The sequence below is a fragment of the Streptomyces sp. NPDC044064 genome, assembly GCF_056434245.1.
The window spans coordinates 1-57,671 of sequence record NZ_JBWKFN010000035.1 but is presented as its reverse complement, the minus strand read 5'-3'; the positions used below and the strand labels follow the sequence as shown (position 1 = coordinate 57,671).

Here is a 57,671-nt window from a genome sequence, read left to right as displayed (position 1 = left end):
CACAGCGGCGGCACGCTGAGCCTGCTGCGCGGCGAAGAACCGTACAAACACCACTGGCGTCCCGAACGGGTCGTCAACCAGCGGCTCCTGCTGGCCCGGCGGCGCACCGCCCCGCTGCTGTCGGCCGCGCTGTGCGACGCGGCCGCCCGGCGACGGGGCAAGGAGGTGCTGCACCGGTGGAGGGAACGCGGTCAGGGATAGCGGGCGCCCGGTCCCGTCCGGGCCCGGTCCCGCGGTCCGGTGCGGCCGTACAGGGCGGAGCGGTAGACCGCGGACGACCCTGGGTTGTCCGAGCACTGCCACACGCCGTGCGGGCAGTAGTCGGTCAGCGTGTTGTACAGCGGCCGGTGGTCGTCGATCCAGCCGAGCATGCGCCGCATGTACTCGGCGTTGTCGCCGTTGCGGAAGAGCCCCCACTCCGGATACGAGATGGGCTTGCGGTGGGATTTCGCGAAATCCACCTGCCGCTGCAGACCATAGGGCTCCTTCACCTGTTCGTCGAACGGCATTCCGGCCGGCTGGTCGTAGGAGTCCATTCCGATGATGTCGACCTTGTCGTCCCCGGGATAGCACTCGGTCCACGGAACGGCGTCCCGGCCGCGGCTCGGCGCGAAGTCGAAGCGGAACTTCTGGCCCGGCACCGCCCGCATCGCCTTGACGATTCTCTTCCAGTACGCCTTCCATGCCTCCGGGTCCGGTCCGCAGCGGTGGGTGTAGGTGATGCCGTTCATCTCCCAGCCGAGCACGACGACCGTGTCCGGGACCCGCAGCTTCACCAGCCGCTCGGCCAGCGTGCGGAAGTGCCGGTCGAACTGCCCGTCCGCGCCCTGCCGCAGCAGCGACCGCACCTGGTCGTCGGACAGGTGCTCCTCGTTGCGCTCCTGCATGGGCACGTTGAGGACGAGGGTCCGGTCCGCCTTCTCGCGCCGCCACTGCGCCCACGCGTCCAGGAAGCCGGGCGGGCCTTCGATGTCCTCCCAGCGGCCGCCGGGCAGATAGGTGTGCGCGACCTTCAGCTCGGTGCCGCCCAGCCAGTCGCTCAGCTCCGCCATGCGGGTCACCCCGGCCGGACCGGAGTCGAGGAAGGCACCGAAGGGCGGGGGCGCCGGCGCGGGCGCGGCAGCGGCCCCGAGAGCGGCCGACGCGGTGACGACCGCCGCGAGCACGGTCAGCCGCCGGAACCGGGTGCTCGGCCGCTGTGGAGTCATGCCTTCCCCTGCCTCTCTTTTCGCGCAGATTTCCTGATATTGACACCCAGTCATACCGATACGACTTCCGCCAGCGCGGCTACGGCTTCCAGGTGGCCCGGACCCCCGCGCGGGCGAACGAACCGAAAGGAAAGAGCCCGCGCCCTGCACCTGCACCTGGACCTGGACCTGGACCTGACCTACCGTCCGCTGCCGGACGGGAGGCCCTTGCCCGGCCGCGAGTTCGTGGTGGAGAACTGCGCACCGCTGCACGCGGGCCGCGCCCGGCACCAGGGGAGCGGGAGCCGGCCTGGCACGCGCCGGCCGCCCGGGACCGCACCGACGACCCCACCGACGGCTTCCCCGACGGCTTCCCCGACGACATGAAAGCGAGCAGTTGCTGATGTACGACCTGCTGGTGGTGGGATCGGGCCCGTACGGTCTGTCGATCGCCTCGCACGCCGCGGCGGCCGGGCTGAACGTGCGGGTCTTCGGGCGGCCCATGGCGTCCTGGCGTGACCACATGCCCCGTGGGATGTACCTGAAGTCGGAGCCATGGGCGTCCAACCTCTCCGATCCCGAAGGCCGTTGGCGTCTCGACGTGTTCTGCGCGTTTCGCGGCATGACGGCCCGTCACGCCGAGCCGATCCCGCTGGACGTGTTCGCCGAGTACGGGATGTGGTTCGCGCGCAACGCCGTGCCCGAGCTCGACGAGCGGACCGTGGCCCGCGTGGCTCCGCTCAACGGCGGCTTCGAGGTGGTCACCGAGGACGGCGAGAGGCTGGCCGCGCGGACCGTCGCGCCGGCCGTCGGCGTGCTGCCGTTCACCGAGATCCCGGCGGCGCTGCGCGGCCTCCCGCCGGAGCTGGTCTCCCACAGCAGCCACCACGCCGGCCTCGACCGCTTCCGCGACGGGGACGTCACCGTGATCGGCGGCGGGCAGGCGGCCCTGGAGACGGCCGCGCTGCTGGCCGAACAGGGCACCCGGGTAAGGGTGCTGGCCCGAGCGGACCGGCTGCGCTGGAACGACGTGCCGCCGCCCTGGGAACGCCCCTGGTGGCGTACCGCCCGCGCCCCGCACAGCGGCCTCGGCCCCGGCTGGCGGAACTGGTTCTACGCCGAGCGGCCGGCCCTGTACCGGCGGCTCCCGGAGCGGACCCGGACCCGGATCGCGGACCGCGCGCTCGGCCCGGCCGGGGCCTGGTGGGTGCGGGAGCGGGTGGAGAGCCGGGTGGAGGTCCTGCTCGGCCAGGAAGTGGCGGCGGCGCGTGAAGTGCCGGGCGGGCTGCGCCTGGAGACGGTGGCCCGGCAGGGCGGGACGCGGTCGCTGGAGACCGGGCACGTCATCGCGGCGACCGGGTTCCGGGCCTGCCGCGACCGGCTGCGGCTGCTCTCCCCCGAGCTGCGCGCGCTGCTGGCGACGTCGGCCGACGGCGCCCCGGAGGTGGGGACGGACTTCGAGTCGTCGTACCCCGGCCTGTTCCTGGCCGGTCTGGTCACGGCGTCGGGCTTCGGCCCGGCGATGCGCTTCGTGCACGGCGCGACCTTCACGGCGGGCACGCTGGTGCGCGGGGTACGGCGCCGGCTGCGCGCGGGGCCGGCGGGCTGGCGGATCCCGGCCGCACGGCGTGGCGAGGTGCCGGAGAGCGTGCGGCACTGAAGGATGCGGTACGGCGCCACTGCGGAGGGCGCCTGCGTGTGGCAGGGACGCGGGGTGCCGGGCACTGGGGTCCGGCACCCTGCGCGCTACCGCCCGGAGGCCGTCCGGCTGCGTCGGTACAGAACCGTCCCGGCCGCGATCAGCGCGGCACTGGCGGCCGAAGTCGCCAGCATGGCCCGTGCGTCACCACCGGTGTGCGCCAGGCTGGGCGGCTGCCCCGGGTGGTGGTCGCCACCGCCGTAGGACGGGGGCGTGTGGTCGCCGCCGCCGTAGGGCGGAGGTGTGTGATCGCCACCGCCGTAGGGCGGGGGCGTGTGATTGCCGCCGCCGTAGGGCGGGGGCGTGTGATTGCCGCCGCCGTAGGGCGGGGGCGTGTGATTGCCGCCGCCGTAGGGCGGCGGGGTCGAGTGATCGCTACCGCCGTACGGAGGCGGGGTCGAGTGATCGCTACCGCCGTACGGGGGCGGAGTCGAGTGCTCACCGCCGTACGGAGGCGGAGTCGAGTGCTCACCGCCACCGTACGGAGGCGAAGTCGGAGTCGGAGTCGGAGTCGGGTGACCGCCACCGCCGTAGGGAGGCGGAGTCGAGTGCTCACCGCCGCTGTACGGAGGCGGAGACTTGTGGCCCCCGTTGCCGTGCGGAGACGGAGTCCTGTGGTCCTCGCCGGTGTGGCGCGGTGGAGTCCTGTGGTCCTCGTCGGCATGGCGAGGCGGAGTGGCGTGGCTGTCACCACCCTGCGTGGACGGGGTCGTGCGGCTGCCGCCGTCCTGCGTGGACGGAGTCGAGTGCTCACCGCCGTTACGCGAGGACTGGGCCCCGGTGCTGTCGTCGCTCGTCGAACCGTTGGTGTTGGCACAGGAGTTGCCGAACGCCGGGTTCAGCGCGGCGGCCGCGTCCACGGAGTTGCCGCAGACATTGATCGGGACGTCCACCGGGGCCTGGACAGTGTTGCCGGACAGCACGCCGGGCGAGCCCTGGGCGGCGCCCTGCGCGCCCGAGTCGGCGAGCGCATAACTGCCGCACAAGGACAGCATGCCGGTCGCGGCTGCTGCCACGACCACGCCCTTGCTGAGGGTCTGTCGCAATCTCGTTGTCTTCCTGCTCGAAGAAGTGGGAAGGCCGGCCTCGGGACGAAGAGATCGAAGGATCGACGGTCCGAGGCCGGCCAGGACACAGCCGGTGGGCTGATGTGTTGAGTTACGTGCGTCAGTCGTTGGCGCAGGGGTTGCCGAACGCCGGGTTCAGCAGGCCGATGACGTCGACCGTGTCCCCACAGGCGTTGACCGGCACGTGGACCGGGACCTCGATCACGTTCCCGGAGAGGACACCGGGGTTGTTGGACGCGGCACCGGTGGCACCGGCGTCGGCGAACGCGGGAACCGCCCCGGCCAGGGCCAGGATGGCGCCGGCAACGACGGCAGCGCTCTTCTTCATGGACTTTCCCTTCTCTGCGGTCATGCCCCTATGACGGCCGAAGACCGAGCGAGCACAGCTGGAACGGCTCGCACCATGACCGGCAGGTTGTAAAACGAGGGATAGACAGCAGAAGAAACTGCGGAACGCGAGTCGCCCTGGAATTCACTCGAACGCCCCCAGAGAATTGACACGTTGGCGCATGCATGGAGAAACGCTTCTTCGAAAAAGGCCGCGAAAGACGGCGAAAGCCGCCCGGGCAGCGGCGGGAAATCCCGCACGCAACCCGAGCGGCCTTCGGGCCGGACCGGATCAGCCGTTGTTGATGCCGTTGCCCGCCAGGACGGAGACGTCGTCCACGACGTGCGACAGCGGCTCGTCGTCCTTGGCCTGCGACGAGTTCTCCGCGCACTGCTGGTTCTGCGGCGCGGACAGCACCGGGATGTCCTGCGCCCCGACGTTGACGGCAGCGAGGATGGACTGGGCGTTGACCTTGGCCGGCAGGCCGACGCACAGCTTGTTGAGCGAGCTCTGGACCAGCGTGGCCTGCGGGCTCATGCTGCCGCCCGTGGTGGAGTTGCCGAACGCCTCCTGGGCGTCGTTGCCGCTCAGGGCCGTGGTGCCCGTGTCGTTGCCGATGGCAAGCGCCTGGGGGGCCACCGCCGCCGACATGCCGACCACGGACGCGGCGACCGCGGCCGCGGCCATTGCCTTCTTCAGCATTTCGCTTTCCTTTCCTCACTGCTCGCCAAGACGCACGTTCCTGCCCCGCATCAACCCCGCCCGAACCGATTGGTTGCGGGGCATCACCCGATCGGATCGTTCAGCTGCGTGGATTCGGTGGAATTCCCCCACAGTTCGCCCCTTGCGCATGCGCCACCGCCCCCGTGTAGGCCATCAGAGTGAAGGACAGCAACCCATCGACTGATGGGCAGTTGACCAGGACGCTCCGATGGACGGGGTTTCTCCAGAAGGGAATTGCAAGTGATCAAGAAGGTTCTGGCCTCCGCCGCGGTCGCCGCCTCCGTCGTCGGCTTCTCCGCCACCGCCGCGTCGCCGGCCCTCGCCACCGGCAACGACACGGGCACTACTGCCCTGAGCGGCAACGACGCCGTTCAGTCGTTCGGCAACTCCAGCACGAGCGGGGACCTGAGCCCCCAGCTGGCGCTCATCCAGGGCTCGTTCAACAAGCCCTGCATCGGACTGCCGGCCAAGGTCAACGCCCAGTCCATCCTGGCGCTGGTCAACGTCGGCGTCCAGGACATCCCGGTCCTGTCCGCGCCGCAGAACCAGCAGTGTGTCGAGAACTCCACCCAGGCCAAGGGTGACGAGCCGCTCTCGCACATCCTGGACGACATCTCCGCGCTGTCCGCCAACGGCACCAGCAACCACTGATCCGGAGATCGCTCCGGCCCTGCACGGGCCCTCCCCGACGGGCCGCCGACTTCTCGGCGGTCCGTCGGCCTGTTCCGGCCCACCCGGACGCACCAAAGGCAGGGCGTCTGTCACCTCATCGGACTGCGCTGCTCCAATCGAGGCAAAGCCCGCAACTCCGGCGCGTCCCGGGCCGTTGACGATCACGCAGCTCCTCCCCGGAGTCCGCCTTTCGAAAGGGAACGAACATGAAGAAGCTGTGGGCAACCGCGGCCGTCGCCGCCTCCGTCGCCGGCCTCGCGGGTGCGGCCGCCCCGCAGGCCCTTGCCACCGGCAACGACCACGGCACCACGGCCCTGAGCGGCAACGAAGCTCAGTCCTCGTTCGGCAACTCCGGCACCCTCGGCGACCAGAGCCCCCAGCTGTCGCTGGTCCAGAGCTCGGTGAACAAGCCCTGCGTCGGCCTGCCCGCGAAGGTCAACGTCCAGTCGGTGGCCGCGCTCATCGCGAACGTCGGCGTCCAGGACATCCCGGTCCTGTCGGCGCCGCAGAACCAGCAGTGTGCGGAGAACTCGACCCAGGCCAAGGGTGACGAGCCGGCCTCGCACATCCTGGACGACATCTCGGCGCTGTCGGCGAACGGCAACTCCAACAGCTGAGCAAACTCCCCGAACGGCGGGTCACCGGTTCCTCCGGTGGCCCGCCGTTCGCGTGCGCTACCTCCGGTACAGCTCCTCGATCCGCTCGGCGTAGACCGCCGTCACGGCGTGCCGCTTCACCTTCAGGGACGGGGTCAGCAGCCCGTTGTCCTCGGTGAACTCCCCCTCCACGAGCGCGAAGGCACGGATCGACTCGGCGCGAGAAACGGCCTCGTTGGCGTAGTCGACCGCCTTCTGCACCTCGGCCCGCAGCCGCTCGTCACGGACCAGCCCGGTCAGCGGGGTGTCCGGGGGCAGCCTGCGCACCGCCAGCCAGTGGGCGACCGCCTCGGCGTCGAGGGTGATCAGGGCCGCCGCCCGTACCTCGCGCACGGCGCCCGTCGCGTACCTGATGATCTCGACCGAGCCGCGGGCCGTCAGGTCGGTGCGCCGCCGTGCCCGCTTCGGATCCCTGCGTACGCCCATGAAGGCTCCCGGTGGTGGCTCGAGCGTGCCTGCCGGGACGTCAACTTACTCCGAAGTAAGGAGTGGCCAATGGGACATGCGGGGTCTCAGTCCCCGGTGTCCGTGTCGTGTGCCTCCCGGATCGCGTCGGCGAGGTCCTGGACGTCCTGGTCCTCGGTGACGTCGGCCAGCGTGGCCGCCCGGGCGGCGAGGCGGGTGAGGCCGGGGGCGGCGGGGAGGGCGGGGCCGTGGTCGGTGCCGCCGGCGCGCAGCGCGTCGGCGAAGTAGGCGGCGACCGCGGTGACCTGGAAGCGGGGGCTCGCCTCCCAGACGGAGTCCTTGAGGGCGCCGGTCTCCAGGGCGCCCGTCTCCTCGTGCGGGGCCCGGGTGGTGGGGTCGAGCCAGCGGACGGTGGCGGTGGCGAGGTGGCCGTCGGCACCCGGGGTGGTGCGCACCGCGTACAGGGCGGTCACGGTGTGGCCGGGGCCGACCTCGCCGCCGTCCACGCGGTCGTCGCGGAAGTCGTCGTCGGCGACCTTGCGGTCGTCGTAGCCGACGAGGCGGAACTCGGCGACGGTGTGCGGGTCGAAGGCGACCTGGGCCTTGGCGTCGCGGGCGGTCAGCTCTATGTTCTGCGGGAGTTGCTCGCAGAAGACCTTGCGGGCCTGGTCGGTGTCGGAGACATAGGCGGTGTGGCCGTCGCCCTTGTCGGCGAGGCGTTCCATGAGGGCGTCGCCGTAGTTGCTGCCGACGCCGACGCCGAAGAGGGTGATGCCGTGCTCGCGGCGGGCGGAGTCGATGCGGCGCAGGATCGCGTCGGGGCTGGTCTCGCCCTCGTTGGCGAGGGCGTCGGAGACGAGGACGACCCGGTTGGTGGCGCCTTTGCGCAGGCCCGCGACGGCGGTGGCGTAGCCGGTCTCGACGCCCGCGCCGAGGTTGGTGGAGGACTGGGCCCGGAGGCCGTCGACGGCGTCGTGGACCTCGCCGCGGTGGCCGCCGAGCCGGGTCATCGGCAGGACGGTCTCGGCGTGTTCGCTGAAGGTGACGACGGCCACCGAGTCGTCGTCGCGCAGCCGGTCGGTCATGGTGCCCAGGGACTGCCGGGCGAGGTCGAGGCGCCCGGGTTCGTCCATGGAGCCGGAGACGTCGACGACGAAGGTGAGCGCGGCCGGCGGGCGCTCGCCCGCCGGTTCGGCGGCCCGGGTGGCGAGGCCGACACGGACCAGGGACCAGTCCGGCCTGGCGGTGCGGGCGCCGTCGACGGTGACGGAGAAGCCGTTGCCGTCGGGGCGGCGGTAGTCCTGGCGAAAGCTGTTGACGAACTCCTCGGGGCGGATCGTCGACGGGTCGGGGGTGCGGCCGTCGGCGAGGGTGCGGCGGGCGTAGGTGTAGGAGGCGGTGTCGACGTCGAGGGCGAAGGTGGAGAGGTGGTCGTCGGAGGGGGCCGTCTCGAAGCCCTGGCCGTCGCCCCGGTCGTTCCTGCCGGGGGCGGGGGCGGGCAGGCCGTGTTTGTCGGCGTTGCTGGTGTGGCTCTCGGAGCCGCCCGCCGAGCAGGCCGTCAGCAGCAGGCTGCCCGCCGCCGTGAGGGCGAGCAGCGTGCCGCGTATCCGCCGTGATCGCTGTGTCCGGTTCCGCTCCATCTCGCGTTCCCCCTGCGTCGGTTGACGTCGGCTTGTGCGACCTCTGCCGACTGTGACGGCGCGGGGTGCCGGAACGTGCGCCCCAGGGTGTTGCGGATGCGTCTCGAACCGGCCACGGCGGGGGCCCGTCGAGACCGGCGGGTGATCCGCCGGTGACCTAGGACACCACGTCCTTGCGGGCGAAACCCCGGAAGGCCAGGGCGAACAGCACCAGGGCGTACGTTATGGAAATCGCGGTGCCCTGGATCATGCCGGACCACTCGGGGTGCGGTTGTACGGCGTCGGCCCAGGCGAACTGCCAGTGCGCGGGCAGGAAGTCGCGCCAGTGGCCGAGGGCGGTGACCGCGTCCAGGACGTTGCCGACGATGGTCAGGCCGACCGCGCCACCGACCGCGCCGAGCGGGGCGTCCGTCCTGGTCGACAGCCAGAACGCCAGTCCCGCGGTGACCAGTTGGGACACGAAGATGTACGCCACGACCACCGCCAGCCGCTGCGCCGCCGTACCGGAGTCCAGCGCGCCGCCGGTGGGGATCTGCAGCGGGCCCCAGCCGTAGGCGGCCGTGCCGACCGCGAGGGCCACGACCGGCAGCAGCACCATCGCGGCGAGGCTCAGTCCGAGCCCCACGACGAGCTTGGACCACAGCAGCCGGGCCCGGGGCACGGGTGCGGCCAGCAGATAGCGCAGCGAGGACCAGCCTGCCTCGGAGGCCACCGTGTCACCGCAGAACAGGGCGACCGGGATCACCAGCAGGAAGCCCGCCGAGACGAACAGGTTGACCGCGGCGAAGTTGGCGCCGGACGCGGTGGCCGTGTCCATCAGGGTGACCTGGCCGTTGCGCCCTGCCGGGTCGCCGCCGATCGCGAAGGCGATGAGCAGCACGAACGGCAGGACGGCCAGGATCGCGCCCATGACCAGCGTGCGGCGCCGCTTGAGCTGGCGGACCAGCTCGACGCGCAGGGGCAGGGTGCGGCCCGCGCGGTAGCCGGAGGCCGTCTCGGTGCGCTCGGCGAGCGTGCTCATGCGGAACCTCCGATCAGGGTGAGGAAGGCGTCTTCCAGGCGCCGGTGGGGGCCGACCGAGGCGACGGGCACCTCCAGGCGCACCAGCTCCACGACCAGCCGCTCGGCCGTGCCGCCGGGTTCGAGGCGGACCAGCAGCCCGTCCTCGGTGCGCACGGCGGAGGCGACGCCGGGCAGCGCGGCCACCTTCTCCACGACCGGCTCGTCGACGGGTGTGCCCGTGCCGACCAGCAGGGTGTCGCCGGAGCCCACGATCTCGCCCACCGGGCCCGCCTGGACGAGCCGGCCGCGGTCCATCACCACCAGGTGGGTGCAGGACTGCTCGACCTCGGCGAGGAGATGGCTGGAGACGATCACCGTGCGGCCGGCGGCCGCGTAGCGGATCATCACCTCGCGCATCTCGCGGATCTGCGGCGGGTCGAGTCCGTTGGTGGGCTCGTCCAGGATGAGCAGGTCGGGCAGGCCGAGCATGGCCTGGGCGATGGCGAGGCGCTGGCGCATGCCCTGGGAGTAGGTGCGCACCGCGCGGGCCAGGGCGTCGCCGAGGCCGGCGATCTCCAGGGCCTCGTCCAGGTGCGCGTCCTCGGGCGGGCGGCCGGTGGCCCGCCAGTACAGCTCCAGGTTCTCCCGGCCGGACAGGTGCGGCAGGAAGCCCGCGCCCTCCACGAAGGCGCCGACCCGTGACAGCACCGGCGCGCCGGGCCGGATGGCGTGGCCGAAGACACGGATCTCACCGCCGTCCGGTTTGATCAGGCCCATGAGCATCCGCAGGGTGGTCGTCTTGCCTGCGCCGTTGGGCCCGAGCAGGCCGAGGACCTGGCCCTTGTCCACACGGAAGGACAGCTCGCGCACGGCGGTGGGGGTCCCCCCTGCTCGAGCGAAGCCGAGAGCTTGGGGGAGGTCGGTGGACCTGGCGTAGCGCTTGCTCAGGCCGGTTATCTGCAGCGGGACTTCGGCGAGTGCCGGGTCGGGCGCGGGGGCGGTCGTACGGCGACGGCCGGTGAACAGCAGGGCGAGCGCGCCCGCGGCTCCGGCCAGGGGCAGCCACCACACCCAGGCGGGCAGGGGAGCCGCCGCGGTGGTGACGGCGGGGGCCGTCGGCACGCTCAGGCCTCCCCGGAGGGAGACGGTGTACGTGGCCGGGGCGGCCGGTGAGGCGTAGCCGAGGTCGGTGGAGGCGAGGACCAGGCGCAGCCGGTGGCCCTTCTGGACCTCGTGGTCGATCGCCGGGAGGGTGATCGTGACGTCCTTGCCGGTGCGGGCGCCGGTGACCCGGAGGGGGGCGACGAGCTGGGCGGGCAGCACCTGCCGGGTGCCGTCGGGGCCGACGTCGTAGACCTTGCCGAACAGGACGGCGTCCTCGCGGGTGGAGGTGACGTGGGCCGTCACGGTCGGCGCGCCGGTGATCCTGAGGTCGGTGGTCACGGGTGCCGAGTCGAACTTCGCGTACTGGCCGGGGAAGTCGAGGGAGACGCCGACGCCGAGCGCGGAGAGCTGGGCGAGGCCGCCGGTGCCGCCGAGGCCGGGCAGGGCGGAGACGCCGGGCGGGCTGGCGCCGGCCGGGTTCGCGAAGCGCTGCTCCCGGCCGGTCAGGGCGATGGTCCGTCGGTGGTCGTGCAGGCCGGGATAGGTCGTGGCGCTCGCGCCGCGCAGCCGGGCGGCGCCGTCGGTGGAGTCGACGCCTCCCGTGCGGGTGATCCGGAACGCCGGGCCGGTGCCGGCGGACCTGACGCCCTTGAGGTAGTGGTCGAACCAGGCCCGGACCCGCCCCTGCACCCGGCCGCTCTCCAGGTCGCCGCCGTCGTGTCCGCCGGCGATCCAGTCGACGTCGACCGGCGCGCCGTTGGCCCTGATGGCCTGCGCGGCGGCGTCGGACTGGGCGAGGGTGAACAGGGAGTCGGTCTGGCCCTGCACCAGCAGGGTGGGCACCTTGATGCGGTCGGCGACCGCGGACGGCGAGCGCTGCTCCAGCAGTTCGCGGGCGGCCGCGTCCGGGGTGCCGGACTCGGCGACCCGGTCGTACATCCGGCACAGCTCCGGCTCGAACCTGGCGCAGCCGCCACCGGTGTTGAAGAAGATGCCGGCCCACAGCTTCTTGAACACGCCGTTCGGGAACAGGGCGTCGGCCAGGTTCCAGTAGGTGATGGCCGGGGCGATGGCGTCGACGCGGTGGTCGTGTCCGGCGGCAAGCAGGGAGATCGCGCCGCCGTAGGAGCCGCCCGCCACGCCCACGCGCGGGTCGCCCGGCTTGTCGAGGCGGACCTGGGGCTGCTTCGCCAGCCAGTCGATGAGCCGGGAGACGTCGGTGACCTCGTGCTTCGGGTCGTTCAGCCCGATCTTCCCGGTGGAGTGGCCGAAGCCGCGCGCGGACCAGGTCAGTACCGCGTACCCGTCGCGGGCGAGGTCCTCGGCCTGCTGCCGTACGTCGTCCTTGCTGCCGCCGAAGCCGTGGCCGAGCAGGACGGCGGGGCGGCGGCCGGCGGCGGCGTCCGTGAAGTACGAGGTGTCGATGCGCGTCCCGTCGGCCATGGTCATGACCCGGTCGCTCCGGTGGACCGGGGGCGCGTCGTCGGAGGCGACGGCCGTCCACGTACCGGCGCCGGCGAGCACCACGACGGCGGCCGCGGCGCCCATGAGCCGCCGCGGCCCCTTCAGCAGCCCGCGCAGCACGGGCCTTCGAAGATCCATGCCTCAACGGTACGGTCCGCCTCCGACAACGGATGCGGCCGCCGGGCTGAATCCGGGGCCCTCCTTGGGGAGTACGGGTCCGCCGCGGCGTACTTCAGGCGTGGTACGACGACGTCCTCGCCGCCCGGCACGGTGCGGGCGGCGAGGACGCGGGAAGGTGTGGGCGGGTTCGTTACGCCTGCTCGTCCTCCGGGATCGACACCAGCCAGCGGGTCTCCCGGCGCGGCCGGAGGTAGAAGACCCAGTAGAGGGTGGCGACCGCGGTGATGCCTCCGGTCCACAGCAGGTAGCTCGCCTCCTGCTGGGTCAGGATGTAGCCGAGGACCGCGATCAGCAGGACCGGCATCGCGGGCCACAGCGGCATCCGCCAGGCCGGCGTGTGCTTGTGGGAGCCGCGGCGGGAGAGCAGGGCGGCGACCGCGACCAGCAGGTACATGCCGGTCACCGAGACGCCCGTGACGCCGTACAGGGTGTCCAGGTTGACGAAGCAGAGCAGCGCGCCGGGGACACCGACCGCGAGCGTGGCGACCCAGGGGGAGCCGAAGCGGCCGAGCTTGGAGAAGACGTTGTTGACCGGCTCGGGCCAGGCCTTGTCGCGGGCGGAGGCGAACAGGACGCGGGAGTTCTGGATGACCATGACGATGCCCGCGTTGATGATCGCGAGGGCCACACAGAGGCTGACGAAGGTGCCGACCGCGGAGTTGGACCAGGCGGTGACCATGGAGCTGATGTCGCCGCCGGTCAGTTCCTTGAGGTCGGAGGCGCCCATGGTGATCGCGGCGACCGGGACCAGGATGATCACGGTGGAGATCGCGAGGGTGGCGAGCACGGTGCGGGCGACGTTGCGGCGCGGGTGCTCCAGCTCCTCGGAGAGGTAGACGGCGGTCGAGAAGCCCTGGGTGACGAAGAGGGCGATGGCGAGCCCGGAGACCACCAGCATGGCCGTCACGGTGTCCGTGTGGCCGTGCTCGCCGGCCACCTGCATGGAGACCAGGCTGCCGGCCCCGCGGTGGCTGTGGGTGAAGCCCAGGAGGGCGACGACACCGGCGGCGATGACCTCGAGGACCAGGAAGATGCCGGTGATCCAGGCGTTGGCGCGCAGGTCGAGCAGGCCCGCGAGGGTGGCGAGCAGCATCACGCCGGCGCCGGTCATCGAGGGATCGAGGTGCACGATCGGGGCGAGGTAGTCCGCCGTGCCCATCGCGATCACCGGCGGGACGATCATCACGACCAGCAGGGACAGGACGAAGACGAGCCAGCCCGCGAGCCGCCCGGCCATCGTCGACACCATCGCGTACTCGCCGCCCGCGCTGGGGATGAGGGTGCCCAGCTCGGAGTAGCAGAACGCCACGGCGATACAGAGGAGGGAGCCGATGGCGATCGTCAGGGCGGTGGCGGTGCCGAGGGAGCCGAAGAGGTCGGGGACGACCACGAAGAGCGTGGAGGCGGGCGTGACGCACGAGAGCGTCAGCAGGGTGCCGCCGACGACGCCGATGGAACGCTTGAGCTTCTGAGGGCTGTCAGGGGCCCCGGAAGCGTCTATGACGGCTGTCTCGACAGGGCGGAGCGTGTCGGTCATGCGGGCGGTTCCGATCGACTCGTGCGACTGAGGGTGGGGTCGGGAGCGCTATCGCCTCCGGCGGCTCGTCCTACGTTCATTTCGTCCGCTCCCGGCGTTGCATAGAGAACCCCGACGAAAACCGCTGCGTCAATGGCTGTTTACCTTCGGAATCCGCACCTCTGACGAGACTTACGCGGCATCACTTTCGCAGGCAGCAACGCCCAACAAGGGCATCCATTAAGCTCTAGCGGAGACTGACCTTGCTTTCCAAGGTCATCTGCCGTTTACCCCTTCGCCATCCGTTTGGTCCTCCAAAACGATAATCGCAGCCGAGGCGTCAAAAAAATGTCAGGCCGTCCGGTATCCGGACGGCCTGACAAGGGGCTGGTACAGCCCTCAGTGGTTGCGCGGGAAGCCGAGGTCGACGCCGGCGGGGGCCTCGGACGGGTCGGGCCAGCGGGTGGTGACGACCTTGCCACGGGTGTAGAAGTGCGTGCCGTCGTTACCGTAGATGTGGTGGTCGCCGAAGAGCGAGTCCTTCCAGCCACCGAAGGAGTGGTAGCCGACGGGGACCGGGATCGGGACGTTCACGCCGACCATGCCGGCCTCGATCTCCAGCTGGAAGCGACGGGCGGCGCCGCCGTCGCGGGTGAAGATCGCGGTGCCGTTGCCGAACGGCGAGGCGTTGATGAGGGCCACGCCGTCCTCGTACGTGTCCACGCGCAGCACGCACAGCACCGGGCCGAAGATCTCGTCCTGGTAGGCCTTGGCGGACGTGGGCACCTTGTCGAGCAGGGAGATGCCGATCCAGTGGCCGTCCTCGTAGCCCTCGACCGTGTAGCCGGTGCCGTCGAGCACGACCTCGGCGCCCTCGGCCGCCGCGCCCTCGACGTAGGACGCCACCTTGTCGCGGTGGACCTTGGTGATGAGCGGGCCCATCTCGGACGCCGGGTCGTTGCCGGGGCCGATCTTGATCTTCTCGGCGCGCTCGCGGATCTTCTCCACCAGCTCGTCGCCGATGGAGCCGACCGCGACGACGGCGGAGATGGCCATGCAGCGCTCGCCCGCCGAGCCGTAGGCGGCGGACACGGCGGCGTCGGCGGCCGCGTCCAGGTCGGCGTCCGGCAGGACCAGCATGTGGTTCTTGGCGCCGCCCAGCGCCTGCACGCGCTTGCCGTTGGCGGAGGCCGTGGTGTGGATGTAGCGGGCGATCGGGGTCGAGCCGACGAAGGAGACGGCCTTGACGTCCGGGTGCTCCAGCAGGCGGTCGACGGCCACCTTGTCGCCGTGGACGACGTTGAAGACGCCGTCGGGCAGACCGGCCTCGGACAGCAGCTCGGCGATCTTGAGGGAGGCCGACGGGTCCTTCTCGGACGGCTTCAGGACGAAGGTGTTGCCGGTCGCGATGGCGATCGGGAACATCCACATCGGGACCATCGCCGGGAAGTTGAACGGCGTGATGCCGGCGACGACACCCAGCGGCTGGCGGATCGAGGCCACGTCGACCCGGCTCGCGACCTGCGTGGACAGCTCGCCCTTGAGCTGCACGTTGATGCCGCAGGCCAGGTCGACGATCTCCAGACCGCGCGCGACCTCGCCGAGGGCGTCGGAGTGCACCTTGCCGTGCTCGGCGGTGATCAGCTCCGCGATGGCGTCCCGGTTGGCGTCCAGCAGCGCCCGGAACTTGAAGAGGATGGACGTGCGCTGGGCCAGCGAGGACTGGCCCCAGGTCGCGAAGGCGTCCTTGGCCGCCGCGACGGCCGCGTCCACCTCGTCGACCGACGCGAACGCGACCTTGGTGGTGACCGCGCCGGTCGCCGGGTCCGTGACCGGCCCGTACGTACCCGACGCGCCTTCGACGGTCTTGCCGCCGATCCAGTGGTTGACGATCTTCGTCATGCCCAGAAACTCCTTTTACAGATGGCGGCGTCGGGTCGAGACGTGCCGTTCGTACAGCTCACGTGCCTTGACCGCGGACGATCGGGTCGCGGTCTCGGCCACAGGAACATCCCACCAGGCCTGCGCCGGAGGCGCGCCCGACACAGTGTCGGACGTTTCGGTCTCCACGTAGACACATGTGGCAGTGTCGGCGGCCCGCGCCTCGGCGAGCGCCGCGCGCAGGTCCCGTACGGTCTTCGCGCGCAGTACGCGCATGCCGAGGCTGGCCGCGTTGGCGGCGAGGTCCACGGGCAGCGGGGCACCGGTGAAGGTGCCGTCGCCCGAGGTGAAGCGGTAGGCGGTGCCGAACCGCTCGCCGCCCACGGACTCCGACAGGCCACCGATCGAGGCGTACCCGTGGTTCTGCACGAGCAGGATCTTGATCGCGATGCCCTCCTGCACGGCGGTCACGATCTCCGTCGGCATCATCAGGTACGTCCCGTCGCCGACCAGCGCCCACACGTGCCGCTCGGGCGCGGCCAGCTTCACACCGATCGCGGCCGGGATCTCGTAGCCCATGCAGGAGTAGCCGTACTCCAGGTGGTACTGGTCGCGCGAGCGCGCCCGCCACAGCTTGTGCAGATCGCCGGGGAGCGAGCCGGCCGCGTTGATGATGATGTCGGACTCGTCCACCAGGGCGTCCAGGGCGCCGAGGACCTGCGGCTGGGTCGGCCTGACGTCCGGCTCGTCCGCCTTGAAGCAGGCGTCGACGCGCTGCTCCCAGCGTTCCTTGTCCTCGGTGTACTCGCCGACGTAGGCGTCGGCGACCCGGTGCTCGTGCATCACCAGCGCCTCGGTCAGCTCGCCCAGGCCGCTGCGGGCGTCCGCGACCAGCGCCAGCCCGGCGAGCTTGTGGCCGTCGAAGGGCGCGATGTTGAGGTTGAGGAAACGCACGTCCGGGTTCTCGAAGAGGGTGCCGGAAGCGGTGGTGAAATCCGTGTAGCGGGTGCCCACACCGATCACCAGGTCCGCGGTGCGGGCCAGCTCGTCGGCGGTGGCGCTGCCGGTGTGGCCGACGCCGCCGACGTCCTGCGGGTGGTCGTGGCGCAGCGAGCCCTTGCCGGCCTGGGTGGAGGCGACCGGTATCCGGGTGGCCTCCGCGAACTCCGCGAGGGTCTCCTCGGCACGGCTGTGGTGGACTCCGCCGCCCGCGACGACGAGCGGGCGCCGCGCGGCCCGGACCGCCCGCACGGCCTCGGCGAGTTCGGTGGGGTCCGCGCCCGGGCGCCGCACGGTCCACACGCGCTCGGCGAAGAACTCCTCGGGCCAGTCGTACGCCTCGGCCTGCACGTCCTGCGGCAGGGCGAGGGTGACCGCGCCGGTCTCCACGGGGTCGGTGAGGACCCGCATGGCCTGCAGGGCGCTCGGGATGAGGGCCTCGGGCCGGGTGATCCGGTCGAAGTACCTGGACACCGGTCGCAGGGTGTCGTTGACCGACACGTCGCCCGCGTACGGCACCTCCAGCTGCTGCAGGACCGGGTCGGCGGGGCGGGTGGCGAAGACGTCGCCGGGCAGCAGCAGCACCGGGAGGTGGTTGACGGTGGCGAGCGCGGCACCGGTGACCAGGTTGGTCGCGCCCGGGCCGATGGAGGTGGTCACGGCGTGAGTGGACAGGCGGTTCGACTGGCGGGCGTAGCCGACCGCCGCGTGCACCATGGACTGCTCGTTGCGGCCCTGGTGGAACGGCATGACCGGAGCTGTGGGGGACGTCCCCCCTCTGGGCACGGTGGCGTACTCGATCAGCGCCTGGCCGAGGCCGGCCACGTTGCCGTGCCCGAAGATGCCCCAGACGGCGCCGATCAGCCGCTGCCGCCGGCCGTCGCGTTCCGTGTACTGGGCGGCGAGGAAACGGACGAGCGCCTGCGCGACCGTGAGCCTCGACGTCGAGGTCGTCATCGGTAACCCTCCCTGTGGTCCGGGTGGAAGCAGATCCGCCACTCGCGCGTCTCACCCGGACCGGACATGACGTTCAGGTAGTACATGTCGTGCCCGGGCTGGGCGATCGACGGGCCGTGCCAGCCGTCGGGGACGAGGACGGCGTCACCGGAGCGGACCTCGGCGAGGACGTCGGTCCCGCCCTCGCGCGAGGGGAACACACGCTGATAGCCGAAGCCGTCCGGGCCGTCGATCTCGAAGTAGTAGATCTCCTCCAGCTCGGACTCCTCGCCCGGCCGGTGCTCGTCGTGCTTGTGCGGCGGGTACGAGGACCAGTTGCCGCCCGGTGTGATCACCTCGACGGCGATCAGCTTGTCGCAGTCGAAGGAGTCGGCGGAGGCGAAGTTGCGCACCCGGCGGGCGCAGGTGCCGTTGCCGCGCTCCTCGACGGGGACCTCCGGCGCGGGGCCGTAGCGGGCGGGGAGTTGTCGCTCGCACTTCGCTCCTGCCAGGGCGAAGCGGCCTCCCGCGCCGGAGGCGATCAGGACCTGGGCGTCCCGGGGCACGTACGCGAAGTCGGAGACCCCCGCGAACACGCTCTCCCGGCCCAGGAGTTGGAACTCTTCTTCCGCGATTCGCACGGTACATCCGCCGTGCAGCGGAAGCACGATCCACTCACTGTCCCCGGTGGTGAACGTATGTGTACCGCCCGGTGACAACTCCACGATGCGCAGGCTGCTGTGCGTCCAGCCGGCCCGCTCGGGGTCGATGTCGACGGCATACTGGGCGTTCGCGGTGGCACCCCGGGACAGGTGCAGGTCGGTGCTGGTCATGCGGCCCTCACAGCAGTCCTACGGCGGTGTCCACGGCGGCGGCCACGTCGCCGTCCGCCGGGTACAGCAGCGAGCGGCCGACCACCAGGCCGCGCACGGTGGGCAGTTGCAGCGCACCGCGCCACTTCTCGTACGCGGCCACCTGCTCCTCGGGCGAGTCGCCGATGTCGCCGCCGAGCAGCACGGCCGGCAGGGTCGAGGCCTCCATGACCCGGGCCATGTCGTCGGGGTTCTCGGTGACCGGCACCTTCAGCCAGGTGTAGGCCGAGGAGCCGCCGAGGCCCGAGGCGATGGCGATGGACTTGGTGACCGCCTCGGCGCTCAGGTCGTTGCGGAGCCGCCCGTCGGGGCCGCGCCGGCTGATGAACGGCTCAACGAAGACCGGGAGCCGGAGCGCGGCCATCGCGTCGACGGCGCGGGCGGTGGACTCCAGGGTGGTCAGGGAGCCGGGGTCGTCGTAGTCGATGCGCAGCAGCAGCTTGCCGGCGTCGAAGCCGAGGCGCTGGATGTCCTCGGGCCGGTGCCCGGTGAAGCGGTCGTCCAGCTCGAAGCTGGCACCCTGCAGGCCGCCGCGGTTCATGGAACCCATGACGACCTTGTGATCGAGGGCGCCGAGCAGGAGCAGGTCGTCCAGGATGTCCGCGGTGGCGAGGACGCCGTCGACGCCGGGCCGGGACAGTGCGAGGCACAGGCGCTCCAGCAGGTCGGCGCGATTGGCCATGGCGAGCTTGCGGTCGCCGACGCCGAGCGCGCCGCGGGCCGGGTGGTCGGCGGCCACGATCATCAGCCGGCCGTTCTCGTTCAGCAGCGGGCGGCGGGCCCGGCGCAGCGCGGCCTCGGCGATCGCCTCGGGGTGGTGGGTGCGGGTGTGGACCAGCTCGGCGACATCGACGCGCGGTGCCCGGCTGCCGTCCCCGCCCTCGTGGTGGGTGCCTGCCACCCTGCCCGCCCTCACAGGACCGCTCCGGCCTCGAGCGCGGCGGCCACCTCGTCGGGGGTGGGCATCGCGGAGGAGCACTCCAGGCGGGAGGCCACGATGGCGCCGGCCGCGTTGGCGTGTCGCATGATCGTCTCCAGGTCCCGGCCTGCCAGCAGGCCGTTGCAGAGGGAGCCGCCGAAGGCGTCACCCGCGCCGAGTCCGTTGAGGACGTTGACGGGGAGCGGCGGGACCTCGGCGGACTCGCCCTTGCTGCTGACGGCGAGGACGCCCTTGGGTCCCTGCTTGACCACGGCGACCTCGACCCCGGCGTCCAGCAGCGCGCGGGCCGCGGCGTGGGGTTCGCGCACTCCGGTGGCGACCTCCACCTCGTCCAGGTTGCCCACGGCCACGGTGGTGTGGCGCAGCGCCTCGGCGTAGAAGGGGCGGGCCGAGGCCGGGTCCTGCCAGAACATCGGCCGCCAGTCGAGGTCGAAGACCGTCGTGCCCGACTTCGCGCGGTGGGCGAGGGCCGCGAGGGTCGCCGTACGGCTGGGCTCCTCGCTCAGGCCGGTGCCGGTGACCCAGAAGATGCCTGCCTCGCGGATCTCGTCCAGATCCAGGTCGTGGGCGTCGATCTCCAGGTCCGGCGCCTTGGGCTGCCGGTAGAAGTACAGCGGGAAGTCGTCCGGCGGGAAGACCTCGCAGAAGGTGACCGGCGTGGGCAGTCCGGGCACCGGGGTGACCCAGCGGTCGTCGACGCCGAAGCCGCGCAGGGCCTCGTGCAGATAGGCGCCGAACGGGTCGTCGCCCGTGCGGGTGATCACGGCGGTCCGTCTGCCGAGCCTGGCGGCGGCCACCGCCACGTTCGTCGCCGACCCGCCGAGGAACTTGCCGAAGGACGACACCTGGGCGAGCGGGACACCGGTCTGCAGTGGATAGAGGTCCACTCCGATCCGCCCCATGGTGATCAGGTCGTACGCCATCGGCTTCCCTTCGTCACGGCTCTCCCCGGATTTCTAGTCCTGTCCGCCGAGCCCTGTCAATGTTTTGTCCAGACATTCGGACCAGAGCTTGACACCGCTTTCCACCACCCCGCACGCTGACGACCATGACGTCGTTGTCACCCTCCTCACTTTCCCGTATCCGGATCGGATCGGCGCCCGACTCCTGGGGCGTCTGGTTCCCGGACGACCCGCGACAGGTCCCCTGGCAGCGCTTCCTCGACGAGGTCGCCGACTCGGGCTACGAGTGGATCGAGCTGGGCCCCTACGGCTATCTGCCGACCGACCCGGCCGTGCTCACCGAGGAGATTGCCCGGCGTGGCCTGAAGGTGTCGGCCGGCACCGTCTTCACCGGCCTGCACCACGGCGCGCCGGTCTGGGACGAGACCTGGGCGCACGTCTCCGACATCGCCGCCCTCACCCAGGCGATGGGCGCCCGCCACCTGGTCGTCATCCCCTCCTTCTGGCGGGACGACAAGACCGGCGAGGTGCTGGAGCCCGACACGCTGACCCCCGAGCAGTGGCGGAATCTCACCTCACTGACCGAACGTCTCGGCCACGAGGTGCGGGAGCGCTACGGCCTGTCGATCGTGGTCCACCCGCACGCCGACACCCACATCGACAGCGAGGAGAACGTCACCCGCTTCCTCGACGGCACCGACTCCGGCCTGGTCTCGCTGTGCCTGGACACCGGGCACTACGCCTACTGCGGCGGGGACAGCGTCAGGCTGATCGAGACGTACGGCGAGCGGATCGGATACCTGCACCTGAAGCAGGTCGATCCGGAGATCCTCGCCGACGTACGGGCCAAGGGGACGCCGTTCGGGCCGGCGGTCGCCCAGGGCGTGATGTGCGAGCCGCCGTCCGGGGTGCCCGCGCTGGGGCCGGTGCTGGAGGCCGCGCAGAAGCTGGGGGTGGACCTGTTCGGGATCGTCGAACAGGACATGTACCCGTGCGAGCCGGACGCTCCGCTGCCTGTCGCCCGGCGGACTCGGGCGTTCCTTCGGTCGTGCGGGGCGTGAGAGTACCTACGGAGGAGACAGCCTCGCGCCGCTAGATCCCCACGGGGCGCGGCCCGGCCTCGGCGCCGACGCACACCTTTTGCTGCGGGCGTGTCACAAACACCCTCTTCCTGTCACACATGTCGCGTGTATGCGGGTTCTCGGTCACACCAGGTCAACAGCCGCTTTCCCGCGGTCACTCTGTGTCGTTCACCGGGCACAGGCTTGGTGATCGCCAGCGCAGCGCCCGGCTCCCCCGACGGCCGTCCCCCGGCCGCCCCCGCGGCGCGCGCAGGGAGGTGCAACTCATGACCGACCGAGGGCTCTGGTCCTACAAGGAGATCGCGGCGCACATCCGAGTGCAGCCGGACACCGTACGGTCCTACCGCAAGCACGGCCTGCTGCCGCCGCCCGACCACGTGGAGGGCGGCAAGCCCTACTGGTACGCCGACACCGTCCGCGCCTGGGTCGCCTCCCGGCCGGGCAACCGGGGCAGAAGAACGGACTGACCTCCTGGACCCGGCCTCCGGACCCCGCCCTCCGGAAAATCATCTGTGCCCCACCTTCCGCGTGGGGCACAGTCGCCTCATGAGCTTCTCCGTCAAACCCGTCCTGACCGGCCACAGGACCGTCCTGCGCCCCTTCACCGAGGCCGACGCCGAGGTCATGTGGGAGATCATCGAAGACCCCGAGGTCGTCCGCTTCACCTACGAGCCGTCCACCGACCTGACCCCGGAGCGGGTGCGGTCCTGGTACGGCTCCCGGGCCACCGCCCCCGACCGTCTCGACCTGGCCGTCACCGACCCCGCGACCGGCGAAGTCCTCGGCGAGGTCGTCCTGTACGAGTACGACCCGGCCGCCCGCAGCTGCACCTTCCGCACGCTGATCGGCCCCCGGGGCCGCGGCCGCGGCATCGGCACCGAGGCTGCCCGGCTGATCGTCGGCCACGGCTTCGGGGAACTCGGCCTGCACCGGATCGAGTTGGGCGCCTACGCCCACAACCGCCGGGCCCTGCACGTCTACGAGAAGGTCGGATTCGTGGTCGAGGGGGTCCGGCGGGAGGCACAGCGGCAGGACGGTGCGTGGACCGACGAGGTGATCATGTCGATCCTGGACCGCGAGTGGGCCGCGCTCAACTCCACGGCTCGATGACCGTCACACCCGCGCCCGGCGCCGTCCCCAGCGCCGCCAGGGCCTCGGGGACCGCGTCGAGCGCGATCGTGCGCGTGATGAGCAGGTCCGGACGCAGCACCCCGGACCCGACCAGCTCCAGCATGCCCGGATAGGCGTGGGCGGCCATGCCGTGGCTGCCGAGGAGTTCGAGCTCCAGGGCGATGGCGCGGGCCAGCGGGACGGGAGTGGTGCCGTCCGCCGACGGCAGCAGGCCCACCTGGACGTGCCGGCCGCGACGGCGCAGGGACTCGACGGAGGCCGCGCAGGTGGCGGGCGAGCCGAGGGCGTCGAGGGAGAGATGGGCGCCACCGCCGGTCAGCTCCCGGACGGCGGCCGCGGTGTCGGGCACGCGGGTCGCGTCCACGCACTCGGCCGCCCCGAACTTCCGTGCCAGGTCCAGGGCCCGGGGCGACACGTCGACGGCGACCACCCGCGCTCCCGAGGCCGCGGCGATCATCACCGCCGACAGCCCGACCCCGCCGCAGCCGTGCACCGCGACCCACTCCCCCGCCGCCATCCGGCCCTGCCGCACCACCGCGCGGAAGGCGGTGGCGAAGCGGCAGCCGAGGGCGGCGGCCGTGGCGTACGCCATCCCGTCCGGGACGGCGACCAGGTTCACATCGGCGTGGTCGAGGGCCACGTACTGGGCGAAGGAGCCCCAGTGGTGGAAGCCGGGCTGGGTCTGGCGCTCGCACACCTGCTGGTCGCCGGCCGCGCAGGAGGGGCAGGTGCCGCAGGCGCAGACGAACGGCACGGTGACCCGGTCGCCGGGCCGCCAGCCGGCGACCCGGGTGCCCACCGCCTCCACGACACCGGCGAGTTCGTGCCCCGGCACGTGCGGGAGCGTGATGTCCGGGTCGTGCCCCATCCAGCCGTGCCAGTCGCTGCGGCACAGCCCGGTCGCCTCGACCCGCACCACCACCCCGTGCTCGGCGGGCTCCGGGTCCGGCACCTCCCGCACCTCGGCCGGCTCCCCGTACTGCTCGAACACCACGGCTCTCATGCGCTCACCCTGACATGGAAGCCATGGGCCTCACACCCCCGCCGGCTCCTTCTCCTCCGCTGCCTCCACAGCCGGTTCGCCCTCACTGAGTCCGAACCGCTGGTGGAATCGGCGCAGCGGGGCCGGGGCCCACCAGGTGGCGCGGCCCGTGAGCCGCATGATCGCCGGGACCAGGAGGCTGCGGACGACCATCGCGTCCATCAGCACCGCGAGGGCGATGCCGAGGCCCAGCATCTTGGTGTTGGTCACCCGGGAGGTGCCGATGGCGACCATCACCACCGCGAGGATGACCGCCGCCGCGGTGATCAGCCCGCCGGTGCGCTGCAGTCCGTGGCGGACCGCCTCGTTGTGGTCTCCGGTGCGCTCGTACTCCTCCTTGATGCGGGAGAGCAGGAACACGCCGTAGTCCATGGAGAGGCCGAAGGCCACGCAGAACATCAGGACGGGCAGGGTGGTCTCGATCGAGCCGGGGCTGGTGAAGCCGAGCGCTCCGGAGAGGTGACCGTCCTGGAACACCCAGACCACCGCACCGAACATCGCGGTCAGGCTGAGCGCGTTGAGCACCACCGCCTGCAGGGGTATCAGCACGCTGCCGGTGAGCAGGAAGACCAGCAGCAGGGTGACGATCGCGATGAACGCACCTGCCCAGGGCAGGCGTTCACCGATCGCGTGCTTGGAGTCGACCAGGACGGCCGCCGTGCCGGTCACCTTGGTGTCGAAGGGGGCCTTGAGCGAGCGCAGGTCGCCGACCAGGTTCTGGGCGGCAGTGTCGACGGCCTCCCCCTTCGGCTGCACCGTGAAGTAGGCCGTGTCGCCCTTGACCAGCGGGCCGTCGACGCGGACCACCTCGGGCAGGGCGGCCACCCGCTGCTTGTAGTCCGCGTACTGGGTCTCGTCGGCCTTGCCCTCGGCGAGAATCTCCAGACCGCCGCCGGGGGTGCCCGGGAAGCCGTCCCGGAGGTGCTGCTGCACCACGTGCGACTCGGCGCCCGAGGGCAGCTGACGGTCGTCGGCGGTGCCGAACTTCACGCCCAGGAAAGGCAGTCCGAGGAGTACCAGCAGGGCGGTCGTGCCGAGTGCGAAGAGGGGGGCGCGGCGCATCACCAGCGTGGCGGCGCGGGCCCAGGCGGTGCCTTCGGTGCCTGCGGCCTTCGGCTCCCGGCCGCGGCTCAGGAGGCGGCGCAGGTCGAGGGAGTTGACCCGGTGGCCGAGCAGGAGCAGGGCGGCCGGGAGCAGGATCAGCGCGGCCGCGGCGGCGAGCAGGACCACGGCGATGCCGGCGTAGGCGAAGGACCGCAGGAAGTACTGCGGGAAGACCATCATGGCGGCCAGGGAGACCGCGACGGTGAGGGCGGAGAAGAGGACCGTGCGGCCGGCCGTGCGCAGGGTCGTGCCCACGGCGGTCAGCGGGTCCGCTCCGGTGGAGAGTTCCTCGCGGTAGCGGCGGACGATGAACAGGGCGTAGTCGATGGCGAGGCCGAGGCCGAGGGCCGTGGTGAGGTTCAGCGCGAAGACGGAGACGTCGGTGAAGGACGTCAGACCGCGCAGCACCGCGTTCGTGCCGAGGATGGCGACGATGCCGATGCCCAGCGGCAGCAGGGCCGCGATCGCGCTGCCGAAGACCATCACCAGCAGAATCAGGGTGATGGGCAGGGCGATCATCTCGGCTCGGGTGAGGTCCTCCTTGATGATCGTCTGCATCTCGTGCCGTACCGCGACGATGCCGCCGACCTTCACCTGGACCGGGCCGTGCGTGCCCCGGTAGTGGGGCGCTATGCGGTCCAGGGTCTTGCCCATCGCGTTCTCGTCGCCGGTGATGCGGGCGGCGATGATCGCCTCGTGGCCGTCCTTGGCGCGCATGGCGGGCGACTTCGACTGCCAGTAGGAGCCGACGCCGGTCACGCCCTGCTCGGTGGCCAGCCGCTCGGCCAGGTCGCGGGCCCGGGCGGCGACCGCCGGGTCGTCCACGGAGGCGCGGCCGGAGTCCACCAGGAGCAGCAGGTTGGGCTGGGAGTCGGGGAACTCGCGCTCCAGCGCCTTGGTCGCGTACGTCGACTCGGCGGCCGGATCCTCCCAGCCGCCGCTGCCCAGACGGTCCGCGACGCCGCTGCCGGCCACCACGGCGAGTGCGGTGAGCACCAGGGCCACCAGCAACGACAGGCGCGGGCGGGCGGTCACGAAACGTGTCCAGCCCCCGACGCGGGGCGGTCCGTCCCCCGGGTGCGGCGCCTTGTTGACTTCGGTCATCGTGCGGTGTCCCCTTCACCCTGACCCATGTCTGTGCAGGCAGGCGGCATGGATCGGTCATTGCCATAAACTGGCAAACACGAGAGATCGCTCGCGTTTCTCAAGAATGCGAGCGACCGCTCGCGTTTGTCAATCGCCTTCGAAGGGCTGGGGATATCGCGTGTCCGACACCTCGGAGAAGGAGCAGCCGCGCCGTCGTCAGGCACGCGGTGAACGCCGTATCGCGCAGTTGCTCCAGGCCGCCGCCCGGGTCTTCTGCACCACCGGCTACACGGCCGCCAGCACCAACGCCATCGCCCGTGAGGCGGGCGTCTCGCCGGGCACGCTCTACCAGTTCTTCCCGAACAAGGAAGCGCTCGCCGTCGAGCTGGGCGACCGGCTGATGCACCAGATGCAGGAGACGTACGGCGAGGTACTGACCCCGGTCGACCCCGCCACCTCCCTGGAGGAGGCCATCGGCGCGGCCGTCGACCGGTTCATCACCTTCAACACCGAGCACCCGGTCTTCTTCGCGCTGATGCACGGCCCCGACGTGCCCGGCAGGATCGCCGAGGCTCACGACCAGCTGCACGCCACCGTGATCGGCCGCATCGAGGGCCTGCTCGGCTCCCTCCTGCCCGAGGCCGGGCCGGCCGACGTCACGCGCACGGCCCACGTCTGCCTCGGCATCTACAAGGCGGGCCTGGAGCTGGTCCTCGCCCACGAGGGCACCGAGCGCGCGGCCTACGTCCAGGAGATCAAGGACGTCCTGATCCGCTACCTGCAGCCCCTGGTGGGCGACCGGCTCGGCAGCGCGTGACCCCCCGGCGGTCCCCGGACTGCACCACTGGGAACATCTGCCTAGAGTGCGGATAAATCGCCCAGCAGGAGCTCTAGGGGACCGACGTGACCCACTCGCCGCCGCCCGGTATGCCCCGGGCCCGCATTCCCGGCCCCCAGCAGCCCCCGCCGCCGTACCCTCGCATCGGCGCCGGCCTGTGGAAGCGCTGCCTGGGCGGAGGGCTCACCCTGTGGGCGCTGACCGCGCTGGTGACGTACGCGACCCGGAACACCGCACCGCTGCCGACCCTCATCCTGCTCGGCGGTTTCCTGGTCCCCGTCGTGTTCGTGCTGTGGGCGTACGAGCGGCACGGCCGGGACCTGGGCGTCAGCGCGGTCCTCGGCTGCGCGCTGGCGGGCGGCGCGCTCGGCGTGCTCGGCGCCTCGCTGACGGAGTCGTACCTGCTCCGCCCCTCCCCGGGGATGTTCACCGTCATCGGTCTGACCGAGGAGGCGGCCAAGCTCGGCGCGCTGGCGTTCGTGCTGCGCCGGCAGCCGGGCATCCGCGGGATGCGGGCCGGGCTGGTGCTCGGCGCGGCCGTCGGCTTCGGCTTCGCGGCCCTGGAGAGTTGCGGATACGCGTTCGCCGCGGCCGTCTCCGCCGACGGCATCGACCTCAGGACGCTGCTGGAGACGGAGATCCTGCGCGGGGTACTCGCCCCCTTCGGACACGGCCTGTGGACGGCGATCGCGGGCGGCGCCCTGCTCGCCCGCCGCCGCCCGAACGGGCACTTCCGGCTCGCCGCGCCGGTCGTCGGTGCCTGGCTGGGCGTCTCCGTGCTGCACGCTCTGTGGGACGCCACCCACGGCATCGCGATCTGGCTGGTGGCCCGGCTGTCGGGCACCGGCCCGGCACCGGAGCTGTTCGCACAGGGGTACATCCCGCGGCCCAGCGCCGTGCAGGAGCACCTGTTCACCCTGTTCTCGGTCGGCGGTCTGATCCTCGTCGCCGTGGCCGGCATCGCCTGGGTGCGGTCACTGGCGCACCGGGGCACCTCTTGGAGAAATACCCCCTAGGGGTATAGTCTGAGAAACGTGGGGCTCCCCCGTGGGCCCCACCGGCCGCACACGCCACGACGAGGAGTAACGACATGACCGCCCAGACCGACACTTCGGGCTCCGTCACCGCTGTCTACAAGGTGACCGGCATGAGCTGCGGCCACTGCGAGGGCTCCGTCTCCGGCGAGATCTCCCAGATTCCAGGCGTCAGCTCGGTCAAGGCCGTCGCGTCGACCGGCGAGGTGACCGTCGTCTCCGCGGCCCCGCTCGACGACGAGGCCGTCCGCGCCGCCGTGGACGAGGCGGGCTTCGAGCTGGCCGGCAGGGCCTGAGCGCACGACCCGAGCGACCGGGCCCGCCCCGCACACCGGGCGCGAGCCCCGAGAACTTTCACCGACCGGGCCGTGCCGACCAGCTGATACTGGATCCGCACGGTCCGGTCCGATGTCTGGAGTCCGGACATGACCAGCACCACCACACAGACAGCGAGCGAGATAGGCAGCACGTCCGAGGTCGAGCTGCTCATCGGCGGGATGACCTGTGCCTCCTGCGCCGCACGGGTGGAGAAGAAGCTCAACCGCATGGACGGCGTGAGCGCCACCGTGAACTACGCGACGGAGAAGGCGAAGGTCAGCTACGCCGAGGGCGTCCAGGTCTCCGACCTGATCGCGACCGTCGTGAAGACCGGCTACACCGCCGAGGAGCCCGCGCCGCCGCAGCCCGAACCCGAGGTCCGGGAAGCCGCCGAGCGCGACCCGGAACTCACCGCCCTCCGCCGCCGCCTGCTCGTCTCCGTGCTGCTGGCCGCCCCCGTCGTCCTGCTCGCCATGATCCCCGCGCTGCAGTTCGACAACTGGCAGTGGCTCTCGCTCACGCTCGCCGCGCCGGTCGTCGCCTGGGGCGGCCTGCCCTTCCACCGGGCCGCCTGGACCAACGCCCGGCACGGTGCCGCCACGATGGACACCCTCGTCTCCGTCGGCACGCTGGCCGCGTTCGGCTGGTCGCTGTGGGCGCTGTTCTTCGGCGACGCGGGCATGACCGGCATGCACGACGAGTTCCGCCTCACCGTCTCGCGGATGGACGCGGCCTCCACCATCTACCTGGAGGTCGCCGCCGGAGTCGTCGCGCTGATCCTCCTCGGCCGCTATCTGGAGGCCCGTTCCAAGCGTCGCGCGGGCGCGGCCCTGAAGGCCCTGATGGAGCTGGGCGCGAAGGACGTCGCCGTCCTGCGGGACGGGCGCGAGGTGCGTGTGCCGGTGGCCTCGCTGGCCGTGGGTGACCGGTTCGTCGTGCGGCCCGGGGAGAAGATCGCCACCGACGGCAGGGTCGTCCAGGGCCTCTCCGCGGTGGACGCGGCCATGCTGACCGGCGAGTCGGTGCCGCAGGACGTCGGCCCCGGCGACCAGGTCACCGGCGCCACGGTCAACGCGGGCGGCCGGCTGGTGGTGGAGGCGACCCGGGTCGGCGCGGACACCCAGCTCGCCCGGATGGCGAGGCTGGTCGAGGACGCGCAGAACGGCAAGGCCGAGGTGCAGCGGCTCGCCGACCGGATCTCCGCCGTCTTCGTACCCGTCGTCATCCTCATCGCGCTCGGCACGTTCGGCGTCTGGCTGGCGGCCACCGGGGACACCTCCGCCGCGTTCACGGCCGCCGTCTCCGTGCTGATCATCGCCTGCCCCTGCGCACTCGGCCTCGCCACGCCGACCGCGCTGATGGTCGGCACCGGCCGCGGCGCCCAGCTCGGCATCCTCATCAAGGGACCCGAGGTGCTGGAGTCCACGCGCCGCGTCGACACCGTCGTCCTGGACAAGACCGGCACGGTCACCACCGGCCGGATGACCCTGCAGGCGGTGTACGTCGCCGACGGCGAGGACGAGAGGGAGGTGCTGCGGCTCGCCGGGGCCCTGGAGCACGCCTCCGAGCACCCCGTCGCGCGGGCGATCGCCGCGGGCGCCGAGATGGGGGTCCCCCCGCTCGAGCAAAGCCGGGAGCGGGGGAAGGCCGGCGCGCTCCCCGCGGTCGAACACTTCGAGAACGTCCCCGGGCTTGGCGTACGCGGGCGCGTGGAAGGCCGTGAGGTGGCCGTGGGGCGGCTGTACGACGCGCTCCCGGAGGAGTTGGCCCGGGCCGTGCGCCAGGCCGAGCAGGACGGCCGTACGGCCGTCGCGGTCGGCTGGGACGGACAGGCCCGCGGAGTCCTCGCCGTCGCCGACGCGGTCAAGGAGACCAGCGCCGCGGCGGTGCGCGAGCTGCGCGCCCTCGGACTCACTCCGGTGCTGCTCACCGGTGACAACCGGACCGTCGCCGAGGCGGTCGCGCACGCCGTCGGCATCGACGAGGTGATCGCCGAGGTGCTCCCCGAGGAGAAGGTGGACGTCGTACGGCGGCTGCAGCGCGAGGGACGCGCCGTGGCGATGGTCGGCGACGGTGTCAACGACGCGGCCGCGCTCGCCACCGCCGACCTGGGGCTCGCCATGGGCACCGGGACGGACGCGGCGATCGAGGCCGGCGACCTGACCCTGGTCCGCGGGGACCTCCGGGTGGCCGCGGACGCCATCCGGCTCTCCCGGCGCACCCTCGCCACGATCAAGGGCAACCTGGTGTGGGCCTTCGGTTACAACGTGGCCGCGCTGCCGCTGGCCGCCGCGGGCCTGCTGAACCCGATGATCGCGGGGGCGGCGATGGCCTTCTCCTCGGTCTTCGTGGTGACCAACAGCCTGCGACTGCGCCGGTTCCGCTGAAGTCCACCGGTGTTACCGGGGGTTAGGTGGAGCTGAAGTAAGAGTGCCTCTAGAGTCGGGCGCGAGCCTCACATAAGCTCTTCACAAGGCTCGCGCATCTTCCTTACGCTTGGGCCTCGATCGTCGTATCGGGGCTCTTGCGCACCTAAGGGACATATGCAAGAGACGCAGATCACAGTGATGCGAACGTAACCATCGAAGGGGTTCGAAGGTCTAAGTTGGCGATGTCAGAACAGCGTCTTGGGGGGCGCTGACTGGCATCTGGGGATGTCTTGGGGGACTTCCTCAGAGATGCGTTGCCGGGGCACGCACACCGGGAAGCTTTGAGCGGCCCTCCCAGCGTGCGTTGTCCCGGCAGATCGCACCGCATCACTGGAGTACGACGGGTTTTGCTCGTTGTGCTCAGACAGCGATTCAGGCGCTGTCCTCTCCGAGCGCCCGGCCGGATCCCGTGGGGGGAATCCGCACCGGGACATGTGAAGGCGCCCTGGTCGTCGGCCCGTGGGGGGACTGACGGCTCAGGGCGCCTTCTGCTGTTCTCCTGCTCGGCAGCGACTCGCCTCGCAACCCGCTCAGCACTGGATCAGGGCCCACCCGACGAGCAGGCCCTCACACTCAGTACGTTCAGCGCTCCTCGACCGGAACGAAGTCGCGCTCGACGACGCCCGTGTAGATCTGGCGCGGGCGGCCGATGCGGGAGCCCGGCTCCTTGATCATCTCGGTCCACTGGGCGATCCAGCCCGGCAGGCGGCCGAGGGCGAACAGGACCGTGAACATCTCGGTCGGGAAGCCCATGGCGCGGTAGATCAGACCGGTGTAGAAGTCCACGTTCGGGTAGAGGCTGCGCGAGACGAAGTAGTCGTCGGAGAGCGCGTGCTCCTCCAGCTTGAGCGCGATGTCCAGCAGCTCGTCGGACTTGCCGAGAGCGGAGAGGACGTCGTGCGCGGCGGCCTTGATGATCTTGGCGCGCGGGTCGAAGTTCTTGTAGACCCGGTGGCCGAAGCCCATCAGGCGGACGCCGTCCTCCTTGTTCTTCACCTTGCGGATGAAGGAGTCCACGTCGCCGCCGGTCTCCTGGATGCCCTCGAGCATCTCCAGGACGGACTGGTTGGCGCCGCCGTGCAGCGGGCCCCACAGGGCGGAGATGCCGGCCGAGATCGACGCGAACATGTTGGCCTGCGACGAGCCGACCAGGCGGACCGTGGAGGTCGAACAGTTCTGCTCGTGGTCCGCGTGCAGGATCAGCAGCTTGTCGAGCGCGGAGACGACGACCGGGTCCAGGTCGTACTCCTGCGCCGGGACCGAGAAGGTCATGCGCAGGAAGTTCTCGACGTAGCCGAGGTCGTTGCGCGGGTAGACGAACGGGTGACCGATCGACTTCTTGTACGCGTACGCCGCGATCGTCGGAAGTTTGGCGAGCAGGCGGATCGTGGAGAGGTTGCGCTGCTTCTCGTCGAACGGGTTGTGGCTGTCCTGGTAGAAGGTGGACAGCGCCGAGACGACCGACGACAGCATGGCCATCGGGTGGGCGTCGCGCGGGAAGCCCCTGTAGAAGTTCTTGACGTCCTCGTGCAGCAGGGTGTGCCGCGTGATGTCGTTCTTGAACGTGCTCAGCTCGTCGACGGTCGGCAGTTCACCGTTGATGAGCAGGTACGCCACCTCGAGGAAGGTGGAGCGCTCGGCGAGCTGCTCGATGGGGTAGCCGCGGTAGCGGAGGATGCCCGCCTCGCCGTCCAGATAGGTGACGGCGGATTTATAGGCGGCCGTGTTGCCGTAACCGCTGTCCAGAGTCACCAGACCGGTCTGGGCGCGGAGCTTCCCGATGTCGAAGCCCTTGTCACCGACGGTGCTGTCGACCACCGGGTAGGTGTACTCGCCGTCGCCGTACCGCAGTACTACAGAGTTGTCGCTCACGTCTTCCCTCACCCGACGTAGTGCCTCATCTTCGAGGTGCCCTGACTGTCTCTACCATCCCCCATTTGGCTCAGGAGAGTGCACTCGGGGTCGACCATTGGGCCTATTGGCGGCACTCAGTGCCGCCAACCTGCTCATCCTGCCCCCTCCGACCGGCATCTGGAAGTGCTCTGTGACCTTTACGACTCGTTTGATCGATCATTTTTTGTGACGCGGCTCTCCATCTCTGCCGCCGCCCCTGCTCAGGGGCCGGTCAGGAGCCCCGAAGCCTGAAATCCAGTGCCGTGCAGCGCCGTCCGGCCGAGACCGTGCGCACCGCCTGTCCGATCGCCTTGCGTGAACCGACGAGGACGACCAGTCGCTTCGCCCGTGTCACCGCCGTGTACAGGAGGTTCCGCTGAAGCATCATCCATGCCCCTGTGGTGACGGGGATCACCACGGCGGGATATTCGCTCCCCTGTGAACGGTGGATCGTCACCGCGTACGCGTGAGCCAGTTCGTCCAGTTCATCGAATTCGTACGGAACCTCCTCGTCCTCGTCCGTCAGCACCGTCAGCCGCTGCTCGACCGGATCGAGCGAGGTGACCACGCCCACGGTGCCGTTGAAGACTCCGTTCTTCCCCTTCTCGTAATTGTTGCGGATCTGGGTGACCTTGTCGCCGACGCGGAAGACCCGGCCGCCGAACCGCTTCTCCGGCAGGTCGGGCCGGCCGGGCGTGATGGCCTGCTGGAGCAGGCCGTTGAGGGTGCCGGCACCGGCCGGGCCGCGGTGCATGGGCGCGAGCACCTGGACGTCCCGGCGCGGGTCGAGCCCGAACCTGGCCGGAACGCGCCGGGCGGCCACGTCCACGGTGAGCCGGCCGGCCTCCTCGGTGTCGTCCTCGACGAAGAGGAAGAAGTCCTTCAGGCCGTCGGTGAGCGGATGCTGCCCGGCGTTGATGCGGTGCGCGTTGGTGACCACCCCGGACTGCTGGGCCTGCCGGAAGACCCGGGTGAGCCGCACGGCCGGGACCGGGCCGCCCTCGGCCAGCAGGTCGCGCAGCACCTCCCCGGCGCCGACGCTGGGCAGCTGGTCGACGTCACCGACGAACAGCAGATGGGCCCCCGGCGGCACCGCCTTCACCAGCTTGTTGGCGAGCAGCAGGTCCAGCATGGACGCCTCGTCCACGACGACCAGGTCGGCGTCCAGCGGGCGGTCCCGGTCGTAGGCCGCGTCACCGCCGGGCTTCAGCTCCAGCAGCCGGTGGACCGTGGAGGCCTCGGCGCCCGTCAGTTCGGCGAGCCGCTTGGCGGCGCGGCCGGTGGGGGCGGCCAGCAGCACCTTGGCCTGCCTGGCGCGGGCCAGTTCCACGATCGAGCGGACCGTGAAGGACTTGCCGCAGCCGGGCCCGCCGGTGAGCACCGCGACCTTCTCGGTCAGCGCGAGCCGGACGGCGGCCTCCTGCTCGGGGGCGAGGTCGGCTCCGGTGCGGGACCTCAACCAGCCCAGCGCCTTGCCCCAGTTCACGTCCCGGAAGGCCGGCATCCGGTCCTCCGGCGTCCGCAGCAGGCGCAACAGCTGTGCGGAGAGGGAGAGTTCGGCGCGGTGGAAGGGCACGAGGTAGACGGCGGTGACGGGCTCCGCGTCCCCGTCGGGGCCTGGCACCTTCTCGCGCACGACCCCGGGATCCGCGCCCTCCTGGGCCGGTTCGGCCAGCTCGGCGAGGCACTCGATGACCAGCCCGGTGTCGACCTGGAGCAGCTTGACCGCGTCCGCGATCAGCCGCTCCTCCGGCAGGAAGCAGTGGCCCTGGTCGGCGGACTGGGACAGCGCGTACTGGAGGCCCGCCTTCACCCGCTCCGGGCTGTCGTGCGGTATGCCGACCGACTGGGCGATCTTGTCGGCGGTGAGGAAGCCGATGCCCCAGACGTCCGCGGCCAGCCGGTACGGCTCGTTCCGCACGACCGAGATCGACGCGTCGCCGTACTTCTTGTAGATCCGCACCGCGATGGACGTGGAGACCTCGACGGTCTGGAGGAAGAGCATGACCTCCTTGATCGCCTTCTGCTCCTCCCAGGCGTCGGCGATCTTCTTCGTCCGCTTGGGGCCGAGGCCGGGGACCTCGATCAGCCGCTTCGGCTCCTCCTCGATGATCTGCAGGGTGTCCAGGCCGAAGTGCTGGGTGATGCGGTCGGCGAAGACCGGGCCGATGCCCTTGACCAGACCGGATCCGAGGTAGCGGCGGATGCCCTGGACGGTGGCCGGCAGAACCGTCGTGTAGTTCTCCACCGTGAACTGCTTGCCGTACTGGGGGTGGGAGCCCCAGCGGCCCTCCATGCGGAGGGATTCGCCGACCTGGGCTCCGAGCAGAGCACCCACCACCGTGAGGAGATCGCCGCCGCCCCGGCCGGTGTCGACCCGGGCGACCGTGTAGCCGTTCTCCTCGTTGGCGTACGTGATCCGCTCCAGGACCCCTTCGACCACCGCCAGATTGGACATGATCCGACGCTACCGCCCGGCTCCGACAGTGGGGAAAACTCGTGGACACCCCTACCGGGCCGCCGACTCCACGGTCATCCGTCCGAGTCCCGGCTCATGACATTCGAACGCACCCGTGTTGGGAGACAGTTGATGTACGACTACGACCTCCTGGTCGTGGGTTCGGCCAACGCCGACCTGGTGATCGGCGTCGAACGGCGGCCGGCCGCCGGCGAGACGGTGCTCGGCGGCGACCTCACCGTCCACCCGGGCGGCAAGGGCGCCAACCAGGCGGTCGCGGCCGCCCGGCTCGGGGCGCGTACGGCGCTGCTGGCCCGGGTCGGCGACGACGCCCACGGCCGGCTGCTGCTCGACTCGCTGCGGGCGGCCGGGGTGGACCCGGTGGGCGTGCTGGTGGGCGGGGCGCCGACGGGCGTCGCGCTCATCACCGTCGACCCTTCCGGGGACAACAGCATCGTGGTGTCCCCCGGTGCCAACGCCCGCCTGGCCCCGGCCGACGTCCGGGCCGCCGTCAGCCTCCTGCTCAGCTCGCGGGTGGTGTCGGCGCAGCTGGAGATCCCGCTGGAGACGGTCGTGGAGGTCGTACGGAACCTCCACGAGGACAGCCGGTTCGTGCTGAACCCGTCCCCGCCGCGCCCGCTGCCCACGGAGGTGCTGGCCGCCTGCGACCCACTGATCGTCAATGAGCACGAGGCGCGGGTGCTCCTCGGCGACGCGGGCGTGAGCGAGGAGCCCGCGGACTGGGCGCGGCTGCTGCTGGCCAGGGGCCCGCGCTCGGTGGTCGTGACACTGGGCGCGCAGGGGGCGCTGGTGGCCGACTCCTCCGGTGTGACCCGGGTGCCGTCGGTGCAGGTGGACGCGGTGGACACGACCGGGGCGGGCGACGCGTTCGCGGCGGCCCTGGCCTGGAAGCTGGGCTCGGGCTCCGCCCTGGCCGAGGCCGCGGCCTACGCGGCCCGCGTCGGTGCGGCGGCGGTGACGAAGCGGGGCGCCCAGGAGTCGTACCCGACGGCCGCGGAGGTCGGCTCGCTGCGCCGTGCCGGCCTGGGGGCCGGCGCCCGGACCCCCGGCTGACGTTTCGAGGGGGCGTACCCGGTCCGTCGACCGGGTACGCCCCCTCGGCTTTCCCCTCCGTATCAGAACCCCCCAGATCCCCCCCCGGAATCCCCCCAGAAGTCCTGACGCACGGTACGACACACCATGTGGGGAAAGGGTTGTACGGCCCCGCGAGATTTTTTCCGCCCTGCCGGGACCCTGAAATCCCGTTGCTCCCCGGACCCCGCCCGCCTACGGTCCCGGTCATGCTGCCTCCGGTGGAAACGGACGAGGAGTGGGACGCGGTCGTCCCCGACGAGACGGTGATGCGCCCGGGGGCGGAGGACCTCTGCGCCCGTCTCGGTCTGGCCGGCGCACCGCTGACCCGGTTCCCGGACGGCTCGCTGCCCGTCTACGCCGTGGGTGAAGAGCACGTCCTCAAGCTGTTCCCCGGAGCATCCGCAGGGGACGGCGTCGCCGAAGGGCGCGTCCTCACCCACCTCGAGGGCCGGCTGCCGGTGCCGACACCGCAGGTGCGCGGCTTCGGCGCGTACGAGAACGGCTGGCGGTACGTCCTGATGTCCCGCCTCCGTGGTGAGAACCTGGCCGAGGCGTGGGACCGGGTGCCGCGGAGCCACCGCGAGCGGCTCGTCACCGAGATCGGCGAGACCCTGGCGGTGCTGCACTCCCTCGGCCCCGATCCCCTCACGGACGTCCTCGGCCCCGGGGACTGGGGCGCCTTCGTGGACCGCCGGACCGCCGACGCCGTGGCACGACAGCGCGCCAGACGGCTGCCGGAAGCCTGGCTGGAGCAGATCCCGGACTTCCTCGCCTCGGTCTGCCTGCCGCGCGCCCCGCACTCCTCCCTGCTGCACACCGAGGTCATGCGGCAGCACTTCCTCGTCGATCCCGACGGCCGGCGCCTGACCGGGCTCTTCGACTTCGAACCGGCCATGATCGGTGACCGTGCGTACGACTTCGTGGGCGTCGGCCTGTTCGTCACCCGCGCCGATCCCGGCCTGCTGGCCCGGCTGGCCGGGGCGTACGGCCACACCTTCGACCCGTCCCAACTGCTCGCGTACACACTGCTGCACGTGTACAGCGATCTCCCCTGGTACCTGAAGGAGCTGCCCGTACCTGCCGAGGAGACGCTGCCCGCGCTCGCCGAGGCGTGGTTCGGCACGGTGTGACACATGGGATCACGTGGGTGGTGTGTGTCACCATGTCAGCCGCCCCAGCTCCCGCGTGTCGCAGCGCTGATCAGGGGTTTCTGCATGCTCAGGGAGGGACCCCATGAAGACGTACCCCGTGTTGATCGCCGCTGCCGTCGTGGCCGCCGGTGCCCTTGCCACCGCTCCGGCCCATGCCGCCACCGATCCGAAGACCGTTCACTTCGGCGGCTGGCAGTACGACAGCCCGGGCAGTGACACCCGCTCGAACACGAGCCTGAACAACGAGTGGATCAACATCCACAACGGCACCTCCTCCGCGGTGCAGCTGAAGGGCTGGTCGGTCGAGGACACGGCCGGGCACCGCTACGTGCTGCCGTCGTACAAGATCGGCGCGGGCAGGACGGTCAAGCTGCACACCGGCCGAGGCACCAACACCGCCGGCCACCTGTACTGGGGCAGCGGCAACTACATCTGGAACAACACCCAGGACATGGCGTTCCTGTTCAAGCCCAACGGCTACGACTTCAAGAGCTGCTTCGCCGGGCACGACTTCGACGATCCCAACCCGTACAACTGCCACAACGAGAGCTGAGGAACGCCGTGCCGGACCCCTGCCACGCCGGCGGGGGCCCCTCGGCGCTCAACCGGCGACGTGCGTCACGAACCGCTCCGCCGTCTCCGCCAGCACCTCCCGCCCGTCCCGGGCCCACAACCGCTCGTTGAACAGTTCGACCTCGATCGGTCCGGTGTAACCGGCCGCCTCCACGTAGCCCTTCCACTCCCGCATGTCGATCGAGCCGTCGCCGATCTGGCCCCGGCCGTTGAGGACGCCCTCGGGCAGGGGGGTGGTCCAGTCGGCGAGCTGGAAGGTGTGGATGCGGCCGGCCGCGCCCGCGCGGGCGATCTGGGCGGGGGCCCGGTCGTCCCACCAGATGTGGTACGTGTCCACGGTCACGCCCACCTGGTGCGCCGGGAAACGCTCGGCCAGGTCCAGGGCCTGGGCGAGGGTGGAGACCACGCAGCGGTCGGACGCGTACATGGGGTGCAGCGGCTCGATGGCGAGGCGTACGCCGTGGGATTCGGCATGAGGGCCCAGCTCCGCCAGTGCGTCGGCGATGCGTTCGCGGGCGCCGTGCAGGTCGCGCGAGCCGGCGGGCAGGCCGCCCGAGACCAGGACGAGTGTGTCCGTGCCGAGCACGGCCGCCTCGTCGATCGCCCGGCGGTTGTCGGCCAGGGCCTGCTCCCGCTCGGCCGGGTCGATCGCCGTGAAGAAACCGCCCCGGCACAGGGTCGTCACCGACAGGCCCGCGTCCCGGACCAGCTTGGCGGTCTCCGCCACCCCGTACGACCGGACCGGCTCGCGCCACAGCCCGACTCCGGACACGCCCGACTGCACACAGGCGTCCACCAGTTCTGGGAGGGACAGCTGCCTGACCGTCATCTGGTTGATGGAGAAGCGTTCGAGTCCGGTGCTCACTGGTTCACCCCGTACAGCGACAGCAGGTTCTTCATGCGTTCCTCGGCCAGTTTCGGGTCCGGGAACAGGCCGAGGCCGTCGGCGAGTTCGTAGGCGCGGGCGAAGTGCGGCAGGGAGCGGGCCGACTGGAGGCCGCCGACCATCGTGAAGTGGGACTGGTGGCCCGCCAGCCAGGCCAGGAACACGACTCCGGTCTTGTAGAAGCGGGTCGGGGTCCGGAAGAGGTGGCGGGACAGGCCGACCGTCGGATCGAGCAGCGCGCGGAAGCCGTCCGTGTCCCCCGTGTCCAGGACCCGTACCGCCTCGGCCGCCAGCGGGCCCAGCGGGTCGAAGATGCCGAGCAGGGCGTGGCTGAAGCCCGACTCGTCGCCCGCGATCAGCTCGGGGTAGTCGAAGTCGTCCCCCGTGTAGCAGCGCACGCCCTGCGGGAGGCGGCGGCGCAGGTCGACCTCCCGCCGGGCGTCCAGCAGCGAGACCTTGATGCCGTCGACCTTGTCCGGGTGCGCGGCGATGACCTCCAGGAAGGTGCCGGTGGCCGCGTCGAGGTCCGGTGAGCCCCAGTAGCCCTCCAGGGCGGGGTCGAACATCGGGCCGAGCCAGTGCAGGATCACCGGCTCGGCGGCCTGGCGGAGCAGATGGCCGTAGATCTCCAGGTAGTCCTCGGGGCCGCGGGCGGCGGCCGCGAGTGCCCGGGACGCCATCAGGACGGCCTGCGCGCCCGCCTCCTCCACGACCGCCAGCTGCTCCTCGTAGGCGGCGCGGATCTCGGCAAGGGTGCCGCCGGCGATCTGGTCGGTGCCGACGCCGCAGGCGATCCGGCCGCCCACGCCGTGCGCCTCGGCCGCGGACCGGCGGATCAACTCGGCCGCGCCCGCCCAGTCCAGGCCCATCCCGCGCTGGGCGGTGTCCATCGCCTCGGCGACCCCGAGCCCGTGGGACCACAGGTGGCGGCGGAAGGCGAGGGTGGCGTCCCAGTCGACGGCGGCGGGTGAGCCGGGGGACAGGTCGGCGTACGGGTCGGCGACGACGTGGGCCGCCGAGAAGACCGTGCGGGAGGTGAAGGGGGTGCCGGGAGTGAGGGCGAGCGGCTCCTGGCGGGGCTCGTACGTCCTCAGCGTTCCTTGGGAGTCCGGGAGCTGGATGGTCAAAGGGAGATCTCCGGTACGTCGATGCGGCGGCCCTCGGCCGAGGACTTCAGGCCCAGCTCGGCGAGCTGGACGCCGCGGGCGCCGGCCAAGAGGTCCCAGTGGTACGGAGCATCGGCGTAGACGTGCTTGAGGAACAGCTCCCACTGGGCCTTGAACCCGTTGTCGAACTCGGCGTTGTCCGGCACCTCCTGCCACTGGTCGCGGAAGACCTCGGTGGCGGGGATGTCCGGGTTCCAGACCGGCTTGGGGGTCGCGCTGCGGTGCTGGGCGCGGCAGTTGCGCAGGCCGGCGACCGCCGAGCCCTCGGTGCCGTCCACCTGGAACTCCACCAGCTCGTCGCGGTTGACGCGGACCGCCCAGGAGGAGTTGATCTGGGCGATCGCGCCGCCCTCCAGCTCGAAGACGCCGTAGGCGGCGTCGTCGGCGGTCGCGTCGTAGGGCTTGCCGTGTTCGTCCCAGCGCTGCGGGATGTGGGTGGTGGCCAGGGCCTGGACGGAGGTCACCCGCCCGAACAGTTCGTGGAGCACGTATTCCCAGTGCGGGAACATGTCGACGACGATGCCGCCGCCGTCCTCGGCGCGGTAGTTCCACGAGGGGCGCTGGGCGGGCTGCCAGTCGCCCTCGAAGACCCAGTAGCCGAACTCGCCCCGGACGGACAGGATCCGCCCGAAGAAGCCGCCGTCGATCAGGCGCTTCAGCTTGCGGAGGCCGGGGAGGAAGATCTTGTCCTGGACCACGCCGTGCCTGATGCCCTTCGCGTCGGCCAGCCGGGCCAGCTCCAGGGCGCCCTCCAGTCCCGTGGCGGTGGGCTTCTCGGTGTAGATGTGCTTGCCGGCCGCGATCGCCTTCCCGACCGACTCCTCGCGGGCCGAGGTGACCTGGGAGTCGAAGTAGATGTCGACGGCCGGGTCGGCGAGGACCGCGTCCACGTCGGTGGAGACGTGCTCGAGGCCGTGCCGGTCGGCGATCTCCCTCAGGGCGTGCTCGCGGCGGCCGAGCAGGACCGGCTCGGGCCACAGCACGGTGCCGTCGCCGAGGTCGAGGCCGCCCTGTTCGCGCAGGGCGAGGATCGACCGGACGAGGTGCTGGCGGTAACCCATGCGCCCGGTCACGCCGTTCATGGCGATACGCACCGTCTTGCGTGTCACGTCAGTCCCCTTCGTGGGCGACGGGCGCCCGGGTCGGCATCAGCAGCGTCGTCAGCATCCAGCGCACAGCATCCAGCGCAGCAGCAAGCGCTTTCTATCCAGAAAAGCTAGCCTCTGGACTGTGGTCTGTACAAGACCGTGTCCTCTTCGAGTTGTTCGAGGGGGCGAACAACTCGACTGGTTGGCCTTAAGGTCTGCTCGACACCGCACGGAACCGTGGCCGGGCGCGGCCTGTCTACGTGGACGTATGAGCACCAATGCGCGATCAGATGCGCGACCGGAGGACGACAGATGACGGTGACCTTGGCGGATGTGGCGGCCCGCGCGCAGGTCTCCCCCGCGACGGTGTCGCGCGTGCTGAACGGGAACTACCCGGTGGCCGCCTCCACGCGGGAGCGGGTGCTGCGGGCCGTGGACGAGCTGGACTACGTCCTCAACGGCCCCGCCAGCGCACTCGCCGCGGCCACCTCCGACCTCGTCGGCATCCTCGTGAACGACATCGCGGACCCCTTCTTCGGGATCATGGCGAGTGCGATCCAGGGGGAGATCGGGGGCCCGGGCGGCCGGGCGGGCGGCGAACGGCTCGCGGTCGTCTGCAACACCGGCGGTTCGCCGGAGCGCGAACTGACCTACCTGACCCTGCTGCAGCGGCAGCGGGCCGCGGCCGTGGTGCTGACCGGCGGGGCCGTGGAGAACGCGCCGCACGCGGCGGCGGTGGCGGCGAAGCTGCGGAAGCTGGCGGAGGCCGGGACCCGGGTGGTGCTGTGCGGGCGGCCGCCGGCGCCGGACACCGAGGCCATCGCGCTGACCTTCGACAACCGCGGGGGCGCCCGCGCACTCACCGACCACCTCATCGGCCTCGGCCACCGCCGGCTCGGCTACATCGCGGGCCCCGAGGAGCGGACCACCACCCGGCACCGTCTGGAGGGCCACCGGGCCGCGCTGGCGGCGGCGGGCATAGAGAACGACCCGCGCTGGACGGTCCACGGCCGCTACGACCGCCGGTCCGGTCACGAGGCCACACTGGAGCTGCTGCGCCGGGACCCCTCCCTGACGGCGATCGTGGCCGCGAACGACTCCGTCGCACTGGGCGCGTGTGCCGCACTGCGCGAATCGGGGCTGCGGATCCCCGAGGACGTGTCCGTGGCCGGCTTCGACGACCTCCCGTTCAGTATCGACGCGGTGCCCTCTCTCACGACGGTGCGGTTGCCGCTGTCCCAGGCGGGAGCCCGGGCGGGTCGGATCGCGATGGGCCGCGAGGAGCCGCCGCCGGGCGGGATCGCCTCGGTGCGCGGGGAGTTGATGGTGCGGGGCTCCACCGGCGTGCCGCGGGGCTGAGCGAAGAGGGCGCCGGTGATCGTCGAATCGCTCGGGGGCTCGGCGCCCTGCACGTCCTGCCGTGCCACCGCACAGTGGCACGGCGTGCAGGTGCTGCTGGACGACGACACGCTGCGGTGGGACACCGAGACGGCGTGCCCGGCCTGCGGGAGCGGGACGACCGCGTGCGGGAGGGAGCTTCCGGCCGGGATGCGGGAGCGGATGCTCACGGAGCACGGGCGGGCCGTTCTGCGCCTGGAGCCCTCGGCGCGGAGGCCGGCCGTCATGCGCGTGCTCCAGGAGCGGCTCGGCGTCGGGCTGACGGAGATCCGGGCCCTCGTGGAGCAGGTGGTGGCCGGGGAGTACGGCGGCACGCTTCCGGAGACCGAGTTGCTCGCGCGGCGGCTGCGAGCCGCGGGGGTCGACGCCGTCGCGGTACGGGAGGCACCTTTGTGAGTCCGGCGTGTGCGCGCCGATGAGTTTCCGCGGCAGCAGCACCCCTTCTTCGATCCCGAGGTGGTCGGCGGTGCCTTTGGCGCGGGGCTGGATCAGGCCGGGGCCGGTGGACGGCGCCGTGTTGTGGGCTTAGCCTCGGAGGACGGTATCTCTGACTGAGTCAAGCATCCGGGGGCGATCATGACTGTCCAGGACGTCCGCGCCTTCAACCGTTTCTACACGGGCGTCATCGGCGCCCTCGACTACGGCCGTCATCTGTACGCGCCGTACACCCTCACCGAGTCCCGGGTCCTGTACGAACTCGCGCACGAGCGGCATCTGGACGCGGCCGACCTGCGCACCCGGCTCGCGCTGGACGCCGGCTATCTGAGCCGCATCCTGAACAAGTTCGAGGAGGCGGGGCTGATCGAGCGCGGGACCTCCGCGGCGGATCAGCGCCGCAGGAGCGTCACGCTCACCACGCCCGGGCGCGAGGCCGCCGCACTGCTCGACGAGCGGGCGCAGGAGTCGGTGCGGACGCTGCTGGACACCGTGGCCCCGGAGGACCGGTCGCGGCTGGCGGAGGCGATGCGGACCGTCCGGGACATCCTCGGGGGCGGTGAGGCGACGCCGGATGAGGTCGTCCTGCGGGAGCCGAAGCCCGGTGACCTCGGCTGGATCGTGCAGCGCAACGCCGCCCTGTACGCGGCCGAGTACGGCTGGAACGCCGACTACGAGGGGCTGGTGGCGAAGATCGTCGCCGACTTCGCCCAGGACCACGACCCTCATCTGGAGCGGGTGTGGATCGCGGAGCTCAAGGGGCGGCCGGTGGGGTGTGTGATCTGCGTGCGGGACGACGCGCCCGCCACCGCACGGCTGCGGCTGCTCCTGGTGGAGCCCGACGCGCGCGGGCACGGGATCGGCGACCGGCTGGTGCGGGCCGTGGTCGACTTCGCGCGCGGGGTCGGCTACCGCGACCTGGTGCTGTGGACCAACGACGTGCTCAGCAGCGCCCGGCACCTCTACCAGCGGCACGGCTTCGTGCTCGTCGCCGAGCGGCCGCACCGCTCCTTCGGCAAGGATCTGGTGGGGCAGGACTGGCGGTTGGATCTGCACGGATCGGGCGTGTGACGAGTAGGGTCCGAGCATGAAGCTGGCGTTCTCCACTCTCGGTGTCCCCGGCCTGCCCGTCCCTGAGGTCCTGGCGCTCGCGACCGCGCACGGATACCACGGCATCGAACTGCGCGCCCATCCGGAGGAGCCGGTGCACCCGGGCCTCACCGCCGCCGAGCGGGCCGAGACGGCCGCGCTGTTCAAGGGGGCCGGGGTCGAGGTGCTGAGCCTCGCCGGGTACACGCGCGTCGCCGCGCACGGCGACGACACCCCCGTCCTCGACGAGATCCGTCAACTCCTCCAGCTGGCGCACGACCTGGGCGCCCCGTTCGTCCGGGTCTTCCCCGGCGCCGACCCGGACCGGCCCCGCGAGGAGTCCGACGCCGTCGCGGCCCGGCGGCTGGGCGCCGCCGCCGAGGACGCCTCCGCGCTCGGTGTGCGGATCCTGCTGGAGACCCACGACTCGCACCGCACCGGCGCCGACGCGATCCGTGTCCTCGGCCCGGTCGGCCACCGGCAGGTGGGCGCGCTGTGGGACGTGATGCACACCTGGCTGGGCGGCGAGCAGCCCTCGGAAAGCTATGCGGCCCTCGCCCCGCACCTCGGATACGTCCAGGTCAAGGACATCGCCTCGGCCGAGGACACCGCCCCGCTGCCGCTCGGCGCGGGCGTCCTCCCGCTCACCGAGTGCGTGGACGTCCTCTCCCGCCACGGCTGGGACGGCTGGCTGTGCTGGGAGTACGAGAAGCGCTGGTACGAGTCGGCGGCCCCGCTCCCGGGCCTGCTGAGCGCGGGCCGGGACCACCTCGTACGGCTGCTGGGAGAGGCTGCTTAGCCTGTTCGGCGCAGCGGGGCGGAGCGGCTCCGGGCAACGGTGTCCTGCCGGGCCGGACCCCGGATAATTCGCTGGCCGGGCCGGAGGGCGCCCGCATAACCTCCCCCGGTGATTCCGCAGCCCGCACTCCGTGCCCTCGCCTGCCCGCGTTCCCTCTCATGAGCCTCGCCCGCTCGCTCATCGACGTGCGGCCGCTGCGCACCTCGCCCGTCTTCCGGCGGCTGCTGGCCGGGCGGACCGTGTCCCTGCTCGGTGGGTCCATGACTCTGGTGACGGTCATGTACCAGGTGTGGGACATGACCCGCAGCACGGCGTGGACCGGTGCGGTCGGGCTGGCACAGGCGCTGCCGCTGGTGGTGTTCGGGCTGTTCGCGGGGGCCCGGGTGGACCGCGCCGACCGGCGGCGGATCTACCTGACGGCCACCGTGGGCCAGTCCGTCTGTTCGCTGCTGCTGGCGGTTCAGGGCTTCACCGGGCATGTCCCGGTGGCGGCGGTGCTCGCGCTGGTCGCCGTCCAGTCGGGCTTCGGTGCGCTCGGCGCCCCGGCGGCCGGTGTCTTCGTGCCGCGGCTGCTGCCCAAGGACCAGGTGGCCGCCGGTCTCGCCCTGAACCAGATCACCGGCCAGGCGATGTTCCTGCTCGGCCCGGCCCTGGCCGGTGTGCTGCTGGGCTGGCTGGGCGTCGGCGCCTGCTATCTGCTGGACACGCTCAGCTTCGGTGTCGCCTTCTACGGCGCCTTCGGGCTGCCCGCGCTGCCGCCGGAGGGCGAGCCGTCGCGGGCGGGACTGCACGGGGTGCTGGACGGGCTGCGGTTCCTGGCCGGGCACCGGGTGGTGCGGGGCGCGCTGATCACCGACCTCGCGGCCACCGTGCTGTCCTTCCCGGTCAGCCTGTTCCCGCTGGTCAACGCCGAGCGGTTCGGGAACAGTCCGCGCACCCTCGGCCTGCTCCTGTCGGCCCTCGCGGTGGGCGGCGTCGCGGCCACCGCGCTGTCCGGCTCGCTGACCCGGCACGGCCGGCCGGGCGCGGTGATGCTGTGCGCGTCCGGCACCTGGGGTGCGGCCCTGGTGGCCTTCGGCCTGTCGGACAACCCCTGGATCGGTGTCGCCCTGCTCGTCGTGGCCGGGGCGGCGGACGCCACGTCGGTCGTCTCCCGGTCCACGATCGTGCAGACCCTCACCCCGGACGCGCTGCTCGGCCGGGTCACGGCGGCCGAGGCGATCGTCGGCCAGGCGGGCCCCAGCCTCGGCAACGTCCGGGGCGGCCTGGTCGCCGGCTGGAGCTCGGGGGCGACCGCCCTGGTCACCGGCGGCCTGATGTGCGTCCTGGCAGTGGGCGCGGTCGCGGCGTCGACTCCGGAACTGCGCTCCGGGGAAGCCGAGTTGACGGACGGCGCTGCTGCTCCGGACGTGCCGTGAGCGGTGCCGGGCCGCCCAGGCACCGGTCGCGCACGGCCGGACGGGAGCCGTGACCGGCGTCCCTGTCGAGGTGCGCGGCGCCCGGGACGATACCGGGGGGATGCCGAGCGGCTCGCCGAAGTCGGGGCCGGCGCCCTCGGAGCGGTGCGGGTCGCCGTCGCCCGCGACGAGCAGGGCCCGGACGGGCAGGACGAAGCCGGGGGCGGGCGGCGCGGAGGCGGCCGCCCCCGGGTACCGGACGCGAACGGATCCGGACGGCGCCGCGACGAGCGGCACCCGGTGCGCGCAGCGCTGTTCCTCGCGGGGACGGCCACCGTCCCGTCAGGTGGTCGCGGCCAGTTCCGCGAACGCCTCGTGGAAGCCCGGGAACGTCTTCCGTACGCAGCCGGGATCGTCGTACGACAGCCCGGGCGTGCGCAGTCCGGTCACCGCGAAGGACATCACGATGCGGTGGTCCCCGTACGACTTGATGCCGACGTCCGGCAGGGGCGTGCCGGGCCGGATCTCGATCCAGTCGGGGCCGGTCGCCACGTCCACGCCGAGCCGGCGCAGGTTCTCCGCGCAGGCCTCCAGCCGGTCGCACTCCTTGACCCGCGTGTTGGCCACGTCCTCGATGCGGACCGGTCCTGAGGCGAAGGGTGCGATCGCGGCGAGGGTCGGCATGGTGTCGGAGACGTCCCGCATGTTGACGGTCAGGCCGCGCAGAACTCCCGTGCCGCGTACGGTCGTCCGGTCCGCGGCCACGTCCACCTCCGCGCCCATCCGCCGCAGCACCTCGACGAACCGCAGGTCGCCCTGGAGCGCCCCCGACCCGAGGCCCGGCACGGTCACCTCGCGGCCCGGGGTGACGGCCGCCGCGGCGAAGAAGTAGCTCGCGGTCGAGGCGTCCGGCTCGATGGCGTAGGTGGTGGCCCGATAGCCGCCGGCCGGGACCTCGAAGACCTGGCCGTCCCGGACCACCTCGACGCCGAACGCCCGCATCATCGCCAGCGTTATCTCCACGTACGGCACCGAGACCAGGTCGGTCACCCGGATCCGCAGGCCGCCCCGGGTCAGCGGGCCGAGCAGGAGCAGCGCGGTGAGGTACTGGGAGGACTGGCCGGCGTCCAGCACGACCTCGCCGCCCTCGACCCCGGCCGCCCGGACGGTCAGCGGGTGGTGGCCCTCAGCCTCCTCGTGCCGCAGGTCGACGCCGAGGTCGCGCAGGGCCCGGGTGAGCGGGCCGAGGGGGCGCCGGCGCATCTGCGGGGAGGCGTCGAAGCGGTAGGTGCCGTGGCCCGCGGCCGCCAGGGTGGGCAGGAAACGGGCGGTGGTGGCGCCGTCGCGGCAGTACACGTCGGCCTCGGCGAGCGCCGGGCCCTGCGGGCGGCCGTCCACCTGCCAGGCGTCCGGGGTGCGGCCCACCCGGTAGCCGAGCCGGACCAGGCCCTCGGCGAAGCCCTCGGTGTCGTCGGAGCGCAGGGGCCGTACGAGAGTGCTGACGCCGTCGGCGGCGGCCGCGAGGAAGAGCGCGCGGGCGGTGATGGACTTGGAACCGGGGATGTCGACTGCGGGCATGGCCGTCATGATGGTCCGTCGCACGGGCGGATGAGCGGAATGTCCAGGGGCTGGACCGCGCGCGTCGGGGGCAGCCCGCGTCAGATAGTAGCCATGGACATAATATCTATGTACGGTATCCACATGCCCACCACTCCAGTCCTCGACTCGGCCATCCACCACGAGGAGTCCGGAAGCGGTACTCCCTTCGTCTTCCTGCACGGCAACCCCTCCTCCTCGCACACCTGGCGCAAGGTGCTGCCCGGCATCGGCGCCGGCCGTCTGCTCGCCCCCGACCTGATCGGCATGGGCCGCTCGGGCAAGCCGGACCTCGCCCACCGCTTCGCCGACCACGCCCGTTACCTGGACGCCTGGTTCGACGCGCTCGGTCTGGACGACGTGGTCCTGGTGGGCCACGACTGGGGCGGCGCGCTCGCCTTCGACTGGGCCGCGCGGCACCCCGGGCGGGTACGCGGCATCGCCTTCTTCGAGACCATCGTCAAGCCGATGGCCTGGGAGGAGCTGAGCCCGCAGGCCCGCAAGCGCGCCGAGACGATCCGCTCGGCGCAGGGCGAGCGGATGCTGGACGAGAACCTCTTCGTCCGGCAGGCCTACTCCGGCGGCGTCCTCACCCCTCTGCCCGAAGCCGAGGTGGAGGCCTACCTCGCGCCCTACCCCACCCGCGACAGCCGCCGCCCCCTGCTCTCCTGGGCGCGCCAGCTGCCGCTGGGCGGCGAACCCGCCGAACTCGTGGCCCGCATCGAGGCCTACGACGCCTGGCTGGCCAAGAGCCCCGGCACACCCAAGCTGCTGCTGACCTTCGAGGGCTCACCGACCCTGCTGATCGGCCCGGAGACGGCCGAGTGGTGCGCCACCCACCTGGCGGGCCTGGAGACGGTGCACTGCGGCCCGGCCGGCCACCACGCCACGGAGGACCGGCCGGCCGAGATCGCGGCGGCCGTCTCCTCCTGGGCCGACCGGCACGGACTGCGCTGACGCCTCGCCACGGGAACCCACCGCCGCCCGCACCCGTCCAACCCGCGAGCTGCCGGACGAGTCCGTGGTGCGGTGTCGGCCCTCGCCGCAGGCCGCGAACGCCGACGCACCCTCTCCGCCGCATCACGCCCGACAGCCCACCGCCATCGGCGCGCCCCCCTCCCAAGCGCCGATGGCGGCCTCATCCTGGCTTACTGTGCAGTCCCTTGACGGAAAGAAACTTCCCGGATATTGGTGACTCCTCGGAAGTTTCCTTCAGCGGTTCTCCTCTGGAAGGAGCGCACGTGCACGACACCAGCACGGGAAGCACGGGAAACACCGCACGGCCGTCCAGACGGGCCGTCCTCGCCGCGACCGCGGGCCTCACCGCCGCGCTGACCGTACCGGCCGGCGCCGCCCACGCCGTCACCTCGAACGACCGCGCGCTGCGCGCCCTCATCTCCCGCATGAGCCTGGAGGAGAAGGTCGGCCAGCTCTTCGTGATGCGGGTCTACGGCCACTCCGCCACCGCCCCCGACCAGGCCGACATCGACGCCAACCTCAAGGAGCTCGGCGTCCGCACGGCCGCCGAACTGATCGAGAAGTACCGGGTCGGCGGGATCATCTACTTCACCTGGGCCCACAACACCCGCGACCCCCGGCAGATCGCCGACCTGTCCAACGGCATCCAGCAGGCCTCCCTGGAGCTGCCCCGCGGCCTGCCGCTGCTCATCGCCACCGACCAGGAGCACGGAATAGTGTGCAGGGTGGGCAAGCCGGCCACGCTGTTCCCGGGCGCGATGGCGATCGGCGCGGGCCGCTCCCGTTCCGACGCCCGCACCCTCGGCCGCATCTCCGGTGCGGAGCTGCGCGCCATGGGCATCAACCAGGACTACTCCCCCGACGCCGACGTGAACGTCAACCCGGCCAACCCGGTCATCGGTGTTCGGTCCTTCGGGGCCGACCCGGACGCGGTGGCGGCCCTGGTGGCGGCCGAGGTGGGGGGCTATCAGAGCTCCCGGGTCGCGGCGACCGCCAAACACTTCCCGGGACACGGCGACACCGCCGTCGACAGCCACACCGGCTTCCCGGTCATCACGCACAGCCGTGACCTGTGGGAGAAGCTGGACGCCGTCCCCTTCCGGGCGGCGATCGCCGCGGGCATCGACTCGATCATGACGGCCCACATCCAGTTCCCGGCGCTCGACGACTCCGGCGACCCGGCGACCCTGTCCCACCCGATCCTCACCGGCATCCTGCGCGGTGAACTCGGCTACGACGGAGTCGTGGTCACCGACTCCCTCGGCATGGAGGGCGTGCGCACCAAGTACGGCGACGACCGGGTGCCGGTACTGGCCCTGAAGGCCGGCGTCGACCAGCTGCTCAACCCGCCCTCGATCGACGTGGCCTGGCACGCGGTGCTGAACGCCGTCCGCGACGGCGAGCTGACCGAGACCCGCCTGGACGAATCGATCCTGCGCATCCTCCGCCTGAAGGCCCACCTCGGACTGCTCGACGGCGCGCACGTCCCCCGGTCCGGCGTCGACCGCACGGTGGGCACCGCATCCCACCTGGCCACGGCGGACCGGATCGCCGAACGGACCACGACCCTGATGGTCAACGAGGACGACGTCCTCCCGCTGGACCCCCGCACCCAGCACAGGATCCTGGTCGTCGGCGCCGACCCGGCCTCCCCGTCCGGCACCACCGGCCCGCCCACCTCGGTCCTGGCCACCGCCCTCACCGAACTGGGCTTCGCCGCCACGGCCCTGTCCACCGGGACCGCACCCTCCGCGGCGACCATCGCCAAGGCGGTGGCGGCGGCGCGGGACGCGGACGCGGTGGTCGTCGGGACGTACAACGTGACGGCGGGCAGCACCCAGCAGACCCTGGTCGAGCAACTGCTCGCCACCGGTACCCCGGTGGCGGCCGTCGCCGTCCGCAACCCCTACGACGTGGCCCAGCTCCCCTCCGCCAAGGCCTACTTGGCGACCTATTCCTGGACCGACGTCGAACTGCGGGCCGCCGCACGGGTGATCGCCGGACGGGTGAACCCGCGGGGCAGGCTCCCGGTGCCGGTGCAGCGGGCGGACGATCCGACCCAGGTGCTGTACCCCCTCGGCCACGGGCTGACGTACTAGACGTACGTCGCACACGGGGCACAACGCACCCAAAGGGCTGAAACCCTACTGTTCGCCTGACGTGGCCCCGGCGCCGGGGCCACGCTGGGCGGGGGGGGTGTCCGGGGGTCGGCAGTACCCGGACAGGGGGTGTCTGGGGGGTTGGCGATGCGCGGGAAGGGTGCCGCACGGACGGCGTACGGCCTCCTGCCACCCACCCCTGCCCTCGCCGCCCTGGCGGCCGTCCTGGCCGGCCTGCTCAGCGGCTGCCAGGGCCACGCGGACGCCCCGGTGGGCAACGCCCGGCCCGCCACCGCCCTCCCCTCCGGCTACGGCGCCCAGTTCCTCGCGGTCGGCGAGTGCAGCTCCTTCGGCACCACCAGCTTCACCGAGGTCCCCTGCACCGGCGAGCGGGCCGCCGCCCGGGTCGTCGCCCGCTACGACGGCACGACCGCCGACGGCCCGCTGTGCCCGCCGACCACCGACTTCGTGCTGCACATCAGCGAACAGCGACCACGGGACGACGAGGACGGCGACGGCGCGATCCCCCAGGGCTACGCCTGCATGCGCAACCTGGAGCCCCCGCACCCCGGCGACCCGGGCGCCGGCGGCGGCCCCCGCACGATCCCCGGCGACTGCCTCTACGACTCCGGCGGCGGCCAGGTACGGGAAACGGCGTGCGACGGGTCGGGACACCGGAAGCCGCAGTACGAGGTCGCGAAGGCGGTCACCGAGCGATCCGAGTGCCCTGCCCCGACGGTGCTCTACGTCGAGTTGGGCGGAAGGCGGCCGGTGGGGTGCGCCCGGCCGGTGTGACGTCTCCTTCGTACGGCCCAGCTCGAGCTGCGGCATATGCCACGGGTGCCGGATGCTGGCTGTGATCCCTGGTGAGCGCGCGAGTGACGGAGGAGGAGGCGCCTTGGCATCCCTGTTCTGTATTCCGATGGAGGGCGGGGGCTCCGTGCTGGTCGAAGCGGCAGCCGGGGTGGAGGGGCCGGTGAAGGCCGGGCGCCTCGGGGACTTCGTCCGGGAGGTGCCCGGCACCCTGCAGGAGGCTCTGGAGCCGATCACGGAGGCGGCGCAGGCGGCCCTCGACCAGCTGCGCAAGGCCCGGCCCGACGAGATCACGGTCGAGTTCGGCGTGGATCTCGCGGTCGAGGCCGGGGCAGTGATCACCAAGGGCAGGGCGAACTGTCATCTGCAGGTGACGGTGTCATGGACGGGCAACGGTGGCTAGCGACGGGCGAGGAACGGAAGCGGGCACGCCCTCGGACCTGCCCTCGGCAGTGGCGCAGATCCTCGGGCCGGACGGGAGCGTGGCGGGGGCGGGTTTCCTGGTGGCCGAGGATGTGCTGGTCACATGTGCGCACGTGGTCCGGGCGGCCGGGGCCGAGCCCGGGGAGCGGGTGCGGCTGGCCTTCCCCCGTGTGGCGGGTGCCGGTGGGCTGGAGGGGCACGTAGAGGGGTGGCGTGCGCCCGAGGGCGAGGATGTCGCCTTCGTCAGGCTGCGTGAGACACCGCCGGGTACGCGGGTGTTGCCACTGGGCTCCGCGGAGGGGTGCGGCGGCCACGATGTCCGGTCGTTCGGCTTTCCGGCCCAGGCACCGCGGGACGGGCACTTGGGCTTCGGCAGAGTGGGTGATCTGCTGCCGGCCTCGCAGGACGGGAGCACGCTCCTTCAGCTGACCGAAGCCAACGACCTCACCACCGGGTTCAGCGGCGGGCCCGTCCTGGACGAGGTGACCGGCCTGGTCGTCGGAATGCTCACCGGGATCACGGCGCCCGACGGGTTCGCGCGGGGACAGGGCATCGCGTACGTCACCCCTACACAGGTCCTGCAGGAGATCCGACCTGAGCTGGCAGCGCAGGAGGTGTGTCCCTACCGGGGACTGGAGCCGTTCACCGCGGAGCACACCCGCTGGTTCCAGGGGCGGGGTGAGGCGGTACAGCAGGTTCTGGCGAACCTCGCCTTGGGGCGACGGCTGACGCTGCTGCTCGGGCCGTCCGGGTCAGGCAAGTCGTCGCTGATCCAGGCGGGTGTACTGCGGGCGTTGGCGGAGGGGGAAGTGGCGGGGAGCGATCGGTGGCTTCCTGTGCTGGCCCGGCCCCGGCAGAATTTGCCGGCCGAGATCGAGCGTGCCGGACTGCCCGGAGCGGCCCGGGACGGGATCACGGCTGCGGTCAACCGTAGGCTGGGGAAGGAGCCCGATTACCAGCGCGTTCTGTTGGTCATCGACCAGTTCGAGGAGCTTCTCGTCCAGGGCGCCGACGGCCGGCTGCGGAACTTCCTGGCCGTCATCGACGACATCACCGCGGCCGCCGAAGCACCAGCCAGGCTCAACGTCATCCTGGTCATGCGCGACGACTTCTATCCCCAACTGGCCGCTCTCGCACCCAAGTTGCTAGAAGCCGCGACACCCGGGCTGCTCAACGTGCCGGGCGCGCTGAGTAAGCGCGACCTGCACGACATCATCGAGCTGCCCGCCGAGGACGTGCGACTCCGCTTCCAGCCGGGGCTGCCCGAGCAGATCATCAGCGACGTACTGGCGAGCAGCCCCGAAGCGGTGGCGACGCGGCTGGCTCCGGTCACCGTGCTGCCGCTGTTGGAGCTGACACTCAGCCAGCTGTGGCTCCGACGGCAGGACGGTTACCTCACCCACGGGGCATACCAGCGCATCGGAGCGGTCAGCGGGAGCCTGACCACTTGGTGCGACAGCGCGCTGGAGGAGCTGTCTCCCGATCAGCAGGGCATCGCGAGACGCATCCTCACATCGCTGGTGCGCCCCGCCGACTCCAGCCGCCGTATCCCGGCCGTCCGCGCGCAGGTACCCCTCGACGAACTGCGCGAACTTGCGGCCAGCCCGGACAGCACACCTGACGGTGGTATCGACGCCGTCATCGCCGTTCTGGCGCGCCATCGCATCATCACCACGCAGACGCTTCGCGATCCCCAACGACCCGATGCACCTCCGGGTGAGCCGGTGGCGGAGCTGATTCATGACGCGCTCATCCGTGACTGGGGAACGCTGAGGGAGTGGGTGCGCCAGGATTACCGCTTCCAGGAGTGGCTCGACCGCACCCGTGAACGGCAGACGCATTGGGCAGAGAAGACCGACCCGGGGGACCTGCTGGGCGGAACGGCGCTCGCCGAAGGCGTTGAATGGTCTCGGCAACGCGGGCTGCCCGACGACATCGCGGCGTTCATCATCGCGAGCAAGCGACGTCAGAGGGCCGTCGACCAGCGCAACAGACGTGTAGCCACCGTTCTCGCCTCGTTGCTGGTGCTCGCCCTGCTCGCTGCCGGGGGCGCGGTGTGGCAGTGGCGGACGGCGGTCGACGAGCGGCACGCTGGGCGCTCTCTGCGGCTCGCCACCGAGTCCGACACCCTGATCGGCACAAGCCCCGAACTCGCTTCGTTGTTGGCGGTCCAGGCGTACCACTACAAGCACACTCCCGAGTCCATCGAAAGCCTGAGGACCGCTGCCGCCCTCCCCCTGCATCGACGTCTGTCAGGCCATACCGGCGAGGTGTGGTCGGTGGCGTTCAGTCCAAACGGCCGCATCCTCGCCACCGCCAGCGCCGACCGCACCGTACGCCTGTGGGACACGGGCACCGGCAAGACCCGCGCGGCCCTGATCGGACACACCGACACGGTGTCCTCCGTGGCGTTCAGTCCCGACGGAGGCACCATCGCCACAGCCAGCGCCGACGGAACCGTACGTCTGTGGGACACAAACACCGGCAAAGCCCGCGCGACCCTCACCGGACACACCGACATCGTGCTGTCAGTGGCATTCAGCCCCGTCCGACACACGCTCGCCACCGCCGGCACCGACGGAACCGTACGTCTATGGGACACAAACACCGGCAAAGCCCGCGCGACCCTCACGGGACACAAGGGCGCAGTCGAATCCGTGGCATTCAGCCCCGACGGCAACACCCTCGCCACCGCCGGCGCCGACGGAACCGTACGTCTATGGCAACCCTCCACCGGCGCGACCCGCACCCCCCTGACAGGACACAAGGGCGCAGTCGACTCCGTGGCATTCAGCCCCGACCGACACACGCTCGCCACCGCCGGCACCGACGGAACCGTACGTCTGTGGGACACAACCACCGGCGCGATCCGCACGGCCCTGACCGGACACAACGGCGCAGTTGACTCCGTGGCATTCAGCCCCGACCGACACACGCTCGCCACCGCCGGCACCGACCGCACCGTACGTCTGTGGGACACAACCACCGGCGCGATCCGCACGGCCCTGACCGGACACAAGGGCGCGGTTGACTCCGTGGCATTCAGCCCCGACGGCCGCACCCTCGCCACCGGCGGCGCCGACTACACCGCACGCCTGTGGGGCACAACCACCGGCGCGACCCGCGCGGCCCTGACCGGACACAAGGGCGCGGTTGACTCCGTGGCATTCAGCCCCGACGGCCGCACCCTCGCCACCGCCAGCGCCGACCACACCGTGCGCCTATGGGACACGGCCACCGGCAACGCCCGCGCGACCCTGACCGGACATACCAAACAAGTACTGTCAGCGGCATTCAGCCCCGACAGCCGCACGCTCGCCACCGCCAGCGCCGACCGAACCGTACGCATCTGGGACACCACCACTGGCAAGACCCGCGCGACCCTGACCGGGCACACCAAACAAGTGCTGTCAGCAGCATTCAGCCCCGACGGCCGCACGCTCGCCACCTCCAGCGCCGACCAAACGGTACGACTGTGGGACGTCGCCACCGGCCAGACCCGCAAACATCTGCCCGGCCAGAGCGCCACGGTGTGGTCAATGGCATTCAGCCCCGACGGCAGTGCCCTCGCCACCGGCGGCGCCGACGGCACTGTTCAGCTGTGGGACGTCGAAACCGGCGGCATCCGCAAACGCCTGCCCAGCCACGCCGCCACGGTGTGGTCAATGAAGTTCAGCCCCGACGGACGCATCCTCGCCACCGCCAGCGCCGACGAAACCGTACGGCTCTGGTACTCAGCCACCGGCTCGACTCGCAACACTCCGACTGGGCACACCGGCGAGGTGGCTTCAGTGGCATTCAGCCCCGACGGGCACACGCTCGCCACTGGCAGTACCGACCGCACCGTTCGTCTATGGGACATGACCACCGCAACGAACCGTGCGGCATTGGTCGGACATACCGACACGGTGCAATCGCTGGCTTTCAGTCCTGACGGGCTGACTCTTGCAACTGGCAGCGCCGACAGCACGGCGAGGCTCTGGAGAGTCGCCCTACCTCCACCCTCTGCGGCCGTCCAGATGATCTGCCGCGCCGTCCATCGAGATCTCACCCCGCAAGAACGGACCGACTACCTCCAGGGGCAGTCAGCAGGCCCGGTCTGCCCGACCCGCTGACAGCCGAGACGGCGGAGTCCGGGCATGTGGACCCCGCCGCCAGCGACAATGGAACCGACGTCACGGACGCAACGCCGGCTCCCTCTCCACGCCCCGCACATCCAGCTTGGCGTCATACCGAGCCAGCGGCCTCGCAGCCGACGGGTTCTTCTCGACCGCGGCGGACGCAACCCCCGCCCACTCCAGAATCCGTGCCGTGGCCAGTGCCTTCTCCTCGGACACCAGGCCCGCCACGTTCGCCCCGTGGTTCAGCCCGGGGGCCGTGAAGACGTACGAGTCACGGGCGCCCTTGCCGAGGCGGAAGCGTTCCGAGCCCCAGGGGTCGTTCTGGCCGTAGACGAACAGCATGTGGTGTGCGTGGTGGCGGACCCACGTATCGACGTTCCGCATCGCCCCGGGCTGGAAACGCATCGGGATGGAGCGGGGCACGAAGTTGCGCGGGGGCTGGTAGCCGTAGCGGATCAACTTCCGTTCGATGTAAGGGAAGTGGATCGTCGGCGCGCCCAGCTGGGTGCCCGCCTGGTAGTAGTACGGGGTGTACTGCTCCAGGCCCTGGTCGGTGTAGGCGGAGAAGCCCGAGATCGTGTCGACCGAGTTCCAGATCTCGTCGTCCGTCGCGGTCGCCGCGTTCGCCGGGACGGAGTCGCAGTCCTTCAGCAGGCTGTACTGCCAGAAGCCCCAGACGTAGTCGAGGACGACCGCCTCGTAGGCCTTGTCCAGGCCGCCGATGGTGTCGAAGGTGTAGCCCCCGTCAGCGGCGAACTTCGCGTACTTCGCCTCCAGCGGCTCCCGGCGTACCAGCGCCTCGCGCTGGACCCCATTCAGGCGGTCCCGGCACTCCTTGGTTCCGACCGTGGCGAAGAAACGGTCGTAGGCCGAGTCCTCGTTGTTGACGACGTCGTTGGGGGCCACGTAGGCCACCACGCCGTCCATGTCACGGGGGTAGAAGCGCTCGTAGTAGGTGGCCGTCATGCCGCCCTTGGAGCCGCCGGTGGCCAGCCAGTTGGCGGAGTAGACCGGCTTCAGCGCCTCGTAGACGCGGTGCTGGTCGCTCGCCGCCTGCCAGATGTCCAGCTTGGACCAGTCCGCCGGGTCGGGGCGGGAGGGCGTGAAGAAGCGGTACTCCAGCGAGACCTGGTTGCCGTCCACGATCTGCGTGGGCTCGCGGCGGGACGGGTTCGTGGAGACGTTGTAGCCGCTGGTGTAGAAGACCGTGGGGCGGCTCACGTCCTTGTGCAGCACGGTGATGCGCTGCTGGAAGGTCCCGCGGTCCGGGTGCCGGTGGTCGACCGGCTGGGTGTAGTTCAGGACGAAGTAGCGGTACCCGGGGTACGGCTTCTCCTGGATCAGGCTCATGCCGGGTATCGACAGGAGCCGGTCCTTGATGTCGGTGGGCTCGGACTGTGCGGCGGTGGCCGCGCCCGCTGTGCTCAGCGTGCCTATGAACACCGTGAGCGCCAGCAGCCATCTGAGCGCCTTGCGCATGCGCACTCTCCCCTGTGAGACAGATGTGCGCCGGAAGCTATCGGAGCAACTGCCGTCACACCAGGGGTTATTGAGCGGTGTTCGCGATCAGCACAGGATTTCGGTACGCGTCAGCAGAGGATCCAGCCAGAGCTGACCGAAACCCCGCTCACCGTGCCCTTCACCCACACGCAGCGCTGGCCCGCGTGGACCGTCACCGGGCCCGCGCGGTGCTTGAACCGGCCCTTGTCCACGACCGGGCGGTTGCCGCGGGCCTGCACGCTCACCGACATCACGCGCTCGACGCCGGGCTTCCGGGCGATGGTGACGGCACAGACGTAGCCGTTGCGCTTGAAGACGTGCACGGTACCGGTGCTGAAGGGCAGGGTTCTCACCTCGCGCCCGGCGCAGGACCCGTCCACGGCCGCGGGGGGGGGGGGGGGGGGGGGGGGGGGGGGGGGGGGGGGGGGGGGGGGGGGGGGGGGGGGGGGGGGGGGGGGGGGGGGGGGGGGGGGGGG

Annotated in this window: 47 protein-coding genes and 1 pseudogene (1 of these 48 running past the window's edge); 24 read left to right on the top strand and 24 right to left on the bottom strand. The window is 71.5% G+C overall.

Annotated elements, in window-relative coordinates:
• Window positions 1-201: the end of a GNAT family N-acetyltransferase gene (locus AC07DS_RS38995; RefSeq protein ID WP_479153305.1), read on the top strand. The gene continues 912 nt to the left of window position 1, outside the view; the window shows 201 of its 1,113 coding nt (coding positions 913-1,113); the start codon falls outside the window, past its left edge; its stop codon occupies window positions 199-201.
• Here AC07DS_RS38995 and AC07DS_RS38990 read toward each other — a convergent pair.
• Window positions 192-1,208: a glycoside hydrolase family 26 protein gene (locus AC07DS_RS38990; RefSeq protein ID WP_479153304.1), complete on the bottom strand. Its 1,017-nt coding sequence runs from the start codon at window positions 1,206-1,208 to the stop codon at window positions 192-194. The genes AC07DS_RS38995 and AC07DS_RS38990 overlap by 10 nt on opposite strands.
• Before the next feature lie 382 nt (window positions 1,209-1,590).
• Here AC07DS_RS38990 and AC07DS_RS38985 point away from each other — a divergent pair, with 382 nt between their 5' ends.
• Entirely contained in the window at window positions 1,591-2,847 is a 1,257-nt protein-coding gene (locus tag AC07DS_RS38985) for an FAD-dependent oxidoreductase (RefSeq protein WP_479153302.1), read from the top strand.
• 86 nt (window positions 2,848-2,933) lie between these two features.
• Here AC07DS_RS38985 and AC07DS_RS38980 read toward each other — a convergent pair whose 3' ends face one another.
• From AC07DS_RS38980 to AC07DS_RS38970, 3 genes are all read right to left on the bottom strand, one after another.
• Complete coding sequence (locus AC07DS_RS38980; RefSeq protein WP_479153300.1) at window positions 2,934-3,932, bottom strand: chaplin; 999 nt, start codon at window positions 3,930-3,932, stop codon at window positions 2,934-2,936.
• A 121-nt stretch (window positions 3,933-4,053) separates the two neighbouring features.
• Complete coding sequence (locus AC07DS_RS38975) at window positions 4,054-4,305, bottom strand: chaplin (protein WP_479153299.1); 252 nt, start codon at window positions 4,303-4,305, stop codon at window positions 4,054-4,056.
• 267 nt (window positions 4,306-4,572) lie between these two features.
• On the bottom strand, window positions 4,573-4,983 hold the full coding sequence (locus tag AC07DS_RS38970; RefSeq protein ID WP_479153298.1) for a rodlin: 411 nt from the start codon (window positions 4,981-4,983) through the stop codon (window positions 4,573-4,575).
• A 261-nt stretch (window positions 4,984-5,244) separates the two neighbouring features.
• Between AC07DS_RS38970 and AC07DS_RS38965 the strand changes: the two genes are divergently transcribed.
• Both AC07DS_RS38965 and AC07DS_RS38960 read left to right on the top strand, forming a co-directional pair.
• Window positions 5,245-5,655, top strand: a complete 411-nt coding sequence (locus AC07DS_RS38965; RefSeq protein ID WP_479153296.1) for a rodlin — start codon at window positions 5,245-5,247, stop codon at window positions 5,653-5,655.
• A 227-nt stretch (window positions 5,656-5,882) separates the two neighbouring features.
• Window positions 5,883-6,293: a rodlin gene (locus tag AC07DS_RS38960; RefSeq protein ID WP_468808900.1), complete on the top strand. Its 411-nt coding sequence runs from the start codon at window positions 5,883-5,885 to the stop codon at window positions 6,291-6,293.
• A 57-nt stretch (window positions 6,294-6,350) separates the two neighbouring features.
• Here AC07DS_RS38960 and AC07DS_RS38955 read toward each other — a convergent pair.
• From AC07DS_RS38955 to iolC, 10 genes and pseudogenes are all read right to left on the bottom strand, one after another.
• A pseudogene (locus AC07DS_RS38955) lies at window positions 6,351-6,647 on the bottom strand (long-chain fatty acid--CoA ligase); the annotation flags it as partial.
• 197 nt (window positions 6,648-6,844) lie between these two features.
• Window positions 6,845-8,377: a vWA domain-containing protein gene (locus AC07DS_RS38950; RefSeq protein ID WP_479153295.1), complete on the bottom strand. Its 1,533-nt coding sequence runs from the start codon at window positions 8,375-8,377 to the stop codon at window positions 6,845-6,847.
• Between the two features lie 157 nt (window positions 8,378-8,534).
• Window positions 8,535-9,398 carry an ABC transporter permease gene (locus AC07DS_RS38945; RefSeq protein WP_479153293.1) on the bottom strand — a complete coding sequence of 288 codons (864 nt, stop codon included), beginning with the start codon at window positions 9,396-9,398 and terminating at the stop codon, window positions 8,535-8,537.
• Entirely contained in the window at window positions 9,395-12,085 is a 2,691-nt protein-coding gene (locus tag AC07DS_RS38940) for a CocE/NonD family hydrolase (protein WP_479153291.1), read from the bottom strand. Before AC07DS_RS38940 ends, AC07DS_RS38945 begins: the two co-directional genes overlap by 4 nt.
• A 172-nt stretch (window positions 12,086-12,257) precedes the next feature.
• On the bottom strand, window positions 12,258-13,664 hold the full coding sequence (locus AC07DS_RS38935) for an APC family permease (protein ID WP_479153290.1): 1,407 nt from the start codon (window positions 13,662-13,664) through the stop codon (window positions 12,258-12,260).
• Between the two features lie 378 nt (window positions 13,665-14,042).
• On the bottom strand, window positions 14,043-15,545 hold the full coding sequence (gene mmsA, locus AC07DS_RS38930; protein WP_479153288.1) for a CoA-acylating methylmalonate-semialdehyde dehydrogenase: 1,503 nt from the start codon (window positions 15,543-15,545) through the stop codon (window positions 14,043-14,045).
• A gap of 15 nt (window positions 15,546-15,560) precedes the next feature.
• The gene (gene iolD, locus AC07DS_RS38925) at window positions 15,561-17,480 is read right to left on the bottom strand and encodes a 3D-(3,5/4)-trihydroxycyclohexane-1,2-dione acylhydrolase (decyclizing) (protein WP_479153287.1); all 1,920 of its coding nucleotides are present in this window, start codon (window positions 17,478-17,480) and stop codon (window positions 15,561-15,563) included.
• A complete protein-coding gene (iolB, locus tag AC07DS_RS38920; RefSeq protein WP_479153285.1) occupies window positions 17,477-18,292 on the bottom strand; it encodes a 5-deoxy-glucuronate isomerase in 816 nt (271 codons plus the stop codon). The genes iolD and iolB overlap by 4 nt, the downstream gene beginning before the upstream one ends.
• A gap of 7 nt (window positions 18,293-18,299) precedes the next feature.
• Complete coding sequence (locus AC07DS_RS38915) at window positions 18,300-19,169, bottom strand: Cgl0159 family (beta/alpha)8-fold protein (protein WP_443080899.1); 870 nt, start codon at window positions 19,167-19,169, stop codon at window positions 18,300-18,302.
• A gap of 74 nt (window positions 19,170-19,243) precedes the next feature.
• Window positions 19,244-20,194 (bottom strand): 5-dehydro-2-deoxygluconokinase, encoded by a 951-nt coding sequence (gene iolC / locus AC07DS_RS38910; protein WP_479153283.1) that lies wholly within the window; start codon window positions 20,192-20,194, stop codon window positions 19,244-19,246.
• 125 nt (window positions 20,195-20,319) lie between these two features.
• Between iolC and AC07DS_RS38905 the strand changes: the two genes are divergently transcribed.
• From AC07DS_RS38905 to AC07DS_RS38895, 3 genes are all read left to right on the top strand, one after another.
• Complete coding sequence (locus AC07DS_RS38905) at window positions 20,320-21,234, top strand: sugar phosphate isomerase/epimerase family protein (RefSeq protein WP_479153281.1); 915 nt, start codon at window positions 20,320-20,322, stop codon at window positions 21,232-21,234.
• Window positions 21,235-21,521: 287 nt separating this feature from the next.
• The gene (locus tag AC07DS_RS38900) at window positions 21,522-21,722 is read left to right on the top strand and encodes a helix-turn-helix transcriptional regulator (RefSeq protein ID WP_479153279.1); all 201 of its coding nucleotides are present in this window, start codon (window positions 21,522-21,524) and stop codon (window positions 21,720-21,722) included.
• A gap of 79 nt (window positions 21,723-21,801) precedes the next feature.
• Window positions 21,802-22,365 (top strand): GNAT family N-acetyltransferase, encoded by a 564-nt coding sequence (locus AC07DS_RS38895; protein ID WP_479153278.1) that lies wholly within the window; start codon window positions 21,802-21,804, stop codon window positions 22,363-22,365.
• Here the strand turns inward: AC07DS_RS38895 and AC07DS_RS38890 are convergent.
• Both AC07DS_RS38890 and AC07DS_RS38885 read right to left on the bottom strand, forming a co-directional pair.
• Window positions 22,346-23,389 carry a zinc-dependent alcohol dehydrogenase family protein gene (locus AC07DS_RS38890; RefSeq protein ID WP_479153276.1) on the bottom strand — a complete coding sequence of 348 codons (1,044 nt, stop codon included), beginning with the start codon at window positions 23,387-23,389 and terminating at the stop codon, window positions 22,346-22,348. The genes AC07DS_RS38895 and AC07DS_RS38890 overlap by 20 nt on opposite strands.
• A 30-nt stretch (window positions 23,390-23,419) precedes the next feature.
• The gene (locus tag AC07DS_RS38885) at window positions 23,420-25,636 is read right to left on the bottom strand and encodes an MMPL family transporter (RefSeq protein WP_479153275.1); all 2,217 of its coding nucleotides are present in this window, start codon (window positions 25,634-25,636) and stop codon (window positions 23,420-23,422) included.
• Window positions 25,637-25,796: 160 nt separating this feature from the next.
• Here AC07DS_RS38885 and AC07DS_RS38880 point away from each other — a divergent pair, with 160 nt between their 5' ends.
• From AC07DS_RS38880 to AC07DS_RS38865, 4 genes are all read left to right on the top strand, one after another.
• The gene (locus tag AC07DS_RS38880) at window positions 25,797-26,435 is read left to right on the top strand and encodes a TetR/AcrR family transcriptional regulator (RefSeq protein ID WP_479153273.1); all 639 of its coding nucleotides are present in this window, start codon (window positions 25,797-25,799) and stop codon (window positions 26,433-26,435) included.
• Window positions 26,436-26,521: 86 nt separating this feature from the next.
• Entirely contained in the window at window positions 26,522-27,472 is a 951-nt protein-coding gene (locus AC07DS_RS38875) for a PrsW family intramembrane metalloprotease (RefSeq protein ID WP_479153271.1), read from the top strand.
• Window positions 27,473-27,546: 74 nt separating this feature from the next.
• On the top strand, window positions 27,547-27,786 hold the full coding sequence (locus AC07DS_RS38870) for a heavy-metal-associated domain-containing protein (RefSeq protein ID WP_479153269.1): 240 nt from the start codon (window positions 27,547-27,549) through the stop codon (window positions 27,784-27,786).
• A 129-nt stretch (window positions 27,787-27,915) separates the two neighbouring features.
• A complete protein-coding gene (locus AC07DS_RS38865; protein WP_479153268.1) occupies window positions 27,916-30,195 on the top strand; it encodes a heavy metal translocating P-type ATPase in 2,280 nt (759 codons plus the stop codon).
• A gap of 624 nt (window positions 30,196-30,819) precedes the next feature.
• Here AC07DS_RS38865 and AC07DS_RS38860 read toward each other — a convergent pair.
• Window positions 30,820-32,109 (bottom strand): citrate synthase, encoded by a 1,290-nt coding sequence (locus tag AC07DS_RS38860; protein ID WP_479153266.1) that lies wholly within the window; start codon window positions 32,107-32,109, stop codon window positions 30,820-30,822.
• Between the two features lie 253 nt (window positions 32,110-32,362).
• Window positions 32,363-34,588 carry an SF1B family DNA helicase RecD2 gene (gene recD2 / locus AC07DS_RS38855; protein ID WP_479153265.1) on the bottom strand — a complete coding sequence of 742 codons (2,226 nt, stop codon included), beginning with the start codon at window positions 34,586-34,588 and terminating at the stop codon, window positions 32,363-32,365.
• A gap of 132 nt (window positions 34,589-34,720) precedes the next feature.
• Between recD2 and AC07DS_RS38850 the strand changes: the two genes are divergently transcribed.
• The 3 genes from AC07DS_RS38850 (at window position 34,721) to AC07DS_RS38840 (ending at window position 37,387) form a co-directional block, all read left to right on the top strand.
• Entirely contained in the window at window positions 34,721-35,662 is a 942-nt protein-coding gene (locus AC07DS_RS38850) for a ribokinase (protein ID WP_479153263.1), read from the top strand.
• Window positions 35,663-35,889: 227 nt separating this feature from the next.
• The gene (locus AC07DS_RS38845; protein ID WP_479153261.1) at window positions 35,890-36,813 is read left to right on the top strand and encodes a phosphotransferase; all 924 of its coding nucleotides are present in this window, start codon (window positions 35,890-35,892) and stop codon (window positions 36,811-36,813) included.
• 103 nt (window positions 36,814-36,916) lie between these two features.
• Window positions 36,917-37,387 (top strand): lamin tail domain-containing protein, encoded by a 471-nt coding sequence (locus tag AC07DS_RS38840; RefSeq protein WP_479153260.1) that lies wholly within the window; start codon window positions 36,917-36,919, stop codon window positions 37,385-37,387.
• A gap of 48 nt (window positions 37,388-37,435) precedes the next feature.
• Here AC07DS_RS38840 and AC07DS_RS38835 read toward each other — a convergent pair whose 3' ends face one another.
• Genes AC07DS_RS38835 through AC07DS_RS38825 form a run of 3 tightly spaced genes read right to left on the bottom strand, consistent with a single transcriptional unit; the run spans window position 37,436 to window position 40,568 of the window.
• On the bottom strand, window positions 37,436-38,236 hold the full coding sequence (locus AC07DS_RS38835; RefSeq protein ID WP_479153400.1) for a sugar phosphate isomerase/epimerase family protein: 801 nt from the start codon (window positions 38,234-38,236) through the stop codon (window positions 37,436-37,438).
• Window positions 38,237-38,268: 32 nt separating this feature from the next.
• The gene (locus AC07DS_RS38830) at window positions 38,269-39,420 is read right to left on the bottom strand and encodes a dihydrodipicolinate synthase family protein (protein WP_479153258.1); all 1,152 of its coding nucleotides are present in this window, start codon (window positions 39,418-39,420) and stop codon (window positions 38,269-38,271) included.
• Window positions 39,417-40,568 carry a Gfo/Idh/MocA family protein gene (locus AC07DS_RS38825; protein ID WP_479153256.1) on the bottom strand — a complete coding sequence of 384 codons (1,152 nt, stop codon included), beginning with the start codon at window positions 40,566-40,568 and terminating at the stop codon, window positions 39,417-39,419. The genes AC07DS_RS38830 and AC07DS_RS38825 overlap by 4 nt, the downstream gene beginning before the upstream one ends.
• A 291-nt stretch (window positions 40,569-40,859) precedes the next feature.
• Between AC07DS_RS38825 and AC07DS_RS38820 the strand changes: the two genes are divergently transcribed.
• The 5 genes from AC07DS_RS38820 to AC07DS_RS38800 all read left to right on the top strand — a co-directional run bounded on the left by AC07DS_RS38820 (window position 40,860) and on the right by AC07DS_RS38800 (window position 45,686).
• A complete protein-coding gene (locus AC07DS_RS38820; RefSeq protein WP_479153254.1) occupies window positions 40,860-41,906 on the top strand; it encodes a LacI family DNA-binding transcriptional regulator in 1,047 nt (348 codons plus the stop codon).
• Between the two features lie 15 nt (window positions 41,907-41,921).
• Complete coding sequence (locus AC07DS_RS38815) at window positions 41,922-42,341, top strand: hypothetical protein (RefSeq protein ID WP_479153253.1); 420 nt, start codon at window positions 41,922-41,924, stop codon at window positions 42,339-42,341.
• Between the two features lie 180 nt (window positions 42,342-42,521).
• A complete protein-coding gene (locus AC07DS_RS38810) occupies window positions 42,522-43,451 on the top strand; it encodes a bifunctional helix-turn-helix transcriptional regulator/GNAT family N-acetyltransferase (RefSeq protein WP_479153251.1) in 930 nt (309 codons plus the stop codon).
• Window positions 43,452-43,467: 16 nt separating this feature from the next.
• The gene (locus tag AC07DS_RS38805) at window positions 43,468-44,268 is read left to right on the top strand and encodes a sugar phosphate isomerase/epimerase family protein (protein WP_479153250.1); all 801 of its coding nucleotides are present in this window, start codon (window positions 43,468-43,470) and stop codon (window positions 44,266-44,268) included.
• A 158-nt stretch (window positions 44,269-44,426) separates the two neighbouring features.
• Window positions 44,427-45,686 carry an MFS transporter gene (locus AC07DS_RS38800; RefSeq protein WP_479153248.1) on the top strand — a complete coding sequence of 420 codons (1,260 nt, stop codon included), beginning with the start codon at window positions 44,427-44,429 and terminating at the stop codon, window positions 45,684-45,686.
• 321 nt (window positions 45,687-46,007) lie between these two features.
• Here the strand turns inward: AC07DS_RS38800 and aroA are convergent, their stop codons facing one another.
• Entirely contained in the window at window positions 46,008-47,243 is a 1,236-nt protein-coding gene (aroA, locus tag AC07DS_RS38795) for a 3-phosphoshikimate 1-carboxyvinyltransferase (protein WP_479153246.1), read from the bottom strand.
• 108 nt (window positions 47,244-47,351) lie between these two features.
• Between aroA and AC07DS_RS38790 the strand changes: the two genes are divergently transcribed.
• From AC07DS_RS38790 to AC07DS_RS38770, 5 genes are all read left to right on the top strand, one after another.
• A complete protein-coding gene (locus tag AC07DS_RS38790) occupies window positions 47,352-48,218 on the top strand; it encodes a haloalkane dehalogenase (RefSeq protein WP_479153399.1) in 867 nt (288 codons plus the stop codon).
• A gap of 284 nt (window positions 48,219-48,502) precedes the next feature.
• On the top strand, window positions 48,503-50,338 hold the full coding sequence (locus tag AC07DS_RS38785; RefSeq protein ID WP_479153244.1) for a glycoside hydrolase family 3 protein: 1,836 nt from the start codon (window positions 48,503-48,505) through the stop codon (window positions 50,336-50,338).
• 147 nt (window positions 50,339-50,485) lie between these two features.
• Window positions 50,486-51,133 (top strand): hypothetical protein, encoded by a 648-nt coding sequence (locus tag AC07DS_RS38780; protein WP_479153242.1) that lies wholly within the window; start codon window positions 50,486-50,488, stop codon window positions 51,131-51,133.
• A 145-nt stretch (window positions 51,134-51,278) separates the two neighbouring features.
• Window positions 51,279-51,554: a CU044_2847 family protein gene (locus AC07DS_RS38775; RefSeq protein WP_479153240.1), complete on the top strand. Its 276-nt coding sequence runs from the start codon at window positions 51,279-51,281 to the stop codon at window positions 51,552-51,554.
• On the top strand, window positions 51,547-55,689 hold the full coding sequence (locus tag AC07DS_RS38770; RefSeq protein WP_479153239.1) for an nSTAND1 domain-containing NTPase: 4,143 nt from the start codon (window positions 51,547-51,549) through the stop codon (window positions 55,687-55,689). Before AC07DS_RS38775 ends, AC07DS_RS38770 begins: the two co-directional genes overlap by 8 nt.
• 60 nt (window positions 55,690-55,749) lie before the next feature.
• Here the strand turns inward: AC07DS_RS38770 and AC07DS_RS38765 are convergent, their stop codons facing one another.
• Window positions 55,750-57,174 (bottom strand): S28 family serine protease, encoded by a 1,425-nt coding sequence (locus tag AC07DS_RS38765; RefSeq protein WP_479153237.1) that lies wholly within the window; start codon window positions 57,172-57,174, stop codon window positions 55,750-55,752.
• 110 nt (window positions 57,175-57,284) lie between these two features.
• Window positions 57,285-57,575: a hypothetical protein gene (locus AC07DS_RS38760; protein WP_479153235.1), complete on the bottom strand. Its 291-nt coding sequence runs from the start codon at window positions 57,573-57,575 to the stop codon at window positions 57,285-57,287.
• Window positions 57,576-57,671 lie beyond the last annotated feature (96 nt).

Coding starts and splice junctions, on each gene's coding strand:
- AC07DS_RS38990 (WP_479153304.1), bottom strand. CDS start 1,208: ATGACTCCACAGCGGCCGAGCACCCGGTTCCGGCGGCTGACCGTGCTC.
- AC07DS_RS38985 (WP_479153302.1), top strand. CDS start 1,591: ATGTACGACCTGCTGGTGGTGGGATCGGGCCCGTACGGTCTGTCGATC.
- AC07DS_RS38975 (WP_479153299.1), bottom strand. CDS start 4,305: ATGACCGCAGAGAAGGGAAAGTCCATGAAGAAGAGCGCTGCCGTCGTT.
- AC07DS_RS38970 (WP_479153298.1), bottom strand. CDS start 4,983: ATGCTGAAGAAGGCAATGGCCGCGGCCGCGGTCGCCGCGTCCGTGGTC.
- AC07DS_RS38960 (WP_468808900.1), top strand. CDS start 5,883: ATGAAGAAGCTGTGGGCAACCGCGGCCGTCGCCGCCTCCGTCGCCGGC.
- AC07DS_RS38950 (WP_479153295.1), bottom strand. CDS start 8,377: ATGGAGCGGAACCGGACACAGCGATCACGGCGGATACGCGGCACGCTG.
- AC07DS_RS38945 (WP_479153293.1), bottom strand. CDS start 9,398: ATGAGCACGCTCGCCGAGCGCACCGAGACGGCCTCCGGCTACCGCGCG.
- AC07DS_RS38940 (WP_479153291.1), bottom strand. CDS start 12,085: ATGGATCTTCGAAGGCCCGTGCTGCGCGGGCTGCTGAAGGGGCCGCGG.
- AC07DS_RS38935 (WP_479153290.1), bottom strand. CDS start 13,664: ATGACCGACACGCTCCGCCCTGTCGAGACAGCCGTCATAGACGCTTCC.
- mmsA (WP_479153288.1), bottom strand. CDS start 15,545: ATGACGAAGATCGTCAACCACTGGATCGGCGGCAAGACCGTCGAAGGC.
- iolD (WP_479153287.1), bottom strand. CDS start 17,480: ATGACGACCTCGACGTCGAGGCTCACGGTCGCGCAGGCGCTCGTCCGT.
- iolB (WP_479153285.1), bottom strand. CDS start 18,292: ATGACCAGCACCGACCTGCACCTGTCCCGGGGTGCCACCGCGAACGCC.
- iolC (WP_479153283.1), bottom strand. CDS start 20,194: ATGGCGTACGACCTGATCACCATGGGGCGGATCGGAGTGGACCTCTAT.
- AC07DS_RS38905 (WP_479153281.1), top strand. CDS start 20,320: ATGACGTCGTTGTCACCCTCCTCACTTTCCCGTATCCGGATCGGATCG.
- AC07DS_RS38900 (WP_479153279.1), top strand. CDS start 21,522: ATGACCGACCGAGGGCTCTGGTCCTACAAGGAGATCGCGGCGCACATC.
- AC07DS_RS38895 (WP_479153278.1), top strand. CDS start 21,802: ATGAGCTTCTCCGTCAAACCCGTCCTGACCGGCCACAGGACCGTCCTG.
- AC07DS_RS38890 (WP_479153276.1), bottom strand. CDS start 23,389: ATGAGAGCCGTGGTGTTCGAGCAGTACGGGGAGCCGGCCGAGGTGCGG.
- AC07DS_RS38885 (WP_479153275.1), bottom strand. CDS start 25,636: ATGACCGAAGTCAACAAGGCGCCGCACCCGGGGGACGGACCGCCCCGC.
- AC07DS_RS38870 (WP_479153269.1), top strand. CDS start 27,547: ATGACCGCCCAGACCGACACTTCGGGCTCCGTCACCGCTGTCTACAAG.
- AC07DS_RS38865 (WP_479153268.1), top strand. CDS start 27,916: ATGACCAGCACCACCACACAGACAGCGAGCGAGATAGGCAGCACGTCC.
- recD2 (WP_479153265.1), bottom strand. CDS start 34,588: ATGTCCAATCTGGCGGTGGTCGAAGGGGTCCTGGAGCGGATCACGTAC.
- AC07DS_RS38850 (WP_479153263.1), top strand. CDS start 34,721: ATGTACGACTACGACCTCCTGGTCGTGGGTTCGGCCAACGCCGACCTG.
- AC07DS_RS38845 (WP_479153261.1), top strand. CDS start 35,890: ATGCTGCCTCCGGTGGAAACGGACGAGGAGTGGGACGCGGTCGTCCCC.
- AC07DS_RS38840 (WP_479153260.1), top strand. CDS start 36,917: ATGAAGACGTACCCCGTGTTGATCGCCGCTGCCGTCGTGGCCGCCGGT.
- AC07DS_RS38835 (WP_479153400.1), bottom strand. CDS start 38,236: ATGACGGTCAGGCAGCTGTCCCTCCCAGAACTGGTGGACGCCTGTGTG.
- AC07DS_RS38820 (WP_479153254.1), top strand. CDS start 40,860: ATGACGGTGACCTTGGCGGATGTGGCGGCCCGCGCGCAGGTCTCCCCC.
- AC07DS_RS38810 (WP_479153251.1), top strand. CDS start 42,522: ATGACTGTCCAGGACGTCCGCGCCTTCAACCGTTTCTACACGGGCGTC.
- AC07DS_RS38805 (WP_479153250.1), top strand. CDS start 43,468: ATGAAGCTGGCGTTCTCCACTCTCGGTGTCCCCGGCCTGCCCGTCCCT.
- AC07DS_RS38800 (WP_479153248.1), top strand. CDS start 44,427: ATGAGCCTCGCCCGCTCGCTCATCGACGTGCGGCCGCTGCGCACCTCG.
- aroA (WP_479153246.1), bottom strand. CDS start 47,243: ATGCCCGCAGTCGACATCCCCGGTTCCAAGTCCATCACCGCCCGCGCG.
- AC07DS_RS38790 (WP_479153399.1), top strand. CDS start 47,352: ATGTACGGTATCCACATGCCCACCACTCCAGTCCTCGACTCGGCCATC.
- AC07DS_RS38780 (WP_479153242.1), top strand. CDS start 50,486: ATGCGCGGGAAGGGTGCCGCACGGACGGCGTACGGCCTCCTGCCACCC.
- AC07DS_RS38765 (WP_479153237.1), bottom strand. CDS start 57,174: ATGCGCAAGGCGCTCAGATGGCTGCTGGCGCTCACGGTGTTCATAGGC.